At 35.9% G+C, this 48,963-nt stretch carries 43 protein-coding genes (1 of these 43 cut by a window edge); 12 read left to right on the top strand and 31 right to left on the bottom strand.

Annotated features, from left to right (window positions below; all coding sequences use genetic code 11):
• The first annotated feature begins 319 nt into the window (after positions 1-319).
• The 5 genes from NBX25_RS20955 (at position 320) to NBX25_RS20935 (ending at position 8,723) form a co-directional block, all read left to right on the top strand.
• Complete coding sequence (locus NBX25_RS20955) at positions 320-1,912, top strand: GNAT family N-acetyltransferase (protein ID WP_123908972.1); 1,593 nt, start codon at positions 320-322, stop codon at positions 1,910-1,912.
• Between the two features lie 26 nt (positions 1,913-1,938).
• Entirely contained in the window at positions 1,939-3,228 is a 1,290-nt protein-coding gene (locus NBX25_RS20950) for a lysine N(6)-hydroxylase/L-ornithine N(5)-oxygenase family protein (RefSeq protein WP_123908971.1), read from the top strand.
• 3 nt (positions 3,229-3,231) lie between these two features.
• Positions 3,232-5,598: a TonB-dependent receptor gene (locus NBX25_RS20945; RefSeq protein WP_250255285.1), complete on the top strand. Its 2,367-nt coding sequence runs from the start codon at positions 3,232-3,234 to the stop codon at positions 5,596-5,598.
• Between the two features lie 10 nt (positions 5,599-5,608).
• Positions 5,609-6,889 carry a DUF4374 domain-containing protein gene (locus NBX25_RS20940; RefSeq protein WP_250255284.1) on the top strand — a complete coding sequence of 427 codons (1,281 nt, stop codon included), beginning with the start codon at positions 5,609-5,611 and terminating at the stop codon, positions 6,887-6,889.
• A 289-nt stretch (positions 6,890-7,178) separates the two neighbouring features.
• Complete coding sequence (locus NBX25_RS20935) at positions 7,179-8,723, top strand: serine hydrolase (RefSeq protein ID WP_250255283.1); 1,545 nt, start codon at positions 7,179-7,181, stop codon at positions 8,721-8,723.
• A gap of 222 nt (positions 8,724-8,945) precedes the next feature.
• Here the strand turns inward: NBX25_RS20935 and NBX25_RS20930 are convergent, their stop codons facing one another.
• Together NBX25_RS20930 and NBX25_RS20925 are read right to left on the bottom strand one after the other, a co-directional pair.
• Positions 8,946-9,839 (bottom strand): archaemetzincin, encoded by an 894-nt coding sequence (locus NBX25_RS20930; RefSeq protein ID WP_250255282.1) that lies wholly within the window; start codon positions 9,837-9,839, stop codon positions 8,946-8,948.
• Positions 9,820-10,296, bottom strand: coding sequence for a SixA phosphatase family protein (locus NBX25_RS20925; protein ID WP_123908967.1), 477 nt, complete (start codon positions 10,294-10,296; stop codon positions 9,820-9,822). Before NBX25_RS20925 ends, NBX25_RS20930 begins: the two co-directional genes overlap by 20 nt.
• Positions 10,297-10,411: 115 nt before the next feature.
• Here NBX25_RS20925 and ruvX point away from each other — a divergent pair, with 115 nt between their 5' ends.
• The 5 genes from ruvX (at position 10,412) to NBX25_RS20900 (ending at position 13,921) form a co-directional block, all read left to right on the top strand.
• Entirely contained in the window at positions 10,412-10,828 is a 417-nt protein-coding gene (ruvX, locus tag NBX25_RS20920; protein WP_123908966.1) for a Holliday junction resolvase RuvX, read from the top strand.
• Complete coding sequence (gene def, locus NBX25_RS20915; RefSeq protein WP_123908965.1) at positions 10,825-11,397, top strand: peptide deformylase; 573 nt, start codon at positions 10,825-10,827, stop codon at positions 11,395-11,397. The genes ruvX and def overlap by 4 nt, the downstream gene beginning before the upstream one ends.
• A gap of 76 nt (positions 11,398-11,473) precedes the next feature.
• Positions 11,474-12,031, top strand: coding sequence for a DUF5606 family protein (locus NBX25_RS20910; RefSeq protein ID WP_123908964.1), 558 nt, complete (start codon positions 11,474-11,476; stop codon positions 12,029-12,031).
• 183 nt (positions 12,032-12,214) lie between these two features.
• Complete coding sequence (mazG, locus tag NBX25_RS20905; RefSeq protein ID WP_123908963.1) at positions 12,215-12,982, top strand: nucleoside triphosphate pyrophosphohydrolase; 768 nt, start codon at positions 12,215-12,217, stop codon at positions 12,980-12,982.
• A 60-nt stretch (positions 12,983-13,042) separates the two neighbouring features.
• Complete coding sequence (locus NBX25_RS20900; protein WP_250255281.1) at positions 13,043-13,921, top strand: SdiA-regulated/phytase-like domain-containing protein; 879 nt, start codon at positions 13,043-13,045, stop codon at positions 13,919-13,921.
• A gap of 117 nt (positions 13,922-14,038) precedes the next feature.
• On the opposite strand, the gene NBX25_RS20895 is transcribed toward NBX25_RS20900, so the two are convergent.
• Positions 14,039-14,500: a hypothetical protein gene (locus tag NBX25_RS20895; protein ID WP_250255280.1), complete on the bottom strand. Its 462-nt coding sequence runs from the start codon at positions 14,498-14,500 to the stop codon at positions 14,039-14,041.
• Between the two features lie 237 nt (positions 14,501-14,737).
• A complete protein-coding gene (locus tag NBX25_RS20890) occupies positions 14,738-18,361 on the bottom strand; it encodes a metallophosphoesterase (protein WP_250255279.1) in 3,624 nt (1,207 codons plus the stop codon).
• A 26-nt stretch (positions 18,362-18,387) separates the two neighbouring features.
• On the opposite strand from NBX25_RS20890, the gene NBX25_RS20885 reads away from it, so the two are divergent.
• The gene (locus NBX25_RS20885) at positions 18,388-19,572 is read left to right on the top strand and encodes a Pycsar system effector family protein (RefSeq protein WP_250255278.1); all 1,185 of its coding nucleotides are present in this window, start codon (positions 18,388-18,390) and stop codon (positions 19,570-19,572) included.
• Between the two features lie 66 nt (positions 19,573-19,638).
• On the opposite strand, the gene NBX25_RS20880 is transcribed toward NBX25_RS20885, so the two are convergent.
• The 18 genes from NBX25_RS20880 to NBX25_RS20795 form a co-directional block, all read right to left on the bottom strand.
• Positions 19,639-21,957 carry a GAF domain-containing protein gene (locus tag NBX25_RS20880; RefSeq protein ID WP_250255277.1) on the bottom strand — a complete coding sequence of 773 codons (2,319 nt, stop codon included), beginning with the start codon at positions 21,955-21,957 and terminating at the stop codon, positions 19,639-19,641.
• A gap of 234 nt (positions 21,958-22,191) precedes the next feature.
• Complete coding sequence (locus NBX25_RS20875) at positions 22,192-23,571, bottom strand: NADH-quinone oxidoreductase subunit N (protein ID WP_250255276.1); 1,380 nt, start codon at positions 23,569-23,571, stop codon at positions 22,192-22,194.
• A 151-nt stretch (positions 23,572-23,722) separates the two neighbouring features.
• Positions 23,723-25,216 (bottom strand): complex I subunit 4 family protein, encoded by a 1,494-nt coding sequence (locus NBX25_RS20870; RefSeq protein WP_250255275.1) that lies wholly within the window; start codon positions 25,214-25,216, stop codon positions 23,723-23,725.
• Between the two features lie 2 nt (positions 25,217-25,218).
• Positions 25,219-27,132, bottom strand: a complete 1,914-nt coding sequence (gene nuoL, locus NBX25_RS20865; RefSeq protein WP_250255274.1) for an NADH-quinone oxidoreductase subunit L — start codon at positions 27,130-27,132, stop codon at positions 25,219-25,221.
• 2 nt (positions 27,133-27,134) lie between these two features.
• On the bottom strand, positions 27,135-27,464 hold the full coding sequence (gene nuoK / locus NBX25_RS20860; protein WP_065396642.1) for an NADH-quinone oxidoreductase subunit NuoK: 330 nt from the start codon (positions 27,462-27,464) through the stop codon (positions 27,135-27,137).
• A gap of 4 nt (positions 27,465-27,468) precedes the next feature.
• Entirely contained in the window at positions 27,469-27,966 is a 498-nt protein-coding gene (locus NBX25_RS20855; RefSeq protein ID WP_068939958.1) for an NADH-quinone oxidoreductase subunit J family protein, read from the bottom strand.
• Positions 27,966-28,523 carry a NuoI/complex I 23 kDa subunit family protein gene (locus tag NBX25_RS20850; RefSeq protein ID WP_040996950.1) on the bottom strand — a complete coding sequence of 186 codons (558 nt, stop codon included), beginning with the start codon at positions 28,521-28,523 and terminating at the stop codon, positions 27,966-27,968. Before NBX25_RS20850 ends, NBX25_RS20855 begins: the two co-directional genes overlap by 1 nt.
• 152 nt (positions 28,524-28,675) lie before the next feature.
• On the bottom strand, positions 28,676-29,740 hold the full coding sequence (gene nuoH / locus NBX25_RS20845) for an NADH-quinone oxidoreductase subunit NuoH (RefSeq protein ID WP_250255273.1): 1,065 nt from the start codon (positions 29,738-29,740) through the stop codon (positions 28,676-28,678).
• Positions 29,741-29,856: 116 nt separating this feature from the next.
• Positions 29,857-30,855, bottom strand: a complete 999-nt coding sequence (locus NBX25_RS20840) for an NADH-quinone oxidoreductase subunit G (protein ID WP_123908954.1) — start codon at positions 30,853-30,855, stop codon at positions 29,857-29,859.
• Positions 30,856-30,896: 41 nt separating this feature from the next.
• Complete coding sequence (locus tag NBX25_RS20835; protein ID WP_123908953.1) at positions 30,897-31,769, bottom strand: hypothetical protein; 873 nt, start codon at positions 31,767-31,769, stop codon at positions 30,897-30,899.
• A 5-nt stretch (positions 31,770-31,774) separates the two neighbouring features.
• Positions 31,775-33,133 carry an NADH-quinone oxidoreductase subunit NuoF gene (gene nuoF / locus NBX25_RS20830; RefSeq protein WP_123908952.1) on the bottom strand — a complete coding sequence of 453 codons (1,359 nt, stop codon included), beginning with the start codon at positions 33,131-33,133 and terminating at the stop codon, positions 31,775-31,777.
• Between the two features lie 96 nt (positions 33,134-33,229).
• Complete coding sequence (locus NBX25_RS20825; protein ID WP_048508762.1) at positions 33,230-33,739, bottom strand: NADH-quinone oxidoreductase subunit NuoE family protein; 510 nt, start codon at positions 33,737-33,739, stop codon at positions 33,230-33,232.
• 102 nt (positions 33,740-33,841) lie between these two features.
• Positions 33,842-35,065, bottom strand: coding sequence for an NADH dehydrogenase (quinone) subunit D (nuoD, locus tag NBX25_RS20820; protein WP_047423999.1), 1,224 nt, complete (start codon positions 35,063-35,065; stop codon positions 33,842-33,844).
• Positions 35,066-35,126: 61 nt separating this feature from the next.
• Positions 35,127-35,621 carry an NADH-quinone oxidoreductase subunit C gene (locus NBX25_RS20815; RefSeq protein WP_123908951.1) on the bottom strand — a complete coding sequence of 165 codons (495 nt, stop codon included), beginning with the start codon at positions 35,619-35,621 and terminating at the stop codon, positions 35,127-35,129.
• 6 nt (positions 35,622-35,627) lie between these two features.
• Positions 35,628-36,188, bottom strand: a complete 561-nt coding sequence (locus NBX25_RS20810) for an NADH-quinone oxidoreductase subunit B (RefSeq protein WP_002983540.1) — start codon at positions 36,186-36,188, stop codon at positions 35,628-35,630.
• A 101-nt stretch (positions 36,189-36,289) separates the two neighbouring features.
• On the bottom strand, positions 36,290-36,661 hold the full coding sequence (locus tag NBX25_RS20805; RefSeq protein WP_123908950.1) for an NADH-quinone oxidoreductase subunit A: 372 nt from the start codon (positions 36,659-36,661) through the stop codon (positions 36,290-36,292).
• 122 nt (positions 36,662-36,783) lie between these two features.
• The gene (locus NBX25_RS20800; protein WP_164464402.1) at positions 36,784-36,960 is read right to left on the bottom strand and encodes a hypothetical protein; all 177 of its coding nucleotides are present in this window, start codon (positions 36,958-36,960) and stop codon (positions 36,784-36,786) included.
• 55 nt (positions 36,961-37,015) lie between these two features.
• Positions 37,016-38,155 (bottom strand): GNAT family N-acetyltransferase, encoded by a 1,140-nt coding sequence (locus tag NBX25_RS20795; RefSeq protein WP_250255272.1) that lies wholly within the window; start codon positions 38,153-38,155, stop codon positions 37,016-37,018.
• A 105-nt stretch (positions 38,156-38,260) separates the two neighbouring features.
• Between NBX25_RS20795 and NBX25_RS20790 the strand changes: the two genes are divergently transcribed.
• A complete protein-coding gene (locus NBX25_RS20790) occupies positions 38,261-38,971 on the top strand; it encodes a zinc metallopeptidase (protein ID WP_123859058.1) in 711 nt (236 codons plus the stop codon).
• Here the strand turns inward: NBX25_RS20790 and NBX25_RS20785 are convergent.
• The 9 genes from NBX25_RS20785 to NBX25_RS20750 form a co-directional block, all read right to left on the bottom strand.
• Complete coding sequence (locus NBX25_RS20785; protein WP_250255271.1) at positions 38,968-39,573, bottom strand: IMPACT family protein; 606 nt, start codon at positions 39,571-39,573, stop codon at positions 38,968-38,970. The two genes, NBX25_RS20790 and NBX25_RS20785, sit on opposite strands and share 4 nt — an antisense overlap.
• Positions 39,574-39,675: 102 nt before the next feature.
• Positions 39,676-41,709, bottom strand: coding sequence for a YCF48-related protein (locus tag NBX25_RS20780; protein ID WP_250255270.1), 2,034 nt, complete (start codon positions 41,707-41,709; stop codon positions 39,676-39,678).
• Positions 41,710-41,808: 99 nt separating this feature from the next.
• Positions 41,809-41,994, bottom strand: coding sequence for a bacteriocin-like protein (locus tag NBX25_RS20775; protein ID WP_123908946.1), 186 nt, complete (start codon positions 41,992-41,994; stop codon positions 41,809-41,811).
• 42 nt (positions 41,995-42,036) lie between these two features.
• Positions 42,037-42,201, bottom strand: a complete 165-nt coding sequence (locus NBX25_RS24940; protein ID WP_410493999.1) for a bacteriocin-like protein — start codon at positions 42,199-42,201, stop codon at positions 42,037-42,039.
• A 65-nt stretch (positions 42,202-42,266) separates the two neighbouring features.
• Positions 42,267-43,292, bottom strand: a complete 1,026-nt coding sequence (gene ribD, locus NBX25_RS20770) for a bifunctional diaminohydroxyphosphoribosylaminopyrimidine deaminase/5-amino-6-(5-phosphoribosylamino)uracil reductase RibD (protein ID WP_250255269.1) — start codon at positions 43,290-43,292, stop codon at positions 42,267-42,269.
• Between the two features lie 63 nt (positions 43,293-43,355).
• Entirely contained in the window at positions 43,356-45,158 is a 1,803-nt protein-coding gene (locus tag NBX25_RS20765) for a DUF349 domain-containing protein (RefSeq protein ID WP_250255268.1), read from the bottom strand.
• A gap of 83 nt (positions 45,159-45,241) precedes the next feature.
• Positions 45,242-45,970 (bottom strand): shikimate dehydrogenase family protein, encoded by a 729-nt coding sequence (locus tag NBX25_RS20760; RefSeq protein ID WP_250255267.1) that lies wholly within the window; start codon positions 45,968-45,970, stop codon positions 45,242-45,244.
• 63 nt (positions 45,971-46,033) lie between these two features.
• On the bottom strand, positions 46,034-47,821 hold the full coding sequence (locus NBX25_RS20755) for an endonuclease (RefSeq protein ID WP_123908942.1): 1,788 nt from the start codon (positions 47,819-47,821) through the stop codon (positions 46,034-46,036).
• An 80-nt stretch (positions 47,822-47,901) separates the two neighbouring features.
• Positions 47,902-48,963, bottom strand: the 3' portion of a protein-coding gene (locus NBX25_RS20750; RefSeq protein WP_250255266.1) for an ABC transporter permease. It continues 144 nt past the right edge of the window; the window shows 1,062 of its 1,206 coding nt (coding positions 145-1,206); its start codon lies beyond the right edge, outside the window; the stop codon is at positions 47,902-47,904.

Raw genomic sequence — 48,963 nt, 5'->3', positions numbered from 1 at the left:
ACAAAAATATAAATTTTACTTTTTGAAAAATATAATCATTAAATTTACGTAAAAAAGTAATATAAATATAATATGCAGTTTCAAGGGCAAATTTTAAAAATGATAAGCTACGATGCTAAACCCATCCTTGGAAATTGGTGATCGTAAAAACAGATGTATTCACTTTTTGGTGTATTAAATGGGTTTTATTTTTAATTTTAATTAACTGTTTATCAGTGTTTTGAATTGTTCATTTTCAGTATTTTAAATAATTTTTTTGATGATAAGAAAATATGTATATATTTGTCTTAATTTTTATTTAATCTAAACAAAAATAATAATGAGTGTCGGTTTATACTTATTGGAAAGCAAAAACTGGTATTATTTTGACCTTATACCAAAGTTTGATGAAGAGTTGTCAACGTTCATGAACGGTTGTTCTGAAAGTAAATTCATCCGAATTAATATTACAGGTAAAGAATCTTATTTAATTGTTCCTGTAAAGCATTTTTCTACTACCGGAGTTCATTACATAGGGAAAGACGTAGGGTATCGAGAAAAGAAAATGGGCGAAGTAGTTAAGATCAGTGCCGAAGAATCCTATAGATTTCTTACTTCTGTTTTTTACGATGGAAATATAACCTTAGAAAATCCGGAAGAGGCTTATGTTAAATTTTTCTCAGAAGAATTTAGTGAGTATTTTGACCAGGGAAATAAAATTGTAAATAGTACAGAGGCTGTTAAAGCAGGATCTATTTTTAAATTCTTTGGCTACGATAATGATAATTTATTGGAGTTTATTTCTAAGAATATTGCCTTAGAAACCAATTATGATAAGAAAGCAGCGATTATACGATGGTTTTCAGAATATACCCATTCGTTGCTAAAGACAGCAGTAGGAAAATATATTGAGGAAGGGATCATCTATAACAGCAATATCGAACATACCTTGATCCATCAGAATACTGATAAGGTAGATGTTAGTTTTGATGAATACAATCCGGATGGAGCTGCTATCAGAACTGAAAAGGCTCAGAATTTTATAAGAACCCATGTGGTTTATTACAATTTATATCCTGTTCTAAGGCATTTGGCTTATTTGGGTTCAATAGAAGAAGAAGTTCTGTATCAAATTATAGATACTGAAATTGATTCTTTGAGAGAGGTTTATGGTGATGCCATGAATTTTATTTACGAAACTATAGAAGCTAGACTTTTCCTGAAGCAGGCTTACAGTCTCAACCAGGACATCTGGAAAGAATATATCAGACAGCATAATTTCCTGATTAATCCTAAACATTATTCCAAAAAACTAATAAAGCCTGATTATGGTGAAATACTGCATAAAAGATATTTCAATAACGGGACTTTAGAAATCACTTTGAGAGCTTTTAATCCGGAAACGGATATGGAATTCCTTCACGAGTGGTCTAATATGGAATACGCGAAGAAGTATTGGGAAATGGATGTGGATCAGCAGGAGTTCGAGGAAGCTTACATCAAACACATGGGAGTAGATTATTCTCATCCTTATATTGGACTTCTGAATGGCAATCCTATTTTTACTTTAGAACTGTATTGGGCAGTAAAAGATGAAGTGGGTAAATATTATCGTTTCAATCCGGGAGATTACGGCTTTCATATGCTTATTGCTCCTGCCAAAGAAAAAATTCCAAACTTTTCAATGAACGCACTAGCCATGTGTATGGAATATTTCTTCTCTTTCCCACAATTGACAAGAATGATAGGCGAGGCCTCTGCATCCCATAAAGGAACTCACAACCTGATTACCAAAGTAGGGTGTGAATTCAACAGGTCACTGGCCCTCCCTTATAAAACATCCAACCTGACTTTCCTTGACCGTGAGAAATTCTATGAAACCACAGAAGATATCTTTAAAAATTCGGTCCTGAAAATAAACATTACAACATAATACTTGAATACTGAAAAAGATAATTTATGAAATATGATATCATTGGTATAGGAATAGGACCATTCAATCTAAGTCTTGCTGCTTTGCTTGAAGAACATGACCTGAAAACCATATTTTTTGATAAAGCACCCAGGTTCGAATGGCACAGTGGTTTGATGATAGACAGGACAACCCTTCAGGTTCCTTTTCTGGCGGATCTGGTAACGATAGTAAATCCCAAAAGCCCTTTTACCTATATCAATTATTTAAGAGAGAAAGGTAAAATTTTCCGCTTCTGCTTTAAGGAAAGCTTTTATGTAACAAGGATGGAATATAACCTTTACTGTAAATGGGTAGCCTCACAAATTGAAAGCCTTAATTTCAGCCATACTGTTACAGAAATAGACTATAATGAAATTCATGAATGTTACGAAGTTTCAGTCATTGATCTTATTAATTGTGAAAAGAAAGTTTATCTTACCGATAAAATTGTACTAGGAGTAGGTTCAATTCCTAATGTGCCTAAAATCACAGAACGTTTCTCTAAAGAACATATTTTCCACTCTTCTGAATACTTACACAGAAAACAATATTTGAAGAAAGGCAGTACTATTACAGTATTGGGCTCCGGGCAAAGTGGAGGTGAAGTCTTTTTTGATCTTCTTACTGCCAGACCGGAATTAGACTTGAAACTAAACTGGGTAACGGCTGCGGATAGATTCTTTCCTATGGAAAATTCGAAATTCACGTATGAATTTACTTCCATGGATTATATTTCCTACTTCAACAGGCTTCCATTAAAGAAAAGAAGAGAAGTGATTAACAAACAGGATATTCTTTATAAAGGAATCAATGATGAATTGATAAGTACAATTTATGATGAACTTTATCATCAGCAGATGAAAGAAGAGCAACCACTTCCTGTTAAAATACTGACCAATAGTTTACTTGAAGAGATGTCATACGATGAAAGCTATACGCTAAATATGAGGCATTTGGAAGAAGAAAAAACGTTTTCAGTAAATACGGATTATCTTATCCTGGCTACGGGTTACCGATATGAGGTTCCCCATTTTTTACAACCTATTGAAGATCGTCTGAACAAGAGCCAAAATGACGGAACATTATTGTCTTCAGAAAACTATACGGTGGATGTCAATGACAATGAGATATTTATGCAGAACGGTTGTGTAGACTCACAAGGGATTATCACATCAGATTTAGGAATGGGGCCTTATAGAAATGCTACCATTATCAACAAAATATTAGGACACGAATATTATCCATTGGAAAAAAACATTGCTTTTCAGCATTTCGGAGCATTAGAAACTATATAAACTATGAAGCGTATATTTTTTCTGATCTCTGCATTTTCTTCCTTAGCATTGGCTGCCTGCCCAATTACCTTAGTTGTTAAAAACATCAAGAATTATAATCATGATGAAGTATATGTAGTCATTAACGGTGAAAAGAAAAAGATTTCAAAACAGGGAACTGTTGATTTTGCTGAGGTTTCTGATGGTCTTGTAAAGGTATCTGTATTGTATCGGAATAAAGCTGTTTATAATGATACGCTGAATATCAATTGTCAAGCACACCAGAAATATGAAATAGAGATTTCAAATGCAAACCGGATTGATGAAGTTTATATCAGAGGTAAAAAGAAACTTGAAAAATTAAAGGAAACACCACTAAGTGTAAAAATCGTTGATATGCAGGCGGTAAAAAGCCAGGCAAACAATATTGGTGAAATACTGAATATGGCGACCGGAGTTAAGCTCCGAACTGAAGGGGGCGTTGGTTCCGCATTTCAGGTCAATCTTGGAGGGCTTCAGGGGAAAGCAGTCAGAATTTTTAGGGATGGTGTTCCCATTGAATTTTATGGACACAGCTTTAATCCTAATGTTTTGTCTCCCAATATGCTTGATAGAGTAGATGTTTACAAAGGGGTAATGCCTATATCGTTGGCATCGGACGCTTTAGGAGGCGGGATTAATTTTATCTCAAAGCCGATACAGAAAGATAACCTTGAAATATCTAATGAGATTGCGTCATTCAGTACCTATAAATCACATCTTAATGCTGTATTTATAGGGAAAAAAGACAGTTTATTTTATATAGGAACCCAGGCTAGCTATGTGTTTTCCAAAAATAATTATAAAATTCTCGGTGAAGTTATTGATCCTGAAACGGCCAATCTTAAAAAAGTGGAAGCCAAAAGATTTCATGACGATACCGAAGCTTCTTATATGGAGGTTTACACCGGAGTAAGGAATAAAAGCTGGGCGAATGATTTTAGAGTAGGACTTATCTATTCTCATTTTTATAAGGAAATTCAGAATGACCTCGAAATGAGAAAACCTTACGGAGAAGCTTTCGCAAAGGAAAGTAATGTGACAGGATATCTTCAGTATAAAAAAATGTTCTTTGATAATCGTCTTAAAGTAGATTTGATGACTGCCTTTGCCAGATATAACAATTCTTTTGTGGACATCAGCAGACGAAGATACAATTGGCTGGGAGAATACACTTTCAGTAATGAAAACAGTGTTGGTGAGATCAATAAAGGGAATGATCTGAAGATGAATTACAATATGTTTCATACAAGGCTCAATGCCGCATTCAGAATCAATAATAATCACAGCCTGGAATTTGGAAATATGTATTTCTATCAAAGAAGGAAGGGAAGTGATCCTTATGGGGCTGTCAATGTATACGGAGATGATGTTCTTAAAACCCCGGCGGTTTACAACAAGAATATTGCAGCACTGGGATTGGTATCTCATTGGCTTGACCGTAAAGTAGAAACTGTACTTGGGGTAAAGAATTATTTCTTCAGTTCTAAAGGATATACTACTGATAAATATAATTTCGCATGGGATTCTGACCGGAGTAAGAATGCCTCTGGATATATGGCTGGTATAAGTTATAAGCCTAAAAACTTTATCCTGAAATTATCCTATGAAAAAGCGGTTCGTCTTCCTGATGAAACTGAAATTTTCGGAGATGGAATTTTAATCAAAGAAAATCTTGATCTGGAGCCGGAAAAAAGTGATAATGTAAATGTTGTTCTGGATTATACTTCATCGAATTATAAACTGAATACGAGTTTAAATCTCTTCTACAGAAACGTCAAAAACACCATATTCATGATACCGGATAATCCTTATGGAAGGTATCAGAACTATTATGACAACAGAATTCTTGGATTAGAGTATGAGATCAATTATCAACCTATAAAAAATCTTCAGACAGGATTCAATTTTACCTACCAGGATATAAGGCTTAAAAACCTTTCCGGTTCTGAAAAGATCTGGGAAGATGCCCGACAGCCGAATATTCCTTACTTATTTGGGAATCATTATCTGAGAGTGAATTTTTCAGATATTCTGAAAATGAAGGATAAGGTGGAGCTGTACTACAACATTAATTATGTGCATCGTTTTCTATTATATCCAGTTCCGAAAAACCTTGAGCCGGGATTGTTTTCTAAAGCAACTATAGCTTCGAGTGACCTTTTGATTCCGAACGACGGGAGACTGGGAATGGTAGATGTAGGGGTAGGAATTACCTATTTCCTTGCAGATCCTAAGCTGGCCATTAATTTTAGCATTAATAATCTTACGAACGAAAGACTGTATGATAATTATAATGCACAGAAACCTACAAGATCATATCATTTGAAATTAACGTATACAATTTTTTAATATTATAATCATGAGAAAATCAAAATCGATTTCAATCATTTTATCTGCATTAAGCCTATTGCTTTTTACCCATTGCAGCAGCGATGACAGTATAGAAGAGCAGAAACAGCCAACCATAACAGCTAAAGACAGCTGGATCATCTATAACAGTACAGCAGGATGGGGAGGAAATATTTATTCATTCTCAGAACTGCCTCAGGGAGAACTTTCATTGGCTGATAAAAAGCCGTTCTACCAGATTGCTTATTCTGCAGGAGGGAAAGCTTTTGGAGAAAACATGTACAGATTGGGAGGAGCCGCTTCTTCAGAAGAAGGATTTTCTAAATTGACAGCAGATAATGCCGGAAATATTTCATCAAAAGGGTTTATTGCTACTCAAAATAATGGATTTGAACCTAATTATCTTGTCGTAAGTGATACAGAAGGATATTATTGGGATGGTTCCAGAGGAATGCTTAAAATCCAAACCTTTAATCCGGGAACTATGCAGCGTACAGGAGAAATTGACCTGTCTTCATTAGCGCAAACTATTGATCCTGCAGTGCTTGAACCAGGAGAAACAGCTTATCAGGCTGCCGGACAATTAATCCTAATAAAAAGAGATGATAAATTGTATCTTGATTTACAGATTGGTAAAAAAGGATCGAACTGGCAGATCAAACCTGTTGTAAAAGAAGTGGCAGTTGCAGTTTATAACCTGACTTCAAAAAAGGTGGAAAATGTTACAAAATATCCTAATACTACCAACTTGGGACTTTTCACTGACCATGTTCTATGGAGTATTGATGAGGTAACCAAAGATATTTATATGGTAGCAGCATCAGATATGAAAGCTCAGGAATCAGCATATTCATCAAAGATTTTAAGAATAAAGAACGGGCAAACTGTCTTCGATGCTGGTTTTGAAATTGATATGAAGAATTATGTACAGCCGGCAGAGTTTAACAGAATCTTCGCTTATAACAATAAAATTTATACTACCATTCCTTCAACAGGTGCATCCTATTATGCAGGAGGCCATGGGGTAAGCTACAGAAATGATATCTGGTTCTGGAACGAAATTGATGTTCAGACGAAGAAGGCTGTAAAACTGGATATTCCGGTAGATAATTTCTACAACTATCAAAACCCATTCTTGTATAAAAACAGAATCTATTTCATGTCTAATAATAAAGCTGATAACTTTTCAGGCTTAAGTTCTTATGACCCGGTTTCTAAAAACACTAAAGTTGAGTTTAAACTTAAAGGAAGCGGAAGATTAATGGGTGTGAATGTCATTTCCAAAAAATAATTTCTTTTTTGTTAGTACAATAAGATCATTTGATTTAACGACAGCCGGGAGAGTTTTCTCCCGGTTTTTTGTGGCGATAAGGAAGGATGCGTAGGGCTGAAAGCTAGGCGTTATCATACCCCGATTATTAAAATTCAACCTGAACTACAAGCTAAGTTTCTAATAACTTCCTTTTATTTATAGTTTAAGAGTATTTCCATCTTTCATCCTTAAGCTTCCCATCATATAAATCACAATTTTATTATTCCATACTCACTTATTTACTAAATTTGGGAAAATTAAAAAAATAATGAAGCAGAAATTTTCTTTTTTCATTTTTCTTTTAACCGTAGGATTAGCAAATGCACAGGTTGAAGAGAAAAAACTGGATGATCTGATCCAAAATACTTTGAAAACTTTTGACGTTCCGGGAATGTCGGTAGGAATTGTAAAAGATGGAAAAATTACCTATTCCAAAGGATTTGGAGTACGTTCTCTTACCTCTAAACAACCAATGGATGATAGTACTTTGGTAGGCATTGCTTCCAATTCCAAAGGTTTTACCTGTGTAGCATTAGCAATTTTAGCAGATGAAGGAAAATTGAATTGGGACGATAAAGTTTCAAAATACATCCCTGAATTTCAAATGTATGATCCTTACGTTTCTCAAAATATTACGATCAAGGATCTTATTACTCACAGAGCCGGACTAGGATTAGGACAAGGAGATTTAATGTTTTTTCCGGAAGGAGGAAGCTTAACCGTTAATGATATTGTTCACAATGTGAGATACCTGAAACCAGAAAACCCTTTCAGAACAACTTTAGATTATAATAATATAATGTTCATCGTTGCCGGTGAAGTAATCCACAGAATTTCAGGATTAAGCTGGGCCGAATTTATTGAGCAGAGAATCATGAAACCGGTAGGAATGACTTCCAGCTTTGGAAGCTACAACAGAGCGAAAGCAGTAACAAATAAAATTGATGCCCACGCTCCTGTAGATGGAAAAGCGATTGCCGTTCCTCACGACTGGAACGAAACCGGAAATGCCGCCGGAGGAATCATGAGTAATATTAAAGACATGACCACCTGGGCAGAATGTTTACTGAATAATTTCACCACCAAAGACGGTAAAAAATTAGTTTCCGATAAAAATGTTCAACAGCTTTGGAGCTTACAGATTCCGGATAAAGTAGCGGCTAAAAACCCTTATGATACAAGTTTCTACGGATATGGGTTAGGTTGGTTCTTAAGTGATGTAAAAGGTCACAAACAAGTACAGCATACAGGTGGATTGATTGGAACTGTAACGCAGTTTACATTAATTCCTGATCTTAAATTAGGAATCGTGGTGTTAACCAACCAACAGTCGGGAGCAGCGTTCAATACCATTACCAATACGGTTAAAGATTCTTACCTTGGAGTGGCAGACAGAAACTGGCTGAAAACGTATGGAGACAGAATGGCAAAAGTGAATACAGAGTACGATAAACAAAAGAAAGAAGCTTTCACCAAATCTGATGCCTTTAAAAAAGAAAAAGCATTGCAACCAAAAGCAGAACAGTTTACAGGAATGTACAACGATGTTTGGTTCGGTGATGTAGACATTGCCCAGCAGGGAAATATTTACAGAATTTCATGTAAAAATTCCCCAAGATTAAAAGGAGAGTTGCTTCCTTATTCCAATAATTCATTCATCATTAAATGGGATGACAGAAGCTATGATGCTGATGCATATATCATATTTGATTATGATGAAAACGGAAAAGCTCAATCAGCAAAATTAAAGGCAATTTCCGATGTCACAGATTTCAGCTTTGACTTTGACGATCTGGATCTGAAAAGAAAGTAGATTGTAAAATCAATGAATATTGAAGAACGGACTTTGGTTCGTTCTTTTTTATTCTTGTAGCTCTCATTGAATATATAAATAAGGTTGCTGTAACAATCCAAACCAGATTTACCCAAGGTTTCTGTGTAATTTGTGAAATCTGTGGGAGATACTACCATCCATCAAAAAAAATTGTCAACCCTCCGGAGGAGGGGAATATAAAATGTGAAAAATGAATGTAGTTTATTGGAGCAGATTGAGATCCTGCTCAGTACGGGCAAGTTCTGAATTGAGATGATGTTTTTCAAAGAAATTTTTTAATTCAAGCAATCGTTTTTTGTTATCATAGGGAATACTTGAGTTGAGTTTTCTCTGGCAGAGAGAACAGGCCCTTGCATAATGAAAATCTGTTTCAGTAAGAGTATTGGTTCCATTCATTACACAATTAGCATTTAGACAATGACTGATCCCAAACATATGTCCAATTTCGTGGGAACTGATCTTCATCAATCTTGTAAGACTCTCATTAAAATTAGAATCTGTAAGGTGCCCGTTGGCAAATCGATAGATTGAAGTAACACCCACTCCATTTTCATAGGATGCAAATCCAAAAACATAGTTCCATTCAGGCTTTGGAAAAAGGTCTCTTTCTGTGATTCCCATAAGTACTATAGCATCTTTTGGCTTTCTTTTCATTAAAACACTATCCAATACATATCCGGCTAATACTTGTTCTTGCTCATCCTTGAAAATTCTTTTTACAGTTTTTGGGAAAATACTGTTGGATATTATTGGTAATATTTTCGTTTCTAGTTGAAAATGAATTTTTAAATATTCTTTAGTGAGTTCAATTTCTTTCTTCTGTAATTCAGTGAATTCACCAATAGGCTGAAGATAAATGGTATTTTTTCCAGGTTCCGGTTTTATCTTTTTTGACCTTTGAAAATCTTCAAATTGCTGAAATCTTTCATCATGATTATACCTCCAGCTTCCAGGTTTGGGAGTGGTAGACAGCTTTACATCATTGATGGCAATTGCTTCAAAATAGGTCTTATTTTTCTTCTGACATGAAAAAAAAAGTATAAAGACTATGACATAAAAAGGGGTAAGGGTGAATTTATATTTTCCCTGGCTCATAAAAGAACAAAAGTTTCTTTCTGGCTCCATCAAATTCAGACCAGGAATCGCAGTCTACTTCAAAACCGGCAACTCCACAGGTTGGAAAATGAAAAATATCTTCAGAAATGGAATTGGCAAAATTGGAAATACCATTATTATGAGAGAAAAGGGCAACTGAATTCACATTGTCATCCAGATCATAAATTACAGATTCAAAATTTCTTTCCGAGGGATTATATAATTTTTCATTCGTAGAACAGTTCAGTTGATACGTTTGATTAAAAATTTTACATGTATTCAGTGCACGGACTGCCGGGCTGGATACAAAATGATCGATAGAAATATTATTGTTTTTCAGGAATCTGGACATGTTCATAGCATCTACCAGGCCTTTGTCTGCCAAAGGTCTGTCAAAATCATCCGTTTCTTCCGGCCAGTCGCTCTTCGCATGTCTTACGAGGATGAGTCTCTTCATATATCTGTTTTTTGGAAGATTAAAATTATAAAAAAAAATATGGAATAAAACATGATTTACATAAAAAAACTGCGTAATGAATAAAATCAGTAAATTTTACTAAATTTGCAGACTTATGGGACAAATCCTTGCAATAGACTACGGAAAAGCCCGTTGCGGCATCGCTGTAACGGATGATATGCAGATTATAGCCAGTGGGCTGGAGACTGTTGAGAACCGTATTTTAATGGAATTTTTGAAAAAATATTTTAGTGAAAATAAGGTAGATGAAGTAGTGATTGGCCTTCCCATAGATTTGAAAGGAAATATTTCGGAGGTGGAAACCGATATTTTAAAATTCATTGAAGAATTTAAAAAAGAATTTTCGGATATTGCAGTCCATCGTTTTGATGAAAGGTTTACTTCCAAAATGGCTTCATTCTTTATTTCCCAAAGTGGAAAAAGTAAGAAGAAAAGACAAGAAAAAGGATTAATAGATAAAGTAAGTGCAACCATCATATTGCAGAATTTTTTAGAACAAAGATTAAGATGATATTACCGATAAGAGCTTTTGGGGATCCTGTTTTGAGAAAAGTGGGAAAAGATATAGAAAAAGATTACCCCGGATTACAGGAACTGATAGATAATATGTTCGAAACGATGTACAGCGCAAACGGAATTGGTCTTGCAGCGCCTCAGATCGGTTTGGATATCCGTATGTTTGTAATAGACGTTACTCCTCTTGCGGATGATGAGGATTATGAGGATATTAAGGATGAATTGGCAGAATTCAGAAAAGTATTCATCAATGCCAGAATCCTTGAAGAATCCGGTGAAGAATGGAAGTTCAATGAAGGCTGTCTGTCTATTCCGGATGTAAGAGAAGACGTGAAAAGAAAAGGGACAATCGTTATTGAATATTATGACGAAAATTTTGTGAAACATACAGAAACTTTTTCCGATATTAGAGCCCGCGTAATTCAACATGAATACGATCACATTGAAGGGATTCTGTTTACCGATCACTTAAGTGCCTTAAAGAAGAAGCTGGTAAAAGGAAAACTATCAAAGATTTCTCAGGGAGACGTAAGTATTGGTTACAAAATGAGATTTCCAAAGTAATTTAAACAAGGATTAAAAGAAACAATAAAAAGCAAAAAGCTTAACGCTGATTGCAGAATTTACAAAAAATAAAATTATGCTGTTAGAAAAAATAATTTCAATTTCTGGAAAACCAGGACTTTACAAATTAGTTTCTCAATTAAGAAACGGATTCATCATTGAAGATGTTACCAACAAGAAAAAAGTAAGCATTGGAAACTCTAGCCAAGTAAGCTTATTAGATAATATTGCAATGTTTACATTTGATAAAGAAGTTCCTTTGTTTGAAGTTTTTGAAAATGTAGCTAAAAATAATGATTATAAAGAGACGATTTCTCACAAATCTTCAGATGCAGATTTGAAAGATTTTATGTTAAGTTCTCTTCCTAATTATGATACTGAAAGAGTATATGCTTCTGATATCAAGAAATTGGCTCAGTGGTATAACATTCTTCACAAAGCAGGATATATCACTCCTGAAAGCTTCGTAAAAGCAGAGCCTGAAACTTTAGATGGTGAGCCTGCAGAAGAAGTAAGCCTAGATATTGATGCTAAAAAAGCTGCTCCAAAAGCAGAAAAGCCGGCTGCTCCAAAAGTAAAAGCTACTTCAGCTGCAAAATCAGCTCCTAAAAGCACACACAGAAAACAAGGATAATTCAATTCTGAATTAACAATACAAAGCCTTGTCAGGAATTTTCTTGACAAGGCTTTTTTATTACCCGGAAACCTATTAGGTTTAAACCATCACGAACCCCGGACCCCGAAACTTTAATTCTCAACGTTTGTAATGGTGTCTGAATAACCCTTACCTTTGTATAAGATTGAATTTCCAATTACTATGAATACAAAACAGGAAAAATTAGAAGCTTTCGGGAGATTACTGGATATAATGGATGACTTACGTGAGAAATGCCCATGGGATCAGAAGCAGACGCTACAGTCTCTTAGACATCTTACGCTTGAAGAAACCTATGAACTTTCCGATGCCATTTTACAGGATGATTTGCAGGAGATTAAAAAAGAATTGGGAGATGTACTGCTTCATCTGGTTTTTTATTCTAAAATAGGATCAGAAAAAGAAAGTTTTGATATTGCCGATGTAATTAATTCCCTTAATGAAAAACTAATTTTCCGTCATCCTCATATCTATGGAGATACTGAAGTGAAGGATGAAGAGGAAGTGAAGCAGAATTGGGAGAAATTAAAATTAAAAGAAGGAAACAAATCTATTTTAGGAGGTGTTCCGAAAAGTCTTCCAAGCTTAGTAAAAGCATATAGAATTCAGGATAAAGTAAAAGGGATTGGTTTTGAATTCCATGACGCGGAAGATGCCTGGAAAAAGGTAGATGAAGAGATTCAGGAATTCCATGCGGAAACAGATGTAGAGAAAAAAGAGCAGGAGTTGGGAGATGTATTTTTTTCGTTAATTAACTATGCAAGAATTTCAGGAATCAATCCGGATTCTGCACTGGAAAAGACCAATATTAAATTTATTTCAAGATTCCAGAAGATGGAAGGTCTGGCCGAAGAACAGGACTTAAAACTTGCAGATATGTCTTTGGAAGAAATGGATGTTCTTTGGGAAAAGGCCAAACAGTTATCATAAATTCCAGGTTGGAACAATTAATGCTACCTATATTCAGTTAAAAAAAAATAAAAAATACATATGCTACGTTTTCTTATACTTCCTGCCATATTTCTATTGAGCTGCAATCCAAAAGCACAGAATACACCTGCTCAGAGTAGCGATCTGAAACCACAATTTTCTTTACCTAAAAAATTAAAAGAAGTTTCCGGTATTACGCTGTCTAAGGATAAAAAAACAATCTGGGTAATAGAAGACAGAGGAAATAAAAATGCGGTATATGGGCTTAGTGATCGTGGACAAATAATGGCTAAAGTTCCGGTTGAAAATGCTGAAAACACAGACTGGGAAGATATTATATCCGATGCCCAGGGAAATATCTATATCGGTGACTTTGGCAATAATGATAATGACCGAAAGGATCTGGCAATTTTAAAAACAGATCTGAAAGATATTACTCAAACCACTACAAAAGTTGTTCAAAGGACTAAGTTTCACTATGAAGGGCAAACAGAATTTCCACCCAAAAAATCCAACCTTCTGTATGACTGTGAAGCTTTTGTAGAGATGGACGGCAATTTCTATCTTTTCACGAAGAACAGAAGCAAAGGTTTTGACGGAACATTTCTAGTATTTAAGGTTCCTAATAAAGAAGGGAACTTTGAGGCCAAACTGATTGGGAAATTAAAACTACAGGGCGGATATAATGATGCGGCTATTACTTCAGCAACCATCAACAGTACCAAGGATAAAATTGTGCTGCTAACGCACAAAAATGTGCATGTTCTTACAGGATTTAATGCTGATGATTTCAGTGGTGTAAAGATCAATAAGATTCCTTTACATCATAATTCACAGAAGGAAGCGATTGTATTTCTTAATGATCAGACTTTAGTGATTGCAGATGAAAAAGGGAAAGATGAAAGCGGGAATGTATATCAGTTTTCTCTTAAACCATAATCTAAATACAGCAATATTAATGATGTGAAAGTCTATTGCAGTATTTTCACAGCAAAATAATACATCAACTAAAAACCACAGATCATTCTGTGGTTTTTATATGTAATAGTAAAGCTTTTATTCTTTTTTAAAAGGGCGGATTTTACGGTACAATGCCTCTAATTCTTTGGGAGGGTTGCCCGAATCAAAATTGGCAGAATTATAAGTAGTTCCGTTACTTGTTATCATAATATTAGCTATCATAGCCTGGTCAGAATGTCGTCCTGTAGTAGGAGACTGTAATGTTGATATTTTGGATAAATCAATAGCAGCAGCCTGCTGTGCGATATGTTCCCATTCGGAAGGAGATAGCGGAGAGGTATTTTCCTCCCCATTAAAAGAGGTGGTTTTAGACTTAGGAGTGAGGGTGATCGTTGTTTGAAAACCTCTGGTTTGTTCTGTTAATTCTACTTTTTCAATTTTTGCCTGTTGTGTGTTTACAGTTAAATTTTTTTCAATGTTTCCATTTTTGCTTTGGTTCTGACAATGAATACTTGATAAAACTAAAATAATATTAAATGAAATAATGAGTGTCTTCATTGGAGGTGCTTTTTTAATGATTATGTATTTTGTGATTTGCTGATGAGCTAAAATATAAAAACGATATGTAATGCTAAACTATTATGTATGTTAAAAAAATAAAACTCAGGATTTCCCTGAGTTTTTTATTGATTCATATTTTATTTAAAATTTCATTCCTATCCCGGCAGAAATTCGCCCGCCATCTGAGCCATAGAAATAATTGAGTCTGGCAGACATCATTTCCACAATGCTTAGTCAAACACCAGCGCCTACAGACTGATGCCATTTTCTGGAATATTCACCGTCATTCCATACACGGCCGATATCATACCCAACAAGAATTCCCAGATTGGCAGGAACAATATTGTTTCTGATTCTTCCAAAATCCCAACGGATCTCCGAATTATTGGTAAAATATGATCTTCCAGAGAATCTTTCATTTCTGAACGCTCTCATTCCATTATTACCTCCGATGGCTGCAGCCTGATAGAACTCAAAACTATCATTGTTGATCCACATGGCATTGCTGGCATTGGCAAATACGAAAATTCCCTTTTTATCAATTCTGTGGTCAATAGCGAATCTTCCTTTTACCGTCAGGAAATTTCTGTTAAAATTGGAAAAAGTAGCTTTCCAGTCGGCATTCAGCATCAATTCCATTCCCAGGGTTGGAAAAGCGGGATTGTCTGCATTTTTATAACTGAAAGTATAATTAGCCCCTAAGAACTGTTGGCTGTCAAATACTTCAGGCCTTACATCCGGGGAAGTGTTGATAAAACGCCCGTCTTTTCTCTGTACTTTATTATCTTCAAAAGTAAGCTGAAGTTGATGGTTAAAGTTCATCCAGCCTTTCTTTGAGATGGAAGGAGCAACATTAAACTTAGAAATTCTTGCCCTGTTGTATTCTCTTTCCGTATTTTCTTTATCATAAGGACTGTCGTTGGAAAGCCCAAAGAAGTTCTGGGAAAACCTCGGAGTGGTATATGCTGCATCAATATTAAAATCCCATCCTGAAATTGCCTTCTTGAAAATTCCTTTATAAATAAGGCTGAACCCCGCAGTAGCAGTATAAAAATTGGCTTTTAAACTATGCTTTTGGGTAAAGGGATCACGGATGAAATTATTCATCGTATAATTAGCTAAAACACCAATAATAACCCCGTCATCAGGGTTATAATCAATATTCGGATATCCTGCGAAAGCATTGTACTTCGGATGCTTGTAATTATAAGTATTTATTTCATAATCATCCGCAATATTTTTAGTAGCATTTCCTGCATTATAAGTGTTTTTTTGAGACTCGAAGTCGTAGATCTTTACTTTCCTTCCGTCTGCCACATTATATACATCATGATTATATCCACCAATTAGCCTGATGTTCATTTTGGGACGCCCTTTTCCTACTACTTCATAAATATCATCATCTTCTAACCCGTAGATCCAAAGTTCTTTTGTTTTTGAATCATGATAAGTCTTTTCAAAAACCAGTTCGTTTTTATCTTTGTGTTTACCTAATTTATATTGTTGTACAAGAACAGAATGACCATTTTTGGTAATCACAAATTTATCAGGTCCTATAGTTCCGGCCAAAGGAACTTTTTCCTGTAGTACATTGTAATACTCGGATGCGTATGTCTGTAATTTTGTTTTTCTTATTTTCAGTTTTCGCTGAATATCAGCGATGGTCTCATCCTGAACTTCTTTAGGAAGATTATGGAAGGCATCATCAATATCAGCGTCTGTTAAATGTTCCTGGATATATTTAGCCTGGGCTTCCCATTCTTCCTGGGTAGCACCTTTTAAAAAGACAAGATCCATTGGATAAGGTTCCATAGCCAGCCATTTCACACTGCTGATATCTTCCGTGAAGGTTTTCATGTGACGGATGGCCGGAACATTCATAATAATTTTAAAGGCAGCGCCGTCATATTTACTGAAAGCCTGATCTCTATCCTTTGGAATCGGTTTATAGATAATTTTATCTCCTTCTTCATATTGTGCCCATTTCCATTGATCTGAATGTCTGTCCCAGTCACCAATCAGCATATCAAACAACCTTGCTCTGATGTAAGACTCTTTGTCTACAGAATATTTGTAATTCTTGGTTAAGTTTTTCAGGACATCATCAGTAGAAACGATATCTTTTGCATGATTAAGGTAAGCCAGTGTCTTAGGGTCTGAAGAAAAACGTTCCTCAATCATATACATTTCATCCCCGTAGTTTTGATTATACTTTCCTAAAGCCTGTTGCTTGGGAATATAATATAACTTCGGATTGCTATGGAAAATATTCAGTTTTTCTGACATATTTCCTATGGTAAACGGTGTGAAAGGATGGTTGGTAGTATAAAAGTCTAAAAGAAACTTCTCCGGAAAGCTATTGGTAAGTTCTTCACTCAAAGTACTCCTTGTGAAAGCCATATTATTAAGAAACCTAACCGCGCTTTTTTTCACTCCACGCATTACAAATTCCTGCCCGTCATTTGCTTTTAGTCTTAAGCTGTTGGATTGGTTTCCGCCTCCTTCTCTGAATGGGGTATAACCACCATCCAGCTCTGAAAGATTGGCTGTAGGGGCTTCAATAGACATCCCGTAGTATTTTCTGTAATGATCTCCCCAAAGCCATCGGTAGAACCCTCCTTTCTGCGTAAGCGGTACCGGATAGATGGTTGAAGACACCGTAGCCGGGAATGTATTGGGAAAATTATTCACAAATACATCTGGTTTGGATATAACAGATATTTGTGACAATTTCTGCAGCTTAGCATCCTTTGTGGAAAAAAACTCCACATCGGTACTCTGATCTTTTCTGATATTGAGGACAGCGAAGCCACTTCCCCCGTAGGAAAAGTCTGTTTTTTCAGTAATGGTAGACGGATTTGTTTTGGAACCTGCACCACTGATGATCTGTCGTATGTTTCCCTCTTCATGATATTGCAAGTTGTGATCGTGACCGGAAACGAAGATCACATTTTCTTTATCCTGAACTATACTCTTCAGCCTGTTGGCTAGTTCTGCATAATGTTGATTGTTTATATCCGCAGGACTTATCCCCGAAGAGCTTCTGAGTATATTGATGGCGCTGGCGACTCCGGGAACCGGGATTTTACTGTTAAGAGGAAAAAGGTGCGATTTTGCCGAATGAAACCCTGCATGGGTTCCGCTGCTTATGATGGGATGATGTAAAGCTATAATGATTCTTTTACCCTGATTTTTGATGATAAGATCTTTAAATTCGGTATAAAAATCTTCACGGGTTTTGATGGTACAGCCTTTATTAATCCCAGGATAGTTATCCCAGTTTGTAATAGCCCATTCCGTATCAATGGCGATCAGTTTAATATCTTTGGTAATGCTGATATCATCAATAGGACATCCGTTTTTGGGTAAAAATGCTTTTTTATCATCGAAGTATTTTTTCACCAATGATTCCTGAGCATTTAATCCACTTAAACCACTGTACCAATCATGATTTCCAGGGATGACAAGGGTTTTTCCTTTAAAATTTTTAGTAATGATAAACTGATCCTCTAGTTTTTGTTTTGCTAAAGCATAGCCTTTATCCGATTCTTTAGGCATCCCGTTGGGATAGATATTATCTCCGAGAAAGATAAGCATTGAATTACTGTCTGCAGAATCAAGTTTGTTTTTAAGTAAATTCAGTGTTTTCTGTGCCTGAGGTTCATCTGCGTTTCCGGCATCTCCAATCAGGAAAAGTTTAAAATCATTTTCAGATTTTATTTCAGAATCTTTTACTTCAAATAAGTTTTTGCCTTTTTGTACGTTATATGTTGCGCAGGAATACATGACTCCGGCGGACATTACTGTTCTCAGAACAATAGAAGTATTTTTTAGATGAGTTTTAAAGGATAAATTCATAAATTTACAATAACAAAAATTCAGGAATGAGCATTCTAGACAAAGCTAAAAATTATGTTGAAATCTTATTCAAAGATAAGTTATCTTCAGTATATTTTTATCATAATTTTATTCATACTGCCTATACGGTCAATAAGGCTGAGGAGATTATGAAGCATACCCCTGTTTCTGAAGAAGATCAGGAAAAAGTACTTGTAGCCCTGTGGTTTCATGATACGGGATATATAGAATGTGCCATGAATCATGAAGAAAGGGGAGTGGAGATCATGAAAAACTTTCTTCACCAGGAAAATTATCCGGAAAGCTATATCTCAGATGTGGAGAAACTGATATTAGCGACTAAAATTACCTATGTACCTCAGAATTTATTGGAAAAAATCGTAAAAGATGCTGATTTCAGTCATTTTGCAGGTCATGACTATAATGATATTTCTGATGCTTTAAGAAAGGAATGGGAACTTACCAATGTAAGATGTTTTTCCAATGAAGAATGGAATGCCGGAAATCTTGATATGCTGAAAAACAAGCATACTTATTATACGGATTATGCCCAGGAAAATTGGGAACCTTTAAAAAAGAAAAATATCAAGAAGATTGAAAAGAAGCTGGAAAAAGAAGATGAAAAGAAAGCCAGCGCGGATAATAAAGATAATAAATCTGACAACAAAAAAGATAAAGAAAAGTCTGACAGAAGTGTAGATACTTTATTTAGAGTAACGCTGAACAATCATACAAGGTTAAGTGATATTGCAGACAGTAAGGCTAATATCCTACTTTCTGTTAATGCGATCATTATTTCAGTATGCCTTTCTGTGTTGGTTCCAAAATTGGATGCGCCTAAAAACTCTCACCTGATCCTTCCGAGTTTTATTTTATTGTTATCTAGTGTACTGACAATTATATTTGCGATCCTTTCTACAAAACCGAATGTAACAAAAACTACATTTACCTCCCAGGATATTGCCAATAGAAAAGTAAATCTGTTATTCTTTGGAAACTTCCAACAGATGCTTTTTGACGATTATCATAACGCGATGAGAGATTTAATCAAAGACAGGGATTATATTTATGATTCTATGGTAAAAGACCTGTATTATTTGGGGAAAGTTCTTGACAGAAAGTATAAGCTTTTATCTATAACTTATAAAATCTTTATGGCTGGGATTATTATTTCTGTGCTATCTTTTGGATTTGCATTCCTTAGTCTGTAAAAAATATAAATAACGATATTCAGCCAATTTTAATATTGGTGATTTTTTTATGAAGTAATAAAGTTATTATTTTTCAGATTCATTCTGACTGATTGAAACCCTGAGTGCCAGCAACCCTGTAATTCCCTGGAGATCCTCTACTTTTAGAAACTCCACATCATGTTCCAGAATACCCTTTTTCTGGAGTTTAGTAACATATTCCAGGTATTCTTTCTGGTTTTCCATACCGAAATAGACAATGGTAATCTTTCCGGGAGCTGTAATTCGTTCTGACGAATCTTTTACATGAGCTTTATCCAGACGTTTTTTAATGATCTCGTAGTAAGAATTATAGGCCCCGTCTACATCGAAACGTTTTTCATCCATTCTGAAACGGATGTCTATTTTTTCATTATACACAAAGATCAAAGATGCTATATCCAGTGGAATAGGAAGGTCTTTTTTAAAGGACTGAAACTCAATCTCCATCTTGCAAATGGTTTTCAATTGCGAGTATCTCAGTTTATGAACTACTTTTGAAGTATAATGAAGATCGGGAGAAATAGATTGCCCAATATAGAGATTATGCTCTACACCATCAGATTTAAATCTTTCATAGTAGTGCGGAAAAATTTCCTGTGCTTTGATCTGGCTTTCATCCAGCATATCTGCAAGTTTTCTGTTGACAAGCGTAATAGAATCATCCAAATTTTTTCTATGGCTGTAAAACAGATCTGTTTGGGCCAGTACCTGAGAAAAATAATCCTGAATTTTAGCCTTCACTGGTCTAGGGGTTCTCACCTCTAATTTTCCTTGTAAAAAAGGATGAATTTCCTCTCTCAATACTCTTTGGAAGCGTTGTTCTGTATCGGCTTTTATTTCATTATTTAATTCATTTTCAAATACATCCAATGCCAATATGAATTTTTCAGAATCAGAATTGGTGAGAGTGAATATATCATTAAGCCATTCAATCTGATGGTTGAGGTCTTTAAGCATCAGGTTAAAACGCTTTTCAGATGACGAACGGATATCTGATACTCCAAATAAGGGAGTTAGATTTTTGAATGATATTTCCTTTAAAGTATGTATTTTTTTCCCAAGGGAAGCGGTAAAATATTTCTCTGCTTCATTTCTGAATTTCCATACCACACTATCGTGAATGGTTGTATATTCTCGCTGTATAATGGCTTCTATCTGATAATTTTTTTCAAAATAGAATCTGCTGAGAGAGAACAGGACCATATCGGTAAAAAACTCAAGTTTTTTGAGTTTTAAACCATTGAAACTGCCGGCGATAGGAGAGGTAAACTCCATAATAGCAAGAAGTTCATTATCTTTCATGATAGGAATGACCATGAAGCTGTTGACATTATTATCCTTTAAAATAGTAAAAGACGGAAGCTGCCTGACATTCTCATCCAGATTATCCACATTGGAAACTACAATGGATTTCGAATTGTGGCTTAAATTGCTAAAAGTCGTTTTACGGGTTTCTTCGTCAAATGTATTGATCCAGAAATCCAAAATATGATTGGTGAGCAGGCTTTCATAAATCGGAAGTTTATCAAGCTTCTGTTCTTTTTTGTTAAAGGTCATCAGCCCGAAACTGAGCTCCGGAACATCAAAATAGGATTTGAAAATTTCTGTCAGATTCTCATTCGGATTTAAATTTTCAGGATCAATTTCGATCATGCTTGATTTAAGATCAGAAAGGGCTACTTCAGAGGTACAGTCTACCAACGAGATGATGGTAAAACCTTTCAATATCCAGGATTGCGATGGAAAATATTTCTTCCACAATTTAAAATCATCCAGATTTTCCAGCAGCATATCCATGATTTCATCGGATGGTATTTTAGCATCCTCTGTAGGATAAATTTCTGTAAAATCTGAATTCACCGTTATCTTGTAGTGTTTCATGATTCCCAGTTTATTCGGGATATCATAATAGAACGGGATGGTGCTTCTGATATCTTTTTTAAAATAGCTCTGAAGAATCAGGCAGCAACAAAACACATAAAATTCGTTGTCACTGATATTTCTAAGTTCAATTTCAAAATCTTTTCCTGCATCTTTAAGAATATCCTTAAATCTCTCCGTATAGTTGAACGTAATATTGGAAAGAGGGATACTTGCTGCTTTTATTTCATTCCGGGTAAGTCCTGTAGGGAAAAGATCGGTGAGCAGTGATCTGATGAGGTCTTCATTTTTTTCCAGAATACTTATATCCTGAAAGCCTTCTTTAAGTTCTTGAAAATTCCGGGTTTGCTCGATCAGGGATTCTGCATAGTTTGCCCTGTATTCCAGACGGTCATTATACCGGATATGTTCCAGTACATCCAAATATTTTTTGAACGAGATATAAACCTGAAATGGAGAGTCTTTTTTGTAAAGATTAGCCAAGAGCTGAAATTTAAAGTAAAGTTATGAAAAAAAGACTATTTATAAATATGCTTTGTATTAGTGAAAATAATATTTTGTAGCTGTTTTATTCTATTTTTTTGAATGAATTCCTAAAAATAGATCTTCTATTGTTAGATTCTGTATTTCTTTTTGAAAATATCAATGTACCAGCAAAATTTTAATAAAAAAAGCACAACTGAAAAGTTGTGCTTTTTTATATTTTAAATTCAGATCTTACAGTCCGAACATTTTTGCAAACAGATCCGGGAAAATACCCAGGATAATAATAGCTATAATTACAAATACTGCAACAATATTGTAAGTAAGCGTTACTTTCTCTGATGACTTGAATGTTGATTCTTTAAAGAAGAACATGGCGATGATCAATCTTAAATAGTAAGCGATCGATAGGGCAGACCCTAAAACTGCTACCAATACTAAGAAAGCTGCACCGTTCATTGCCTGAGAGAATAAAGCAAATTTCCCCATGAAACCAGCTGTTAACGGAACCCCTGCCATTGAAAGCATAGAGATCGCTGCCGCTGTTGCCAATAAAGGTTCTGTTTTTGCCAATCCTTTGAAAGCTCCGAAAGAAGTTTCTCTTTTTAATTTCTCTACCCAGATCAGACACATGAAAACTCCTACTGTAGATAAAGCATAAGCGAATAAATAGAACGCTAAGTTATAAGTAGAAAGACTTGTCATTCCAAAGAATACCAATCCGATGTATCCTGCGTGAGAAACTGAAGAGTAGGCTAACATTCTTTTTGCATTCGTCTGAGCAAGACCCATAACGTTTGCTAATAATAAAGTGATGATTAAGAATACTCCCAAAACATTGATCCATTCATGAGTAACTCCGGCAAAACCGATCGTCATCAATCTGAACAGTGCAAAGAATCCGGAGATTTTTACTACACTCGCCATGAAAGCTGTAATCAATGAAGGTGATCCTGCATATACATCAGGGCTCCACATATGGAAAGGAGCTAATGCTACTTTAAATGCCAATGCACAAAGGATAAGCAATACTCCTAAGATGAACATTACGTTCCCTGTATTCGCTACTCCAAAGTCGTGAATTTTATATAGATCAAAACTTCCTGCACTTCCGTAGATGAACGCAATTCCGAAAAGTAGGAAACCTGTTGCGAATGCACCCATTAGGAAATACTTGATTGAAGCCTCATTTGATCTTAGATCAGTTTTGTTGGCACCTGCCATTACATATAATGGAATAGAAAGGATTTCAACACCTAAGAACATGGTTACCAGGTTCTGGTATCCGAAAAGTACAATTCCTCCACATAATGCAAATAACATCAATGCATATAATTCTGATTGGTGGCTTCTGTGGTTGCTGAATGCAAAACCTCCCAAGAAGAATAACAATAAGGTTGTTACAATGGATAATTTAGTGAATAATGCAGTATTGGCACTGTATTCATACATATGCTTGTAATGATCGAAGAACGAACACTCAGGCATAAAGCTTACATACAATGCGATGATTAAACCCAAAATCCCAATGTATCTTGCGAATTTTCCTTGTTCGAAAACTCCTGAAAATAACGCAATAACTGCCGTTAGGAAAACAATAATTAAAACACTCATAATATAGATTTGAGATGTGAGATTTAAAGTTTAAAGTTCAAGGTTTAGAGTGTAAAGTTCCAGGTTCAAAATTTCCCGTCTCTTATCTCTTCGTCTTTATCTTTATGCTCTCTAATCTCTTATTTTTTTAATTTTTAAATCTTTTAATTTTTTAGTTAGCCATCGCTGTGTAGATAAACTTCACTGAACTACTCACCATATCGATTACCGGTTGTGGGAAAATACCAAGTAAGATCACAAAAACCGCTAAACTCGCCAATACAGAGAATTCTACACCAGATAAATCTTTTGCTGTGCTTAGTACTTCTGCATTTCCTTCTCCAAACATTGCTTTTCCGTAGAATCTCAATAAGTACACTGCACAAAGAATTATCGTAAGACCAGCAATTACAGCTGCTGTTCCATTGAAATCATATACTGCTTTTAACAGGATAAATTCTCCGATGAATCCATTCGTCAATGGAACTCCCATTGAACCTAATATAATAATCAGGAACAATACTGCAAATTTAGGCGCTACTTTAGCCAAACCACCCATTTGTCTGATGTCTCTTGATTTAAATCTCTTGTATAAAATATCACAACAGTAAAATAATCCTACTACGTTAATACCGTGAGCGAAAGTTTGTACCAATGCTCCTTCAGCACCTTCTACGTTGAAAGTTCCTCTTAAAGTAACTACTGCTGAAGCGAAGATACCAGCTACCATCAATCCTACGTGAGAGAAAGATGAATAAGCGATGATTCTCTTCATGTCCGTTTGGATAATAGCGATCAATGCTCCATGTACAATTCCCACGATGGCAAGGATAATTACAATCTGTCCTGAAATTCCGGCAATCGGAAGTGGAGTGATTGGAAGTAAGTAACGCATTACACCGTACACTGCCATCTTAAGCATGATACCGGATAATAGCATCGATCCTTGAGTAGGAGAGTAGGTATAGGTATCAGGCTGCCAGGTATGGAAAGGGAATACCGGTAATTTCACTGCAAAAGCAAAGAAGATAAACCAGAATACCACAGTCTGTTGTGTTTCGTTCAGTTGTGCATTGTATAGATCAGTTAAAGCGAATGATGCAGAGTGGTTGTACACATAGATCAATCCGGCTAACATAAATAAAGATCCAACGAATGTATATACGAAGAATTTCGTAGTGAATTCAAACCTTTTATTCTCTTGTCCCCAAAGTCCGGCAATAAACCAAATTGGAATCAAAGTTACTTCCCAGAAAATGTAGAACAATAATCCATCTAAAGAAGTAAATACTCCTACAAGACCGAATTGCATCAACAGAATCAATCCGTAGAATGTATTTCTGTAGCTTACATTTTCGTTGAATGAAGATAAAATGATGATTGGCGCTAAAATATTAGTCAGCAATAAAAGAAGCATACTCATCCCATCGATACCGAAGTGAAGAGAGCTCTTCATAAATTGTGACCAAGGATAATTGATCTCGTGCTGCAATACGCTGTCTACTGTCGGAGTAAAATCAAAATCCGAAAGTATATAAAACGTAAGAAGCATTTGAACCAATGCAATTCCCAGTGCCAAATATTTGCTGGAATTACTCTTCCACGCAAAAACTAATCCCGAACCTACTAGAGGTAATAGTAATAATGTTAATAATAAACAAGACATTATTATTGTAATAAAAAGTTAACAATTAATATAATTCCCACAGCTAAAGACATGATAAGAATATACGTCTCTACATTTCCGTTTTGTACACGCTTCATAGCTTTTCCGCTGTCTTCAGCACCATCACCTACAAAGTTTACAAAACGGTCTAAGATCCCCTTATCAAACATCTTTCCTCCACGTCCTAATCCTTCAACAGTTTTTACAATCAATGCGTTGTAAAGTTCGTCTACATATAATTTCTTAGCAGAAAGCTTTTCCCATCCGGTATAGCTCTCTTCTGCCACAGCCATTTTTTTCTTTTTCACATAGGTATTTCTTACGATAAACCATACAGAGAAGAACATTAATACTGTTGCTGCTAATAAGATCATTTCAGTGTTGAAAGGTACTCCTGAAAGAGTAGCTTCCATTTGGCTGTAGCTTTGTTCCGTAAGAACAGGCTTTAACCATTCCATCAGTTTAGCATAGTGTCCGTGACCGATGAAGTGTGGCAGGTTGATGAAACCTCCGATTACAGAAAGGATAGCCAATACGATCAATGGTAATGTCATATTAGATGGGCTTTCGTGTAAGTGATGTTTTTGCTCTTCAGTACCTCTGAATTCTCCGTGGAAAGTCAGATAGTATAGTCTGAACATATACGTTGCAGTCATTGCCGCTAAAACAAATAAAATTATCCAATACATTGGATTTTTAGCGAAAGCTGCTACTAGAATTTCGTCTTTAGAGATCATCCCTGATAATAAAGGGAAACCTGAAATGGCTAATGTTCCGATCAGGAAGGTAGCGTGGGTAAGAGGAATATATTTTTTAAGACCTCCCATGAAACGCATATCCTGCTCGTTGCTCATTGCGTGGATTACAGAACCTGCACCTAAGAATAACAAAGCTTTAAAGAAAGCGTGCGTCATTACGTGGAACATGGCTGTTGTATAAGCACCAAGACCTAAAGCGATGAACATGAATCCAAGTTGTGAAACAGTAGAGTATGCCAATACTTTTTTGATGTCGTTCTGACGTAGTGCGTAGAATCCTGCTAAAGCTGCAGTTAAGAATCCGATGAATAAAATTCCTCCTTGTACCGTTGGAGCTAAAGTAAATAAGAAGTTAGATCTTACTACTAAATAGATACCCGCCGTTACCATCGTTGCCGCGTGAATTAATGCAGAAACAGGAGTTGGTCCAGCCATCGCGTCTGGTAACCAAGTATATAATGGAACCTGAGCAGATTTACCGGTAGCACCGATGAATAAACTCGCTGTGATAAAGATAATCACTGTTCCGTCTAATTCAAATTTTGAAGCGTTTTCTGCTACAGAAAGATAATCTACAGCATTGGTCTGAGAAGCGATCATGAAGATACCGATCAATAACGCAAGGTCACCAATTCTGTTCATGATGAAAGCTTTTCTTGCCGCTTTACCATATTCTTCGTTAGTGTACCAGAATCCGATCAACAGGTAAGAACAAAGACCTACACCTTCCCATCCAATGAATAAGATAAGGTAGTTGCTTCCCATTACTAAAAGTAACATTGAGAAAATAAAAAGGTTCAGATAAGTAAAGAACTTATAGAATCCTTTGTCATGACTCATATATCCGATAGAGTATAAGTGGATCAGTGAACCGATACCTGTAATGATCATGACCATCATTAAAGATAGCTGATCTATTTGGAATCCAAAATTGATTTGAATACCATTAACTCTAAACCATTCAAAAGCTTTTACGATTACGGGCTGGCTTTCAGAATTAAAATTCATGAAAAGACTTACAGCAATACAGAATGATCCGAAAACCATCGCAGTTGCCAAAGAACCCACCACTATTTTTGGAAGATTTTTTCCGAATAAACCGTTTATAAGAAACCCTAAAAGTGGTAAAAGTACTATTGCATATACTAAATTCTCCATTCTTATCCTCTTAATTTATTAAATATACTCACATCTACAGAACGGGTATTTCTATACAGCATAGCAATAATTGCCAGACCTACCGCTACTTCCGCAGCAGCAACCACCATAATGAAGAACACTAAAAGCTGTCCGTCTCCGTTGCCTTTATATGCTGAAAAAGCAGCCAATAAAAGGTTTACAGAGTTAAGCATAAGCTCTACACAGCCTAGAATCACAATAGCATTTTTTCTAAGCAATACGCCCATCACTCCTAAGCAGAACAATACTGAACAAAGGATAATGAAGTAGTCCAAAGGGATGCTTTGTATAAATGTATTTACTTCTCCCATAATTTTATAAATCTTTTTTACCGATTAATACCGCACCTACAATACCTGCTAAAATCAGGATAGAAGCAAGCTCAAACGGTAAAACATATTCATTAAACAAAAGTCTACCCAGATTTTTAGTAAGACCAACACCTCTGTCTACATTCTCTACCACAATATGGTTTTGCTGAACGCCTCTGAATACTCCTAAAACTCCTACTAAAAGAAGACCTGCAGTAAAAACTCCAATAAATTTTAAAGTATTACCCTTCTTACTTTCGTCTGCTTTATTAAGGTTAAGCATCATTAGAATGTAAAGGAAAAGTACCATAATAGCACCTGCGTACACTATAATCTGGATAATTGCTAAGAATTGAGCATTCAAAAGAATGTACATTCCGGCAATTGAAAACATCGTAACAATTAATGACAAAATAGCATATAAAGGATTTTTTGCAAACACGAAGTATACCGCACTTGACACTGCTAAAAACGCCACCAAGAAAAATAAAAACTGATCCATTATTTTACCGCATTTTTTTGTTTCTCGGATTGTCTTGTCGTAATGTCAATCCTTTCATTTATTTTTTCAACTAATTTATCTTTTCCGTAAATGAAAGAACCTCTGTTGGTTTCTACGTCTACCAATCTGTCAGTAAGATAAATCGCAGATTTAGGACAAGCCTCTTCACACATCCCACAGAAAATACATCTTAGCATATTGATTTCATATACTGAAGCATATTTTTCTTCTCTGTAAAGTCCTTTTTCCTCTTTAGTTCTTTCAGCAGCAGTCATCGTAATGGCTTCTGCAGGACAAGCTACCGCACAAAGCCCACAAGCTGTACATCTTTCTCTGCCTTCCTCGTCTCTTTTCAAAACGTGCTGACCTCTCCAGATAGTCGTTCTTGGCTTCTGTACTTCCGGATACGAATATACTGCGGGAGCACCCTTTATCACGGTTCTTACAGCATGCTTAAATGTAATCCCCATCCCTGTAAAGATCGCAGGAAGGTAGATTTTTTCAGCAAGGGTCATTTCTTTATTGGAAACAACTTTTGATCTGTTTGTAAGTTTCATTTAATTATAGATATTAGATGTTAGACACCAGATTTTAGACTAATCTTGTCTGCTATCTTAATTATTTAATATTGATGATTGAATATGATAGGCTAAAGATAAAACTTTGATTTCATTATCAAATTTTCAAATCAGCTCATTTTCAAATTTTCTTAGTTTGCAAATGCTAAAATTACAGCTCCTGTAATTAATAGGTTTACCAATGCCATCGGGATTAATGTTTTCCATCCTAAGTGCATTAACTGGTCATATCTGAATCTTGGAAGCGTCCATCTGATCCACATGAAGATCAAAATTCCGATGACAGTTTTCGTTAAGAATGCTACGATACTTAAGATTCCTGCAACGTTTTCTCCCCAGTTCTGAGTGACCCACTCAATCCCAGGATAGTTATAACCTCCGAAGAAAAGAACCACCATAAAAGCATTAGAAATAAACATGTTCACGTATTCCCCGAACATATATAAACCTAACTTCATGGAAGAATATTCTGTAGAGTATCCTGTTACCAATTCAGATTCACACTCTGGTAAATCGAACGGGTGTCTGTTTGTTTCTGCTAAAGCTGCTACAAAAAATACAAGGAAAGCAACCGGTTGGTAGAAAATATTCCAGTTCATTCCGGAAACCCAAGGAATAATTCCCCATAGTTTTCCGTGAGTCTGGTTTTCTGTGATTACTTTTAAGTCTAAGCTTCCAGCCATCATAATAATAGAAAGAAGCGCTAATCCCATGGCCAATTCATAAGAAATCATCTGAGAAGAAGCACGGATAGCACCTAGTAATGAGTATTTGTTGTTCGAAGCCCAACCTCCGATCATGATTCCGTAAACCCCGATGGAAGCCATTCCGATGATGAAAAGTACACCAACGTCAATGTTAGCCACCTGAAGATCAAAAGAAGTACCTGCAATATTTAAACTTTTACCCCAAGGAATAACGGCTCCTGTGATTAATGAAATAAACATTACTAAAGCCGGTCCCAATACGAAAAGGAATTTTTCAGCATTGGCAGGCGTAAAATCTTCTTTAAAGAAGAATTTTCCACCGTCAGCAAGAGGTTGCAGTAATCCGAAAGGTCCTGCTCTGTTAGGACCAATTCTATCCTGCATGATAGAGGCTACTTTTCTTTCTGTCCAGGTAGAGTAGGCTGCAATCGTTAACGATAGCAGGAAAAGTGCTAGTACAAGTATAAGTTTAAATGTAAGTAAATCCATTTTATTGTTATAGATGTTAGAAGTTATGAAGATGGAAGCTGGAAGATGGAAGTTATAGCAGTCACATCACCGAAGTCTCTCATTTTCAAATTAACTCATTATCAAATTTTCAAATTTTATTTTTCGTCTTTTTCACTGATTTCCTTAGCACCAGGATTATCAATCATTATCAATTCGTCTTTTGGCTTCTGGTAATGATTAAGTGAAATTACAGAGTGTCTGTCGATATGTCTAGGACCTTCGATATTCCAGTCTGATAATGCTTTTCTTTCGAAACGGCATGTATCACAGATGAACTCTTCAACTTCGCCCCACTGGTCTTTTCTTGCAGTTACTCTTACGATTTCATCACCTTTCATCCAAACTACAGTTTTTCCAGAACACTTATCACATTTACAAGAAGCGTTCATTGGTTTTGTAAACCATACTCTGCTGGCAAAACGGGATGTTCTGTCTGTTAATGCTCCTACAGGACAAACGTCAATAACGTTTCCGATGAAGTCATTGTCTAAAGCTTTATTTAAGTAAGTAGAAATTTCAGCATGATCTCCTCTGAAAAGAATACCGTGCTCTCTTTCACCTGTTAATTGGTTAGCAGCTAATACACATCTTGCACAAAGAATACAACGGTTCATGTTCAGTTTGATGTGCGGACCAAGATCATCAGCTTCGTAAGTATTTCTTTCGAATTCTGTTCTTGTCTCAAGGTTTCCATGCTCATATCCAAGATCCTGAAGATGACATTCACCAGCTTGATCACAAACAGGGCAGTCTAGCGGGTGATTGACCAATAAAAATTCGGTAACCGCTTTTCTTCCTTCCTGAGCTTTCTCAGAAGTAAGGTTTTTAACTTCCATACCGTCCATTACATTCGTTCTGCAGCTTGCTACCAATTTCGGCATAGGACGTGGATCTGCTTCAGATCCTTTAGAAACTTCTACAAGACACGTTCTGCATCTTCCTCCACTGGTTTCTAATTTGCTGTAGTAACACATAGCGGGAGGTACAGATTTACCACCGATTTGTCTAGCCGCTTCCAAAATAGAAGTACCAGGCAAAACTTCAGCAGTCTGTCCGTCTATCGTTATTTTGAATTTTTTAACTTCTTCGCTCATATTGTATGCTTTAAGCTTTATGCATTAAGCAATAGGCTTTGTTATTTATATTTCTTTGTATTAAATGTATATCCAATTCCAGCCATCAACTGTCCGAAAACAAAATCCTGCTGTGCTTTGTCTGGCTTGTTATTCAATGTAGTTTTAATATCCCACATATTGATGTAACCTGCTTTTCCTTCTACTCTTACCATCACATGATTCCAAAGTACTAAATTCAGACTGGCTCTTACATCAGTTCCCATACCTGCAACGTGAAAACGGTCACTTCTTTCATTTCCAAAAAGCTTTACATTGCTTTTGGGGAACATAAATCCGATACCGGCTCCATACGACCAAACCAAATCAACATTTTTCTTGTTAATAAGACTTTGGTATTTTTCAAGACCTAAATTTTCATAGTTAAGTCCGTCTGTGTGTTCAAAAGTAAGGAACTTCTCATCTGCAAGGTTTACTTGCCCGTTCTGTACCATGGCTGCATATTCAGGATCTGATATATGCCCTTTAAAGTTAACGGTTTGATCCTGGTCCATCACATATTTCATGTGGTCAATTCCTAAAACAAGGGCTAAATTATCTTTAATAAAATATCCTATTCTGAAATTATACTGCGTTACAGTAAACCAACTTGGATCAAAATAAACAAGACCAAATTTGGTAGGTCTATCCTGAGCGGTTACATTATTCAGTTGAAAATCATATCCATTTCCTTTAAAACGAATATCAGAATTACTGAATGCTGCTCTGTTCCATCCATAAAAAGCGAACATCTGACCTTTTTTGCTTAAAGGTTCCGGTTTCTTAGAAACAGGAGTTTTAAACAAGTCTGCATTATTTTCTACAAGTAAAGAATCTTTTTTCTGTCCGAAAACAAAACTCGACATCATTAAGCCGACAACCAATAACTTTTTCATTTTACCTACGCATTCTTTTCAACTGCTGGGATAGGATCTGCATAATGTGCCAATCCATAATTTTGGGTCTGAGATAACTCAGGATTTTTCACATGCCACTCAAATTCATCTCTGAAGTGACGGATTGCTGCTGCAACAGGCCAAGCTGCTGCATCTCCCAATGGACAGATTGTATTTCCTTCGATTTTTCTCTGGATATCCCAAAGTAGATCGATATCTTCCATTTTTCCTTCTCCTTTTTCAATTTTCTTTAAGATTTTATGCATCCATCCTGTTCCTTCACGGCAAGGTGTACATTGTCCACAACTTTCATGGTGATAAAATCTTGCTAAAGTCATTGTGTGATCTACGATACACTGATCTTCATCCAACACGATGAAACCTCCTGAACCCATCATTGTTCCGGTAGCAAAACCACCATCAGCTAATGATTCATAGTTCATATATCTTGGCTCTCCGTTTACTGTTCTCAACAATAAGTTAGCAGGAACGATAGGAACAGAGCTTCCTCCAGGAATACAAGCCTTTAATCTTTTTCCGTCTTTAATACCACCGCAATATTCATCAGAGTAGATGAACTCTTCTACGGTAATGGTCATATCAATTTCGTATACCCCCGGTTTGTTGATGTTTCCACAAGCAGAAATCAATTTCGTACCTGTAGATCTTCCTACTCCGATTTTAGCATACTCAGCACCTGTAATATCAATGATTGGAACGATGGCCGCAATAGACTCAACGTTGTTGACCACTGTTGGTCTTTCCCAAAGACCTTTTACAGCCGGGAATGGTGGTTTTAGTCTTGGGTTACCTCTTTTTCCTTCAAGGGATTCAAGCAATGCAGTTTCTTCACCACAGATATATGCTCCACCACCTCTCTGTACATAGATTTCAAGATCGAAACCTGTTCCTAAAATATTTTTACCTAAAAATCCTGCTGCTTTGGCTTCTTCAATCGCTTCTTCAAGGATATCCGGGATCCATGAATACTCTCCACGGATATAGATATAAGAAACATTTGAACCTAAACAGTAAGATGAAATTAGCATTCCTTCGATCAATAGGTGAGGAAGGAACTCCATCAGATATCTGTCCTTGAATGTTCCAGGCTCAGATTCATCCGCATTTACCACAAGGTGTCTTGGAACGCCTTCCGGTTTTGCCAAAAAGCTCCATTTCATCCCTGTTGGGAATCCAGCTCCACCACGTCCTCTTAGTCCTGAAGTTTTTACTTCTTCAAGAATTTCATCAGGAGTCATCTTCAAGGCTTTTTCAGCTGCTGTGTAACCTCCCTGTTTACGGTACGTTTCAAAGTAGCGAATACCTTCTATATGTGCGTCTTTAAGTAAAAGTTTTTTACTCATTGTTTATTATGCTTTTAGCTATTGGCTTTTGGCTTCTAGCTTTTTATAATTATTAAAAAAAGTAACTGATTTTAAATTCGGGATTTAAAATCTTTATTAGTCTAAAGCAAGTTGTCCCTGTCTGCAAAGATCAAGGATTTCATCTACTTTTTCTATCGTTAAATTTTCATGAAAGAACTTTCCAAGCTGTAGCATTGGTGCATATCCGCATGCTCCAAGACATTCAGCAGGTTTTAGGGTGAACATACCATCTTCAGTAGTTTCTCCATCTTTAATGTTCAGTTTCGTTCTGATATGGTCAAGGATTTTTTCGCTTCCACAAACCATACACGGTCCTGTTCTACAAACCTCCAAAACATATTTACCTACCGGTTTCATATTGAACATCGTATAGAAAGTTGCTACTTCATATACTTCGATCGGTTTGATACTTAATAGTTCGGCAACATAATCCATCACAGGAACATCTAACCATCCTCCGAATTCTTTCTGTGCCAAGTGAAGTACAGGAAGAAGAGCAGATTTCTGTCTTCCTTCAGGATATCTTGCAATAATTTTGTGTACCTGTGCTAAACTTTCCGGTTTAAAAGCTATTGTTTCGCTCATTTTATTTAATGTATTATTGTACAATGTACAATGTACTAATGACTTATTTATTTTAATCACTGCAAAATCATGAATACATTTTACAATGATACTTTTTACAATTTATGCGTCTAATTCTCCCGCAATAATATTCATACTACACATCGTTACAATAGCATCTGAAATTACAGAACCTGTAATCATTTCTGGATATGCCTGATAGTAGATGAAACATGGTCTTCTGAAGTGAAGTCTGTAAGGGCTTCTTCCTCCATCACTCACAAGATAGAAACCTAATTCTCCGTTTCCACCTTCTACAGCATGGTAAACTTCTCCTTTCGGTACATCAGTTTCTCCCATTACAATTTTGAAGTGGTAGATCAATGCTTCCATTTTCTGATATACATCTGCCTTTTCAGGAAGATAGAAGTCAGGAACATCCGCATGGAATGGTCCTTCTGGAAGGTTTTCGTATGCTTGTTTGATAATTTTAATGGATTCCCAGATTTCCTGTTGACGAACCATGAAACGGTCGTAAGTGTCTCCTGAAGTTCCTACAGGAATAATGAAGTCGAAATCTTCGTATGATGAATAAGGCTGTGCAACTCTCACGTCGTAATCTACTCCTGCTGCACGTAGGTTTGGACCAGTGAAACCGTAGCTTAATGCTCTTTCGGCAGAAATTGCTCCTGTACCGATGGTTCTGTCCATGAAAATTCTGTTTCTCTCTAATAGCGTACAGAATTCTTTGAATCTTGGTGGGAAAGTCTTTAAGAAGTCTTGTAATAACTCATGAAACTTAGGAGTGAAATCTCTTTCGAATCCTCCGATTCTTCCCATATTCGTAGTCATCCTTGCCCCACAGATTTGCTCATACATATCATAAATACGTTCTCTTTCGATGAACATATAGGTAAGACCTGTAATTGCTCCTGAGTCCATCCCGGTTACCCCATTACAGATCAGGTGGTCACCGATTCTTGCCAGTTCCATTAGGATAACACGCATATAATCTACACGCTTTGGAACTTTTACACCAATCAGCTTCTCTACTGTCATATGCCAACCCAAATTGTTGATTGGAGCAGAACAGTAATTCATACGGTCGGTAAGGGTAGTGATCTGAGAATAGTTTCTTCTTTCAGAAATTTTCTCAAATGCTCTGTGGATATATCCTACCGTTTGCTCAGCGTGAAGGATTCTTTCTCCATCCATCGTTAAGATATTCTGGAAAATCCCGTGAGTGGCAGGGTGGGTAGGTCCTAGATTCAGGGTATATAATTGTCCGTCAATCTGTTCCTTACTTTCGTACTGGTTTAGTATATTAGATAATGAGTTATCTTTCATAATGATTGCTTTTAGCTATTTGCTTCCGGCTATTGGCTAGCCGCCATTGGCCATTCGCTTTTTATCTTCCGAACATATTATCGTCCTTGTCGGTTCTTGTACCGTCTTCAAGTCGATATTCCTTCAACATTGGGTGGTATCCAAGATCTTCCATATTCAGAATAGGTCTAAGATCCGGGTGTCCTTTAAATTTAATCCCATAAAAATCAAACGTTTCTCTTTCCATCCAGTTGGCACCGGCATATAATTCTGTAAGAGAATCCACTTCAATATTTTCTCTGGACATAAAGATTTTCAGGCGTAATCTGAAGTTAGCCATCATATTATGTAAATGATACACAACACCTATTTCCTTCTCTGGGAATTCAGGATAATGGATTCCACAGATATCTGTAAGGAAATTAAATTCCAGTGATGAATCTTTAAGATAATGAATGATCTTCTTGATATCTTCTTTCTTCACTTCAATGGTCAGCATTCCATAAGGTTCTGAACTTGAAATAACAGATTCCGGAAATTCTCTGGTGATTGCTTCTAATACAAATTCGTTTGTCATTTCCGTTTAGTTGCTTATGTTGTAAGAATCTAATAATTTCTGATATTCAGGCATATCTCTTCTTCTGATGCTTTCGCTTTCTGCAAGAGCCTGTACCTGCATTACTCCTTCAATGATTTGTTCTGGTCTTGGAGGGCATCCAGGAACGTAAACGTCTACCGGAATAATTTTATCAATTCCCTGAAGTACAGAGTAGGTATCAAAAATACCCCCACTAGAAGCACAAGCTCCAACTGCCACTACCCATTTCGGCTCAGCCATCTGAGTATATACTTCTTTAAGAACTGGTCCTAATTTCTTGGATATAGTTCCACAAACCATCAGCATATCTGCTTGTCTTGGAGAGAAAGAGTTTCTTTCCATTCCAAATCTTGAAGCATCATAAGTAGGGTTCAGGGTAGCCATAAACTCAATACCACAACAAGAGGTAGCAAATGGCAATGGCCAAAGTGAAAACTTTCTTGCCATCCCGATTACACTGCTCAGTTTTGTTGCGAAAAACCCTTCTCCTTCATAGCCTTCGGGAGCAGGTGCATCTGTTCTTATTACTGGTTTTTTATCTGACATTTTAGTAAATATTTAAAGATTAAAATATTTAAAGATTAAAAAAATAAGACCTTCACAATCTTTAAATTACTTAAATAAATTCAATCTTTTAATGTTGAAATTTATTTATCCCAATCTAACGCACCGCGTTTCCAAACATAGAAAAACGCCATGAAGAAGATTGCTACGAATGTAAGCACTGCTAAGAATCCTTCCATACCGAATTCTCTGAAGTTTACCGCATAAGGATAAAAGAATACGATTTCAATATCGAATAGTACAAACAATACCGCAGTCAGGAAGTACTTGATAGAAAATGGTGTTCTTGCGTTTCCTTCACTAGGAACTCCACATTCCCAGCTTTGGTTTTTTACAGAGTCTCCTTTTTTCTGCTTAGGACCTAAGAAATGTGCTCCAAGTAAAGAAACAGCTACAAATCCTACTGCTACACCAGCCTGGATAAGGATTGGAATATAACTTTCAGGTAAATTCATTTTTGCATTATTATCTCAATTTGCAAATTTAACGAATAAACAAGAAAGCATGAAATTTATCAGCTTAAAAGTAGGATGAAAATAGAGAAAACCTACAATTTAGAATCAATAAAAATAACGAGTTATTTCTTCATTTTTTTAAGAAGAGCGTAAGCCATAAAGGCAATATATCCAAAAAGAACACTGCCAAAAACAATGTTGATTACCGTATTCGTTCTTCCGTCTTGTGACTGAAAAAAGATATTATAAGCAATAAATCCTGCGATTAAAACAGCGAAAATGATAAGTTGTGGCTTCATGAGGTAAGAGTGTTTGAAGGTGGGAGAGTTTTAGAGTGAATGAGTGAGATTGTGCTCATTCATCATTATCATTTATCTCAAGTGAGTATGTTCTCCTTCTCTTATGGTTCACAGGGTTATAATCCTGCCATAAAAGCTGAATGTTTTTGTTTTCTTCAAGTTCGGGATTCGTTTCCAGGTATTTTACTCCCTTTTTTCTGAATATTTTCCAGATTTCTTTGAAAATGATAGAGGTTACTCCTCTTCTTTGATAATCAGGATGGATACCAATCAGATAAAAATTAGCTCTGTCATTTTTTCTGCCTGCTTTCAAAAAATGCCACCAACCAAACGGTAGTAGTTTTCCTCCGGACTTTTGCAGTGCTCGGGAGTAAGAAGGCATCGTAATCGCAAAGGAAATAAGGTGATTGTTTTCATCCACGATGCAAACAATGAAGTCTTTGTCAATAAGCTTAAAGTATTTTTCCTTGTATGTTTTACGCTGTTCGTCAGAAATAGGAGTGTAAGTGGAAAGATGTTTGTAGGTTTCATCTAGAAGATCAAACATTGGATCCACATACTGAATGATTTCTTCTTTATTGTTAAATTTTAAAACGCTTAGTTTGTATTTCTGAGAAATAAGCTCGTTGAATTTGTGGATTTTTTCTGGTAAAACTTCAGGGAAAATAATCTCAAATTCTACCCATTCCTTTTCTTTTACCAATCCCAGTTTTTCAAGATGTTTTGGATAATAATCATGGTTGTAGATGCCAATCATGGTAGCCAGCTGGTCAAAACCTTTAATCAGCATTCCGGCTTTATCAAGATTGGTAAAACCCATTGGGCCCTCAATCTTATCAATATTCTTTTCATGGGCATAATCAACCGCTTTCTGAATTAATGCCTGTGAAACTTCTTCATCATTAATGAAATCTATCCACCCAAAACGTACTTTACGGATCCCTAATTCTTTTTCCTCCTTGTGGTTGATAAGAACAGCAATTCTCCCTACAATTTTGTCATTCTTGTATGCTAAATACTGTTTCGCTTCAGAATATTTAAGTGCGGGATTTTCATCAGCATTCCAGATGTTGATTTCGTCATTGATAAAGGATGGAACATAGTACGGGTTATTTTTGTACAGATCCATAGGAAATCTTACGAATTGCTTGAGTTGACCGGGAGTTTTTACTTCAATAATTGAAACTGTTGACATGTTTTTTGAGAGTAATTTGAGGACAAATATAAATAATAATATCTTATACTTTGGCACAGTTTTTATATCATTATGCTTAAAAATTGAACACAAAATCTAAATAAAATGACGGGTTATTATATCATTATTGGTATTTCAATGCTGGTGAGCTGGTGGGTTTCGTCCAGGTTGAAATCAAAATTTGAATATTATTCCAACGTACATCTTCGAAATGGCCTTTCGGGGAAAGAAGTAGCGGAAAAAATGTTGAGAGATAACGGGATTAATGATGTTCAGGTAATATCAGTTCCCGGACAGCTAACGGACCACTATAATCCGGCAGATAAAACAGTAAACCTTTCTGAAGGGGTGTACATGCAGAGAAATGCAGCAGCGGCAGCTGTAGCGGCTCACGAATGTGGACATGCCGTACAGCACGCGGTAGGATACTCAATGTTGAACTTACGTTCAAAATTAGTTCCTGTTGTTAATATAAGTTCCAATCTGATGCAGTTTGTTCTTATTGCAGGTATTGCGATAATGGCAGCTACCAGAACAATAGAAAATCCTAATGGAAATACAGCGATTCTGGCTATTGGTGTGGCTATGTTTGCCGTAACCACTCTTTTTGCATTTGTAACGTTGCCGGTAGAGTATGACGCTAGCAACAGGGCAATGAAATGGCTTAAAGATACAGGTACTGTAACTGCTGAAGAATTTGTAGGAGTTCAGGATAGTTTAAAGTGGGCTGCAAGAACATATGTTGTAGCGGCTTTAGGGTCTTTAGCTCAACTTCTTTACTGGGGGTCTTTGCTTCTCGGTGGAAGAAGAGATTAATCATTAAATTCAAATGAAACATATTGCATCTCAGATAATTTTTCTGAGATGCTTTCTTTTTGTACCAGTTTTAATGAGGCGGTAAGGATACAATTTTCATTAGCATCAAAATTAACTACCTTGGCATCAAATTTTGAAAGCAGAGTAAAGATGGTATTCTGTTGGTTGAAGTTGAATTGGATCTCAATTTCTGTTTCCAATTCTCTTGTAATGATATTGGCTTCTTCTAAGGTGATCTTAGCAGATTCTTTATAAGCTTTTACTAAGCCGGAAACCCCAAGTTTGGTTCCTCCATAATAACGGACAGAGATAACAAGAACATTGGTTATCTCATTTGCCAGGAGCTGGTTGTAAATAGGTAACCCGGCACTTCCTGAGGGTTCTCCATCATCATTAGCACGGTAGTTTTCACCATTTAATCCCATTCTGAAAGCATAGCAGTGATGTGTTGCCTTTGGGTGCTCTTCCCTGATCTTTTCCAATGCAGCTTTTAGTTCCTTTTCATTGGTAACAGGAAAAGCAAATCCGATAAACTTACTCCCTTTTTCCTTTAATAAGGTATTTTCTATGGGTCTTTCTATGGTTTTGTATTCGAACGTCATGCTGTACTCCTCTTTATTTATGCAAAAGTATTAAATGCTTTATAAACTAGCACCCTTATTAGAAAAGAAGCTGTCGGAATTCCGACAGCTTCTTCAGTATTTTTAATTTTTTATTATTTTTTGGGTGAACCATTTTCCATTGGATTCAAATTTCACAAAGTAAACTCCGGGTTTCAGTTGTGAGATATTAATTCCGTTATTCTCTTTTGTAAATACCACTATTTTTCCCTGAGTATCATAAACCTGAACTTTATCTAAGGCTACTGGCGTTTTAAAGAACACTGAAGATGTAGTAGGATTAGGATATATCTGATTATTTGGACTGTCTTTTGTTTTTTCATTTTCATTGGTTCCAAGAGCTTGATCAGGGAATTCCACAATGAAAATATCTGAAGTTGTTCCAACAGCAATAATTTTATTTTTAAAAAATTTTATGTCATTAATTGTTGCCAGGTTAGAATTAAAATAGTTAGTACTCGGAACAACAAGTTGTGATGTTAGGCCTCCGTCTGCTGTCCTGTATATATCCCAACCGGAATCTATACGATAGCCTATAAGTTCATTAATATAATGATATTGATCATCATCTGTATTTTCGGTCCAGGTAGAACCAGCATTACTACTAATATAATGCATGTTATTATTTGTGCCTATCTGTATCTTGTTTATATTAATAATATTGATATAAGTTATTGATGTTGGTACGGTGTAAATGATATTCCAGGTTATTCCGCCGTCTGTTGTTTTATAAAGCTTTTGGTATGTTCCGGCATAGCCAATCATATCATTATAAAATTGGATTGTTTCAACCTTATCAGTTAGAGTAAAATAAGAGGTATTGGATGTTGTAAATAGGTGTATTCCATTATTGGGTGAAACATAGGGGGATGCAGTTCCTAGTAAGACATCACCATTACTTTTAAGCCAGTAAGGAGATACAAATGTGGGATGATTGATTATATTTGAATTATCCCATGTCTTACCAAAATCTGATGTGAAAGAATGGTTTCCGTTACCAATAAGGACTCCTTTGCCATTTTCTCTTATATGTGCACCTTTGAAAGCATCCAGAGTGAAGGTTGCTTTTTTGTTGGTCCAGTTGTATCCTCCATTTTCAGTATAATATACTACACTATAGCCAGTTTGATTTCCTACGATAACTCCTTTGTCATCATTACCGAAAGATATGTTTTTCAAGTTAGATTGATATATACCGGGTACCTGGATAGTCCAGTTTGTACCATTGGTAGATTTATAAATATTAGCATCACCGCCTATCAAAATATTACCATTTACAAACCCTATAGAATAGAGACTGTTATAGGGGAAGGCGTCAATCAGTCTTTGCTGTGTCCAGGTCTGTCCCATATCTGAAGATTTTAATAACCTGTTATCTTGGCCTACGGCATACAATTTTCCAGCATTGTATTTAATATCAAACAAACGATATTGGGTATTGGTGGTTAAAGCTGTCCAGCTGTTTCCTTGGTCTGTTGTTTTGAAAATTCCACCGTTATTTCCTGTAATATAACCTTCATTATCATTAATGAAAAGGATTTTGTCAATTCCGGTTGTATTTAGAGGAGTTGGGATCCATGTTGCTCCTTGATTGGTCGTTTTGTATAACGTTCCGTTCTCTCCAGATACGAATCCTATATTCGGATTGATAAAGAAAACATCATTTAAGGTTGTATTGATAGAAAGAGATACGGAGGTGAAACTCACTCCTCCATTTGTTGTTTTATAAATTACACCTGTACTACCACAGACAAAACCAACAGATTCATTAACAAAATACATGTTTTTCAAGAAATCACCACTTACAGGGTACGGTGTGGAGGTAGCAAAAGCATCTGTAGTTTTAAAAATCTGATAATCTTTTAAAACGAAACCTACATTATCATTAAGCATTTGAATGTCTAAGCATCCAGATCTGAAAAGTTTTCGCCACGTAATTCCGCCATCTCTGGATGAAGAGGCAGCCTTGTCTTTGTCTACAATGTATAGAGTTTGATTGGGAGTAACTTCTAAACTTTTGATTATTGAATACCCTTTTACAGGAGTTAAAAATTTCCATTCCTGAGCTTTCATAAGCGATACTAAGCTCAAGAAAAGTATGGAGAAGTATTTGTTCATTATTATTAGCTTTTTGCAAAGCTAATCATTTAATTCAGAAAAGATACAAGCCGTCAAAATTTGACGGCTTGTATCTTTTCTGAATGTAAAAAATCTCTTTTAAATTCCATCTCCGCAAAGATCCATTGGAATCAGACACATATAACTTGTTGGTCCACAAAAATCCTGTGGACATTTATCTCTACATCTTGTAGGTTGTCCGTTAGGTAATATACATGTTACAAAAACAGCACTTCCCTGGATTGTTCTCAATCCGGCTCTGGATACTTTTTTTAAGTTTTTCATGCTCATATTTTTAGTTTAATTAATTTGTACGATATGCTGATATTAACATGGGAATGATCCATCTGCCCAAGGCGGTGGGCAGCTCATACTTGACGGCGTTGCACAACAGTGTTGTAATGATGGAGGGTAAAATGAACAACATTCAGGTGCTATACCTCCCTGTACTTTTTTTAAACTTTGTCTTGAAACTTTTTTTAAATTTTTCATAATAATATTTTTTTTGAATATTACTAAGGTAAATAAATTATTTCATTTCAAGGTGATAAATGGGCTTATTTTGATTTAAAAAAGGAAATGGTATTATCTCTGTAGTTTTCTGTTTTGTAAGGAAAATGCCTGAATTCTGGGGTTTCTGTCCCGTTTTCTAATTTTAGATTTTCATTTTTAATGACGATGGCTTCGTCCCAAAGACCAGCATCAATGAATTGTTGTAGTGTAAAGCGGCCTCCTTCAATAATAATAGATTGAATCTGTTCTTTATATAAAGCTCCCATCAAATCAGGCAGGAAGTTGTCTTTTTTAATTTTAATAAACTGGATATGACCTTCTGTTCCTTCTTTTACAGTATTTAAAACTATTGTTCTGGCTTCGTTGTTGTAAATCTTAAAGTCATTCGGAACTTTCAGATCAAAATCAATTAAAATACGAACAGGATGAGTTCCTTCAACGTTTCTTACAGTGAGACTTGGATTATCGGCTAAAGCTGTTTGTGTTCCTACCAGAATAGCGTGTTCATCTGCTCTAAGCTGGTGGACGAATTGGTTGACCAAAGCATTAGAAATAGCAGTTGGCTTAAAATCTTTATCTAAGAATCCATCACCAGATTCTGCCCATTTTAGGATGATGTAAGGTCTTTTCTTTTCATGATAGGTGAAAAATCTTTTATTCAGTTCGATACATTCTTTTTCAAGAATTCCTGAAACAGCTTCTATTCCTGCATCCTGAATGATCTTTTTTCCTTTTCCATTGACCTTATCATGAGAATCCATAGCACCAATGACTACTTTTTTAAAGCCTAATTCTTTAATTTTTAAAGCACATGGAGGAGTTTTCCCATAATGAGCACAGGGTTCTAATGAAACATAAATCGTTGATTCTGGAATCAGGGTTTTATCTTCCACTGAATTGATAGCATTGATTTCTGCATGGTTTTCCCCTGCTTTGTGATGGTATCCTTCCCCAATGATTTTACCGTTGTGAACAATTACACTTCCAACAAGAGGGTTAGGATAGGTTTTGCCAAGCGCTTTTTGAGCTAGCTCAATACATCTTGCAATATATAGTTCGTCGTTATTCATATTTATAAAAAGAAAAAGCGAAGACAAATTGCTTTGCTCCGCCCTTATTTATTTTGTTAAGATTTATTCTCCGGCAATAATGCTGTGAAGATTTTGCTTTAAAGTTTCCAGATGAGCTTTCTTTTCATCAATAGTGTTGTAAGTATCTCTTAACAGAGGATTCTCTCTTGATGGTTTATTAAAGAACGAAAGGTTATTTTCAAGCTTAACGATTTCAGCTTCAAGATCAGAAATCTGATTTTTGATTTTTCTTGCCTTGTCGGTAAGCTGATTTTCAGATAATCCTTCTTCTTTCAATTCAAGTTCATTGATCTTATTGATCTTCAATTTCTCTCTTAGAGTCTTATTGAACTCAGAATTGATTGAAATTTTATCTCTTGGAACTTTTCCAATGGTATTCCACGCTGTTTTAATGGCTTCGATTTTTTCAATACTTCCTTCATCGTTGGAAACCAATTTCAATTCGTCAAGAAGAGCTTTTTTATTCTTGTAGTTTTCTTTCCAGTTATCGGTAGAAGTATTGCTCTTTTCTCTGTAATTGTTAAAGAATGCGTTACAAGCGTCACGGAATTCATCCCAGATTTTATTGGTCATGCTCTTTGGAACATGCCCGATTTTTTTCCAGTCTTCCTGAAGCTTTTTGAACAATGGAACAGCGATATCCCACTCTTCGTTATTCTGATTGTCCTGAGCAGTTTGGATCAGTTTTAGTTTTTCTTCCAGATTAGCCTGCTGAGAACCTTTTAAAGATTTATAATAGTTGTTTTTTGTTGTATTAAATCCTCTAAGGGTTGTTTTGAAATCATTCCAGTTCTGGTTGGAAAGTTTTCTTGGAACACTTCCTGTTTTCAGGAAATCGGAACGAAGATCTTCAACTCTTTTGATAGCGTTCTGCCAGTAATTATGGTTAGGCGTTTCAGAAGGTTCTGAAAGTTTTTTGATTTCAGCGATAATCTGAGTCTTCTTTTCAAGATTGACAGCCTGTTCTTTTTCAATAGACGCTGAAAGTTCAGATTTTCTTTCGTGAATTTTATTGGAAATCTCTTTGAATTCTTCCCATGTTTTTTCACGGAATTCTTCTGCTACAGGTTCTGCTTCTTCTTTCCAAAGTTTATGAAGATACTGAAGTTCATTTAAAGCCTTTTGGATAACGGGTTCATTCTCCAATTCCTGAGCACGGGCAATGATATGCTGTCTTTTTTCAAGGTTGTGGCTGTATTCCTGCTCCAAAAATTCTTTATTCAGATCCAGCATTTGATAAAATTGATTCAGATGGTGGAAATAGTTATTGTTAAGAATTTTGAATTCAGATTTAGCAACCTGTCCGGCTTTTGACCATTCTTCTTTGATCTCACGAATGGATTTGAAAAGATTGACTCCAGGTTCTGAATTGGTATATAGATTTTTTAATCTTTCAATAATAGTTTGACGGTGTTCCAGATTTTTCTTCTGTTCTTCTTCCTGTCCTTTTTGGAATTGATCATGCTTTTCTCTGAAAATATTGATTAAAGCAGAGAGTTTAGCTTGTGAAGGATGCTCATAACTAAAGGTTTCAGTAGCATTTCCAGCTTCTGCAAACTCGTGCTTTTTATCTTCCACTTCATCATGGATGTGATGACTTGCTTTTTCTTTTAGCTGATTGAATCTTTTGGAGTTTTCACCGGCGTTAGGCGCGTTGATGATTTTTTCCATTTCTTTCAGGGCATCAGCCAGAGAAATCTCAACATCTTCATGTTCTTCCAGGTGTTCAGCATCATCTCCATGAGGATGGGCATCATGAGAAACTGTGTTTTCCGATGTCTCCTGTGGTACTTCGTTAGGATTTTTCTTTTCTTCGTTTTCAGAAAGATTGTTTTCTGTAGTCATAGCAAATCTTTTATGTGAGTGGCGTTAATATCCTTCAAATATAGCTGTAAGGCCAATTAAAGTACTAATTTATGTTATTTTTTTTAAAAATTCCAAATTTCCCAAGCTTTTTCTGCTTGCTGTTCAAGCATATAATAACCGTTTACTGTTTTTGCTCCTTTTTCGGAAGCATTGATGATAAATTGCGTATAGTTGGGGTTGTAAATTAAATCAATAACTAAATGTTCCGGGGAAAGCGCATCAAAAGGAAAAGCCAGGCAATCTTCAACATTCGGAAAAGTACCTACCGGTGTACATTGAATAATAATTTTTTGTTCCCGTACAGTTTCCTTATCAAGGTTTTCAAAATTGATTTCCGTACTTCTAGAAATGGTTTGTGATGGAATATTATGTTTATCCAAGACATACTTTACTGCTTTTGCTGCGCCACCGTTTCCTAAGATCAAAGCTTTATCCTGCGATGATTTTTTGTGAAGAAGAAGTGTCTTTTCAAAACCGAAAGCATCCGTATTGTAACCGGTTTTTTTACCGTTTTGAATTAAAACACAGTTTACGGCACCAATTTTTTCAGCTTCATCACTTAATTCGTCAAGATAACTGATGATCTGTTCTTTATAAGGAATGGTAACATTAAAACCTAATAACTCAGGTGAGGAAAAAAGGTTTTCTACTTCATTGATTTCACTCAGGTCAAAAATATCATAGGAAAAACCTTTAAGCATAAGCTTTTGGAACTTATTTTCGAAGAATTTTTTAGAAAAGGAATAGGAAATATTTCGTCCTATCAATCCTAATTTTTTATTGGAATCCATACATCAAAATTATAAAAAAAGACCGGATAAATCCGGCCTTTAGTTTGAAATATTTTATAATAATTATTCTACGATAAATTTAGTAGAGAAATTATCTGTTTTTAAGATGTAAGTTCCTTTTACTAATCCTTTAAGATTGATTTTATTTGAATTTTTAAAAGGATTGGCAATCGTTTCAATTACTTTTCCTGAAAGATCATAGATTTGAGCTTTTGAAATTTTGGTAAGGTTTTCCCCTTTTACAAACAGTTCATTGTTTCTTACCGGGTTAGGGTAGATGGTGAACTCTGCTTTGTCTTTCTTCGTTTCAGAAGTTGCCAGCGATCCGTTGTAGCAAGTCCATTTAAGATCATCTATTGCCACTCTGTTATTGTTGCTAGGGTTTACGATTTTAATAACAGCGTTTCCTGTAACATTCACATTGATTGGTGTTGTTGTTGCTGTTACGCTGTAAGGGACTGTTCCTACTAAATTATCATTGACAAAAACATTCAGGTTGCCATCTGATCCACTGAATTTAAGTTGAGTAGTTACGGTTAATGTCTGAACTCCGCCAGGTACGTTGGAGCTCGTTAGATCACCTCCTTGAATTGTTATTGCTTTACCATTAATAGTTTGGTCTGTTCTTGCAAAGGTTGCTGTCCAACTTACATTATTGTTTGTCCATGTTCTGGTTTTATAGTCACTTGCATTTGCCGGAATATTACTAAAGTTCTCATCACCACAGTTTCCTACGTTTACGGGTCCGTCAAGGGTAGTTCCTGTTGCAATATTACTTTGTGGGGAATTATTTCCAAATGCATCTTTAGCAATTACATAGAATGAATATTGGGTAAGAGGTAATAATCCGGATACTGTAGCTGTAGTTGATGTTCCGGATACAGTAGATTTAAATGTATTATTTACATAAATATCATAACCTGTTACTCCAACATTATCTGTAGATGCAGTCCAACTTAATGAAATAGAATTTGAAGTTGGAGTGTTTGTGGCTAAATTGGTAGGTGCTGTAGGAGCTTGGTTATCAATTGCGGTAGCCCAGATTAAATCTACATAAGCGGGATTATCAATGAATGGGTTTCTATTCCCCTGGAATGTGAAGGCTGCGTTATTTCTGTTTATTTCTTCAGGAGATACAGGGTCCATCGCATTCCATGCTAAAAGTTGCTGAAGTTCCCACGCCTGCAAACCTGGAAATGAGGAGCTACCTAATATATCACCACTACTGAACGTAGAAAGCTTATCTTCATATCTTGTTACAAAATAAAAGATCATTCGGGCTACATCTCCTTTGAAAGCATCAATAGGTTCAAATACTGTTCCGCCATAGCCCGGAGAAGTTGAATTTCCTAGCTTAGAACCATTCTGTGAAGTATAAGTAGCAGATCCTACTTTACCAAAAGGATAATTAGATCTCATCCCATTTACCTTCCCATCAGTAGGACGGATAAAGTGAATATCTGCAACCATTGGTGAAGCTTGATTGAATAAACTTTGAGGAATTATATGCTCTCTGTTATAACATTTACCTTCATTAACGTATGTTCCGCATTGGTTTGTACCTATAGTATAGTTATAAGGATCTGGTCCATTTGGATTCTCAGAGTAAATGTCTAGTACTGTACCATCGTTTTCAAAATTTGTGTTTGTATCACGATCGGTTGTGTAATAGCCTGTCCATAAGCCTCCATACCCTTTGTCTTGGTGACCTGAAGTAATAATGCCTTTCAGTGCCGTTTTAAGGGGAGCTCCCGTTAAACCGTTAGCTGCATTATAATAACCAGCAGGTGCCTGTGCAAATGCATTAATGAATGCAAAGCTTAATAGGAAAAAAGATAAAATTCGTTTCATTTTTTTAAAATTGGGGCGTAAAGGTACAAAAAAATGAAGCGTAAAAGGGTTTTTGATGTTAAATGTGTAAACTTGGTATATTAATTTTTAGTAATATACTCTTTGCTGATCTTGGAAAAGAACCAAGAGATTGTAATTCCAAATACAGATGCAGTAAGAGCAACGATAAAGTAGTTTTTTCCTACAATTTTTACCGGGAAAGGAAGTACGTCGTTGGCTCTGAAGAATTCCGTATACAACTGAAAGTAACATAATGCGGTTCCGCAAATTAAACCGGTAATCACTCCGGAAATTACAATAAGAAGTCCCGTATAGAAGTAGGTCATTCTCAGATGACTTAAAGGAAAGCCTAATGAAATAAGAGATTTTGCCTGTTCTTTTTTATCAAGCTGTAAGATAATGATAGCTCCGGCAAGATTAAAGGTGGTGATGAAAATAACCAGTGCAAAAATCAGGTATATAAATAGCTTTTCAGTATTAATCATCTTCCAGAAAGCTGCATTTTCCTCTTCTTTTGTTTTTATTTCAATGTTTTTGCCAACAGAAGAAAGTAGATTTTGTTTCACAGCATCAGCGTTTTCCGGATTTCTTAATTTAATAACAATCTGGTAAGCTGAATGTTTTGGAAGGCTTAATAATTCCTCGGTAAGTTCGATAGGGGAGATAATATAACTGTCCAGTTGATCCTTTCCTGGGAAAACTCCGGTTACTGAAATATCTCTTTTATTGTAAATATCTTCTTCTTTACTGATGATCCCTGTTCCTGGCTTGGGCATAAATACCGTTGCATAATGATTGGAAGAATCTACCGGAATTGACAATCGGTTATCCAGACTGTTTTCCATCAATACCTCATTAGAGTATTTGAAACTTGGATAAGTTCCATAAAATACCTCCTTATTGATAGGATTTACTTTTGTATAGGCAGAGTCAACACCTCGTAAATAGGCAATGTCACCTTTTCCGTTAAAGCTGATATATACCTTTTCCTCAATAACACGGGAGTAGTTAGCAATCTCTTTATTACTTTTTAAAATTTTATTAACCTGATCCAGGTTTTTAATGGTTTTACCTGATATACTTTTTAAGGTCAGGTCAGCATGAAGATTGGAGATTAAGTCTTTGTTCAGATTTTCAAGCCC

The sequence above is a fragment of the Chryseobacterium sp. Marseille-Q3244 genome (genome assembly GCF_940807095.1).
GTDB lineage: Bacteria > Bacteroidota > Bacteroidia > Flavobacteriales > Weeksellaceae > Chryseobacterium.
This window is presented reverse-complemented; position numbering and strand designations above follow the sequence as displayed.

What these genes read in the sequence shown, in the direction of transcription:
- NBX25_RS20955 (WP_123908972.1), top strand. Translation starts at nt 320, where the DNA reads ATGAGTGTCGGTTTATACTTATTGGAAAGCAAAAACTGGTATTATTTT.
- NBX25_RS20950 (WP_123908971.1), top strand. Translation starts at nt 1,939, where the DNA reads ATGAAATATGATATCATTGGTATAGGAATAGGACCATTCAATCTAAGT.
- NBX25_RS20945 (WP_250255285.1), top strand. Translation starts at nt 3,232, where the DNA reads ATGAAGCGTATATTTTTTCTGATCTCTGCATTTTCTTCCTTAGCATTG.
- NBX25_RS20940 (WP_250255284.1), top strand. Translation starts at nt 5,609, where the DNA reads ATGAGAAAATCAAAATCGATTTCAATCATTTTATCTGCATTAAGCCTA.
- NBX25_RS20935 (WP_250255283.1), top strand. Translation starts at nt 7,179, where the DNA reads ATGAAGCAGAAATTTTCTTTTTTCATTTTTCTTTTAACCGTAGGATTA.
- NBX25_RS20930 (WP_250255282.1), bottom strand. Translation starts at nt 9,839, where the DNA reads ATGAGCCAGGGAAAATATAAATTCACCCTTACCCCTTTTTATGTCATA.
- NBX25_RS20925 (WP_123908967.1), bottom strand. Translation starts at nt 10,296, where the DNA reads ATGAAGAGACTCATCCTCGTAAGACATGCGAAGAGCGACTGGCCGGAA.
- ruvX (WP_123908966.1), top strand. Translation starts at nt 10,412, where the DNA reads ATGGGACAAATCCTTGCAATAGACTACGGAAAAGCCCGTTGCGGCATC.
- def (WP_123908965.1), top strand. Translation starts at nt 10,825, where the DNA reads ATGATATTACCGATAAGAGCTTTTGGGGATCCTGTTTTGAGAAAAGTG.
- NBX25_RS20910 (WP_123908964.1), top strand. Translation starts at nt 11,474, where the DNA reads ATGCTGTTAGAAAAAATAATTTCAATTTCTGGAAAACCAGGACTTTAC.
- mazG (WP_123908963.1), top strand. Translation starts at nt 12,215, where the DNA reads ATGAATACAAAACAGGAAAAATTAGAAGCTTTCGGGAGATTACTGGAT.
- NBX25_RS20900 (WP_250255281.1), top strand. Translation starts at nt 13,043, where the DNA reads ATGCTACGTTTTCTTATACTTCCTGCCATATTTCTATTGAGCTGCAAT.
- NBX25_RS20895 (WP_250255280.1), bottom strand. Translation starts at nt 14,500, where the DNA reads ATGAAGACACTCATTATTTCATTTAATATTATTTTAGTTTTATCAAGT.
- NBX25_RS20890 (WP_250255279.1), bottom strand. Translation starts at nt 18,361, where the DNA reads ATGAATTTATCCTTTAAAACTCATCTAAAAAATACTTCTATTGTTCTG.
- NBX25_RS20885 (WP_250255278.1), top strand. Translation starts at nt 18,388, where the DNA reads ATGAGCATTCTAGACAAAGCTAAAAATTATGTTGAAATCTTATTCAAA.
- NBX25_RS20875 (WP_250255276.1), bottom strand. Translation starts at nt 23,571, where the DNA reads ATGAGTGTTTTAATTATTGTTTTCCTAACGGCAGTTATTGCGTTATTT.
- NBX25_RS20870 (WP_250255275.1), bottom strand. Translation starts at nt 25,216, where the DNA reads ATGTCTTGTTTATTATTAACATTATTACTATTACCTCTAGTAGGTTCG.
- nuoL (WP_250255274.1), bottom strand. Translation starts at nt 27,132, where the DNA reads ATGGAGAATTTAGTATATGCAATAGTACTTTTACCACTTTTAGGGTTT.
- nuoK (WP_065396642.1), bottom strand. Translation starts at nt 27,464, where the DNA reads ATGGGAGAAGTAAATACATTTATACAAAGCATCCCTTTGGACTACTTC.
- NBX25_RS20855 (WP_068939958.1), bottom strand. Translation starts at nt 27,966, where the DNA reads ATGGATCAGTTTTTATTTTTCTTGGTGGCGTTTTTAGCAGTGTCAAGT.
- NBX25_RS20850 (WP_040996950.1), bottom strand. Translation starts at nt 28,523, where the DNA reads ATGAAACTTACAAACAGATCAAAAGTTGTTTCCAATAAAGAAATGACC.
- nuoH (WP_250255273.1), bottom strand. Translation starts at nt 29,740, where the DNA reads ATGGATTTACTTACATTTAAACTTATACTTGTACTAGCACTTTTCCTG.
- NBX25_RS20840 (WP_123908954.1), bottom strand. Translation starts at nt 30,855, where the DNA reads ATGAGCGAAGAAGTTAAAAAATTCAAAATAACGATAGACGGACAGACT.
- NBX25_RS20835 (WP_123908953.1), bottom strand. Translation starts at nt 31,769, where the DNA reads ATGAAAAAGTTATTGGTTGTCGGCTTAATGATGTCGAGTTTTGTTTTC.
- nuoF (WP_123908952.1), bottom strand. Translation starts at nt 33,133, where the DNA reads ATGAGTAAAAAACTTTTACTTAAAGACGCACATATAGAAGGTATTCGC.
- NBX25_RS20825 (WP_048508762.1), bottom strand. Translation starts at nt 33,739, where the DNA reads ATGAGCGAAACAATAGCTTTTAAACCGGAAAGTTTAGCACAGGTACAC.
- nuoD (WP_047423999.1), bottom strand. Translation starts at nt 35,065, where the DNA reads ATGAAAGATAACTCATTATCTAATATACTAAACCAGTACGAAAGTAAG.
- NBX25_RS20815 (WP_123908951.1), bottom strand. Translation starts at nt 35,621, where the DNA reads ATGACAAACGAATTTGTATTAGAAGCAATCACCAGAGAATTTCCGGAA.
- NBX25_RS20810 (WP_002983540.1), bottom strand. Translation starts at nt 36,188, where the DNA reads ATGTCAGATAAAAAACCAGTAATAAGAACAGATGCACCTGCTCCCGAA.
- NBX25_RS20805 (WP_123908950.1), bottom strand. Translation starts at nt 36,661, where the DNA reads ATGAATTTACCTGAAAGTTATATTCCAATCCTTATCCAGGCTGGTGTA.
- NBX25_RS20800 (WP_164464402.1), bottom strand. Translation starts at nt 36,960, where the DNA reads ATGAAGCCACAACTTATCATTTTCGCTGTTTTAATCGCAGGATTTATT.
- NBX25_RS20795 (WP_250255272.1), bottom strand. Translation starts at nt 38,155, where the DNA reads ATGTCAACAGTTTCAATTATTGAAGTAAAAACTCCCGGTCAACTCAAG.
- NBX25_RS20790 (WP_123859058.1), top strand. Translation starts at nt 38,261, where the DNA reads ATGACGGGTTATTATATCATTATTGGTATTTCAATGCTGGTGAGCTGG.
- NBX25_RS20785 (WP_250255271.1), bottom strand. Translation starts at nt 39,573, where the DNA reads ATGACGTTCGAATACAAAACCATAGAAAGACCCATAGAAAATACCTTA.
- NBX25_RS20780 (WP_250255270.1), bottom strand. Translation starts at nt 41,709, where the DNA reads ATGAACAAATACTTCTCCATACTTTTCTTGAGCTTAGTATCGCTTATG.
- NBX25_RS20775 (WP_123908946.1), bottom strand. Translation starts at nt 41,994, where the DNA reads ATGAAAAACTTAAAAAAAGTATCCAGAGCCGGATTGAGAACAATCCAG.
- NBX25_RS24940 (WP_410493999.1), bottom strand. Translation starts at nt 42,201, where the DNA reads ATGAAAAATTTAAAAAAAGTTTCAAGACAAAGTTTAAAAAAAGTACAG.
- ribD (WP_250255269.1), bottom strand. Translation starts at nt 43,292, where the DNA reads ATGAATAACGACGAACTATATATTGCAAGATGTATTGAGCTAGCTCAA.
- NBX25_RS20765 (WP_250255268.1), bottom strand. Translation starts at nt 45,158, where the DNA reads ATGACTACAGAAAACAATCTTTCTGAAAACGAAGAAAAGAAAAATCCT.
- NBX25_RS20760 (WP_250255267.1), bottom strand. Translation starts at nt 45,970, where the DNA reads ATGGATTCCAATAAAAAATTAGGATTGATAGGACGAAATATTTCCTAT.
- NBX25_RS20755 (WP_123908942.1), bottom strand. Translation starts at nt 47,821, where the DNA reads ATGAAACGAATTTTATCTTTTTTCCTATTAAGCTTTGCATTCATTAAT.